At 66.1% G+C, this 48,785-nt stretch carries 44 protein-coding genes and 1 pseudogene (1 of these 45 cut by a window edge); 18 read left to right on the top strand and 27 right to left on the bottom strand.

Annotated features, from left to right (window positions below):
• Positions 1-282: 282 nt before the first annotated feature.
• On the top strand, positions 283-1,374 hold the full coding sequence (locus OSH07_RS18435; RefSeq protein WP_266340148.1) for a hypothetical protein: 1,092 nt from the start codon (positions 283-285) through the stop codon (positions 1,372-1,374).
• Between the two features lie 38 nt (positions 1,375-1,412).
• Here OSH07_RS18435 and OSH07_RS18430 read toward each other — a convergent pair.
• The 3 genes and pseudogenes from OSH07_RS18430 to OSH07_RS18420 all read right to left on the bottom strand — a co-directional run.
• Positions 1,413-1,790, bottom strand: a pseudogene (locus tag OSH07_RS18430) (CrcB family protein); the annotation flags it as partial.
• 12 nt (positions 1,791-1,802) lie between these two features.
• A complete protein-coding gene (locus tag OSH07_RS18425; protein WP_266340146.1) occupies positions 1,803-2,192 on the bottom strand; it encodes a fluoride efflux transporter FluC in 390 nt (129 codons plus the stop codon).
• 131 nt (positions 2,193-2,323) lie between these two features.
• Positions 2,324-3,397 carry an FUSC family protein gene (locus OSH07_RS18420; protein ID WP_266340145.1) on the bottom strand — a complete coding sequence of 358 codons (1,074 nt, stop codon included), beginning with the start codon at positions 3,395-3,397 and terminating at the stop codon, positions 2,324-2,326.
• Positions 3,398-3,569: 172 nt separating this feature from the next.
• On the opposite strand from OSH07_RS18420, the gene OSH07_RS18415 reads away from it, so the two are divergent.
• Positions 3,570-3,833 (top strand): hypothetical protein, encoded by a 264-nt coding sequence (locus tag OSH07_RS18415; protein WP_266340144.1) that lies wholly within the window; start codon positions 3,570-3,572, stop codon positions 3,831-3,833.
• Between the two features lie 4 nt (positions 3,834-3,837).
• Here the strand turns inward: OSH07_RS18415 and OSH07_RS18410 are convergent, their stop codons facing one another.
• From OSH07_RS18410 to OSH07_RS18390, 5 genes are all read right to left on the bottom strand, one after another.
• Positions 3,838-4,842 carry a LacI family DNA-binding transcriptional regulator gene (locus OSH07_RS18410; RefSeq protein ID WP_266340143.1) on the bottom strand — a complete coding sequence of 335 codons (1,005 nt, stop codon included), beginning with the start codon at positions 4,840-4,842 and terminating at the stop codon, positions 3,838-3,840.
• A gap of 92 nt (positions 4,843-4,934) precedes the next feature.
• Entirely contained in the window at positions 4,935-5,723 is a 789-nt protein-coding gene (locus OSH07_RS18405; RefSeq protein WP_266340142.1) for an SDR family NAD(P)-dependent oxidoreductase, read from the bottom strand.
• A 49-nt stretch (positions 5,724-5,772) separates the two neighbouring features.
• Positions 5,773-6,801, bottom strand: a complete 1,029-nt coding sequence (locus OSH07_RS18400) for an ABC transporter permease (RefSeq protein WP_266340141.1) — start codon at positions 6,799-6,801, stop codon at positions 5,773-5,775.
• 12 nt (positions 6,802-6,813) lie between these two features.
• Positions 6,814-8,334 carry a sugar ABC transporter ATP-binding protein gene (locus OSH07_RS18395; protein WP_266340140.1) on the bottom strand — a complete coding sequence of 507 codons (1,521 nt, stop codon included), beginning with the start codon at positions 8,332-8,334 and terminating at the stop codon, positions 6,814-6,816.
• Positions 8,335-8,479: 145 nt separating this feature from the next.
• On the bottom strand, positions 8,480-9,517 hold the full coding sequence (locus OSH07_RS18390) for a sugar ABC transporter substrate-binding protein (protein WP_266340139.1): 1,038 nt from the start codon (positions 9,515-9,517) through the stop codon (positions 8,480-8,482).
• Between the two features lie 482 nt (positions 9,518-9,999).
• Here OSH07_RS18390 and OSH07_RS18385 point away from each other — a divergent pair, with 482 nt between their 5' ends.
• The 10 genes from OSH07_RS18385 to OSH07_RS18340 all read left to right on the top strand — a co-directional run bounded on the left by OSH07_RS18385 (position 10,000) and on the right by OSH07_RS18340 (position 20,333).
• Positions 10,000-10,968, top strand: a complete 969-nt coding sequence (locus tag OSH07_RS18385) for a sugar-binding protein (protein WP_266340138.1) — start codon at positions 10,000-10,002, stop codon at positions 10,966-10,968.
• A 98-nt stretch (positions 10,969-11,066) separates the two neighbouring features.
• Complete coding sequence (locus tag OSH07_RS18380) at positions 11,067-12,593, top strand: sugar ABC transporter ATP-binding protein (protein ID WP_266340156.1); 1,527 nt, start codon at positions 11,067-11,069, stop codon at positions 12,591-12,593.
• Positions 12,586-13,590 (top strand): ABC transporter permease, encoded by a 1,005-nt coding sequence (locus OSH07_RS18375; RefSeq protein WP_266340137.1) that lies wholly within the window; start codon positions 12,586-12,588, stop codon positions 13,588-13,590. Before OSH07_RS18380 ends, OSH07_RS18375 begins: the two co-directional genes overlap by 8 nt.
• 393 nt (positions 13,591-13,983) lie before the next feature.
• Positions 13,984-14,691 (top strand): FadR/GntR family transcriptional regulator, encoded by a 708-nt coding sequence (locus OSH07_RS18370; protein ID WP_266340136.1) that lies wholly within the window; start codon positions 13,984-13,986, stop codon positions 14,689-14,691.
• 7 nt (positions 14,692-14,698) lie between these two features.
• Entirely contained in the window at positions 14,699-15,904 is a 1,206-nt protein-coding gene (locus OSH07_RS18365; RefSeq protein ID WP_266340135.1) for a mandelate racemase/muconate lactonizing enzyme family protein, read from the top strand.
• A gap of 25 nt (positions 15,905-15,929) precedes the next feature.
• Entirely contained in the window at positions 15,930-16,907 is a 978-nt protein-coding gene (locus tag OSH07_RS18360; RefSeq protein ID WP_266340134.1) for a sugar ABC transporter substrate-binding protein, read from the top strand.
• A 78-nt stretch (positions 16,908-16,985) separates the two neighbouring features.
• Complete coding sequence (locus OSH07_RS18355; protein ID WP_266340133.1) at positions 16,986-17,969, top strand: ABC transporter permease; 984 nt, start codon at positions 16,986-16,988, stop codon at positions 17,967-17,969.
• Positions 17,969-18,724, top strand: coding sequence for an ATP-binding cassette domain-containing protein (locus OSH07_RS18350; RefSeq protein WP_266340132.1), 756 nt, complete (start codon positions 17,969-17,971; stop codon positions 18,722-18,724). The genes OSH07_RS18355 and OSH07_RS18350 overlap by 1 nt, the downstream gene beginning before the upstream one ends.
• A gap of 10 nt (positions 18,725-18,734) precedes the next feature.
• Positions 18,735-19,442: an SDR family oxidoreductase gene (locus OSH07_RS18345; RefSeq protein WP_266340131.1), complete on the top strand. Its 708-nt coding sequence runs from the start codon at positions 18,735-18,737 to the stop codon at positions 19,440-19,442.
• Positions 19,443-19,445: 3 nt separating this feature from the next.
• Positions 19,446-20,333, top strand: a complete 888-nt coding sequence (locus OSH07_RS18340) for an SMP-30/gluconolactonase/LRE family protein (RefSeq protein WP_266340130.1) — start codon at positions 19,446-19,448, stop codon at positions 20,331-20,333.
• 145 nt (positions 20,334-20,478) lie between these two features.
• Here OSH07_RS18340 and otnI read toward each other — a convergent pair whose 3' ends face one another.
• Positions 20,479-21,255: a 2-oxo-tetronate isomerase gene (gene otnI / locus OSH07_RS18335; protein ID WP_266340129.1), complete on the bottom strand. Its 777-nt coding sequence runs from the start codon at positions 21,253-21,255 to the stop codon at positions 20,479-20,481.
• Positions 21,256-21,262: 7 nt separating this feature from the next.
• Positions 21,263-22,198 carry an L-threonate dehydrogenase gene (gene ltnD, locus OSH07_RS18330; RefSeq protein ID WP_266340128.1) on the bottom strand — a complete coding sequence of 312 codons (936 nt, stop codon included), beginning with the start codon at positions 22,196-22,198 and terminating at the stop codon, positions 21,263-21,265.
• A gap of 232 nt (positions 22,199-22,430) precedes the next feature.
• Here ltnD and otnK point away from each other — a divergent pair, with 232 nt between their 5' ends.
• From otnK to OSH07_RS18315, 3 genes are all read left to right on the top strand, one after another.
• Complete coding sequence (otnK, locus tag OSH07_RS18325; protein WP_266340127.1) at positions 22,431-23,699, top strand: 3-oxo-tetronate kinase; 1,269 nt, start codon at positions 22,431-22,433, stop codon at positions 23,697-23,699.
• Complete coding sequence (gene otnC / locus OSH07_RS18320; protein ID WP_478293589.1) at positions 23,696-24,343, top strand: 3-oxo-tetronate 4-phosphate decarboxylase; 648 nt, start codon at positions 23,696-23,698, stop codon at positions 24,341-24,343. Before otnK ends, otnC begins: the two co-directional genes overlap by 4 nt.
• A gap of 137 nt (positions 24,344-24,480) precedes the next feature.
• Complete coding sequence (locus OSH07_RS18315; protein WP_266340125.1) at positions 24,481-24,615, top strand: hypothetical protein; 135 nt, start codon at positions 24,481-24,483, stop codon at positions 24,613-24,615.
• A 116-nt stretch (positions 24,616-24,731) separates the two neighbouring features.
• Here OSH07_RS18315 and OSH07_RS18310 read toward each other — a convergent pair whose 3' ends face one another.
• From OSH07_RS18310 to OSH07_RS18280, 7 genes are all read right to left on the bottom strand, one after another.
• A complete protein-coding gene (locus OSH07_RS18310; protein ID WP_266340124.1) occupies positions 24,732-26,009 on the bottom strand; it encodes a D-tagatose-bisphosphate aldolase, class II, non-catalytic subunit in 1,278 nt (425 codons plus the stop codon).
• The gene (locus OSH07_RS18305; RefSeq protein WP_266340123.1) at positions 26,009-26,965 is read right to left on the bottom strand and encodes a tagatose kinase; all 957 of its coding nucleotides are present in this window, start codon (positions 26,963-26,965) and stop codon (positions 26,009-26,011) included. Before OSH07_RS18305 ends, OSH07_RS18310 begins: the two co-directional genes overlap by 1 nt.
• Before the next feature lie 141 nt (positions 26,966-27,106).
• Positions 27,107-28,267: an ROK family protein gene (locus OSH07_RS18300; protein WP_338149893.1), complete on the bottom strand. Its 1,161-nt coding sequence runs from the start codon at positions 28,265-28,267 to the stop codon at positions 27,107-27,109.
• Between the two features lie 208 nt (positions 28,268-28,475).
• Complete coding sequence (locus OSH07_RS18295) at positions 28,476-29,495, bottom strand: substrate-binding domain-containing protein (protein ID WP_266340121.1); 1,020 nt, start codon at positions 29,493-29,495, stop codon at positions 28,476-28,478.
• Positions 29,496-29,555: 60 nt separating this feature from the next.
• Positions 29,556-30,545, bottom strand: a complete 990-nt coding sequence (locus tag OSH07_RS18290) for an ABC transporter permease (protein ID WP_266340120.1) — start codon at positions 30,543-30,545, stop codon at positions 29,556-29,558.
• A gap of 17 nt (positions 30,546-30,562) precedes the next feature.
• Positions 30,563-32,152, bottom strand: coding sequence for a sugar ABC transporter ATP-binding protein (locus tag OSH07_RS18285; protein ID WP_420909655.1), 1,590 nt, complete (start codon positions 32,150-32,152; stop codon positions 30,563-30,565).
• A gap of 405 nt (positions 32,153-32,557) precedes the next feature.
• Positions 32,558-33,442 carry a sugar phosphate isomerase/epimerase family protein gene (locus tag OSH07_RS18280; RefSeq protein WP_266340119.1) on the bottom strand — a complete coding sequence of 295 codons (885 nt, stop codon included), beginning with the start codon at positions 33,440-33,442 and terminating at the stop codon, positions 32,558-32,560.
• Positions 33,443-33,661: 219 nt separating this feature from the next.
• On the opposite strand from OSH07_RS18280, the gene OSH07_RS18275 reads away from it, so the two are divergent.
• The 3 genes from OSH07_RS18275 to OSH07_RS18265 all read left to right on the top strand — a co-directional run bounded on the left by OSH07_RS18275 (position 33,662) and on the right by OSH07_RS18265 (position 35,948).
• Positions 33,662-34,438, top strand: coding sequence for a GolD/DthD family dehydrogenase (locus OSH07_RS18275; RefSeq protein WP_266340118.1), 777 nt, complete (start codon positions 33,662-33,664; stop codon positions 34,436-34,438).
• 28 nt (positions 34,439-34,466) lie between these two features.
• Positions 34,467-35,195: an SDR family oxidoreductase gene (locus OSH07_RS18270; RefSeq protein WP_266340117.1), complete on the top strand. Its 729-nt coding sequence runs from the start codon at positions 34,467-34,469 to the stop codon at positions 35,193-35,195.
• A 324-nt stretch (positions 35,196-35,519) separates the two neighbouring features.
• A complete protein-coding gene (locus OSH07_RS18265; protein WP_266340154.1) occupies positions 35,520-35,948 on the top strand; it encodes a VOC family protein in 429 nt (142 codons plus the stop codon).
• A gap of 55 nt (positions 35,949-36,003) precedes the next feature.
• On the opposite strand, the gene OSH07_RS18260 is transcribed toward OSH07_RS18265, so the two are convergent.
• The 10 genes from OSH07_RS18260 to OSH07_RS18215 form a co-directional block, all read right to left on the bottom strand.
• On the bottom strand, positions 36,004-36,942 hold the full coding sequence (locus OSH07_RS18260; protein ID WP_266340116.1) for an HNH endonuclease: 939 nt from the start codon (positions 36,940-36,942) through the stop codon (positions 36,004-36,006).
• A 224-nt stretch (positions 36,943-37,166) separates the two neighbouring features.
• Complete coding sequence (locus OSH07_RS18255) at positions 37,167-38,213, bottom strand: quaternary amine ABC transporter ATP-binding protein (RefSeq protein ID WP_266340115.1); 1,047 nt, start codon at positions 38,211-38,213, stop codon at positions 37,167-37,169.
• On the bottom strand, positions 38,213-39,082 hold the full coding sequence (locus OSH07_RS18250) for an ABC transporter permease (protein ID WP_266340114.1): 870 nt from the start codon (positions 39,080-39,082) through the stop codon (positions 38,213-38,215). The genes OSH07_RS18255 and OSH07_RS18250 overlap by 1 nt, the downstream gene beginning before the upstream one ends.
• A 154-nt stretch (positions 39,083-39,236) precedes the next feature.
• Positions 39,237-40,283, bottom strand: a complete 1,047-nt coding sequence (locus tag OSH07_RS18245) for a glycine betaine ABC transporter substrate-binding protein (protein WP_266340113.1) — start codon at positions 40,281-40,283, stop codon at positions 39,237-39,239.
• 369 nt (positions 40,284-40,652) lie between these two features.
• Positions 40,653-43,754 carry an efflux RND transporter permease subunit gene (locus OSH07_RS18240; protein ID WP_266340112.1) on the bottom strand — a complete coding sequence of 1,034 codons (3,102 nt, stop codon included), beginning with the start codon at positions 43,752-43,754 and terminating at the stop codon, positions 40,653-40,655.
• Between the two features lie 53 nt (positions 43,755-43,807).
• The gene (locus OSH07_RS18235; RefSeq protein WP_266340111.1) at positions 43,808-44,938 is read right to left on the bottom strand and encodes an efflux RND transporter periplasmic adaptor subunit; all 1,131 of its coding nucleotides are present in this window, start codon (positions 44,936-44,938) and stop codon (positions 43,808-43,810) included.
• A 187-nt stretch (positions 44,939-45,125) separates the two neighbouring features.
• Positions 45,126-45,779, bottom strand: a complete 654-nt coding sequence (locus tag OSH07_RS18230; protein ID WP_266340110.1) for a flavin reductase family protein — start codon at positions 45,777-45,779, stop codon at positions 45,126-45,128.
• Entirely contained in the window at positions 45,776-46,525 is a 750-nt protein-coding gene (locus tag OSH07_RS18225; protein ID WP_266340109.1) for a GntR family transcriptional regulator, read from the bottom strand. The genes OSH07_RS18230 and OSH07_RS18225 overlap by 4 nt, the downstream gene beginning before the upstream one ends.
• 177 nt (positions 46,526-46,702) lie before the next feature.
• Entirely contained in the window at positions 46,703-48,187 is a 1,485-nt protein-coding gene (locus OSH07_RS18220) for an amidohydrolase family protein (RefSeq protein WP_266340108.1), read from the bottom strand.
• Between the two features lie 12 nt (positions 48,188-48,199).
• Positions 48,200-48,785: the 3' portion of an ABC transporter ATP-binding protein gene (locus OSH07_RS18215; protein WP_266340107.1), read on the bottom strand. 428 nt of this gene lie beyond the right edge of the window; the window shows 586 of its 1,014 coding nt (coding positions 429-1,014); its start codon lies off the right edge, out of view; its stop codon occupies positions 48,200-48,202.

Below are 48,785 nucleotides of genomic sequence, written 5' to 3'. Positions count from 1 at the left end.
TCGAGCGCGGCCGCCCCTTCATTTTCAGGAACGCGGCAAAGCCCGCCCGGGCGGATCGAACGGACGGCGCCATCCCCCTCATGCCTTCCGCATGGGTTGCATCGACCGCGCCCCTTGACCTTGCCGTGTCGACGCGCAAGCTGTCCGGGTCGACCTGACCGCGCCCCTCGGGACGATCCTGGCCGGCACACGTCGAGACGCGGCACGCGCTCGTCCATCGGTTTCCTCCCGTGCTGTCGTCCCCGGATCCCGGCCCGCAACGACACGCATGGAAAGATGCAGATGGATATCGTGCTTCACATCGCTGCCGTCCTCCTCGGCATCGCCGCCGTCGTTCTCTACTTCCGCTCGATCGTCAGGGTCGTCCTGATCAATCGGCGCGAGCGCGACTTCATCGAGCACGGCGCCCGCTTCTGCGCGGTCTGGATCATCCACACGCTCGCCCTGCCGCGAAAGGACTATAACGAGACCCAGCGGCTGCAGGCATGGATCATGCCGCTCTTCCTGTTCCTGGCGATCGCCTCCTGGTTCCTGCTCGTCCAGACCGGGTTCACGCTGATCCTGTGGGGGCTCGGGACCGAGCCGCGCTGGGGCTACGCCTTCACGGCGAGCGGCTCCGCCCTCAGCACGCTGGGCTTCAAGACGCCCCCGACGCTCTCCGGCGAGCTGCTGGCCGTGTTCGAGGCGGCGATCGGGCTGGCCGTGGTCATCCTGCTGTTCACCTTCGTGCCGGGCTACCAGGCCGCCATCCAGATCCGCGAACGCAAGGTCGGCTGGCTCTATGCCCGCACCGGCCGGCGCCCGACCACGTCGAGCCTGATCGAGTCCCTCCAGCGCAGCGGCCAGATCGAGCATCACAGCGCCGTCTGGGAGGATTGGGAGCTCTGGTTCCGCGGCCTGCTCGAGACGCACTCGATCTCGCCGATCCTCGCCTATGTACCGGCGATCTATCGCGGCACGAGCTGGGTCGGCGCCGCCGCGGCCGTGCTGGACGCCACCTCGCTCCTGACCGCCTGCCTGGACGACAAGCACACGGAATCGGCCCGCATCTGCCGCGAGATCGGCTGCCACGCGCTGAAAAGCCTCGCCATCGAGCTCAATCCGCGCATTCCGGCCGACGCCTGGACGCACAGGAGTGTCGATCCCAAGCTGATCGAGAACTTCGACCTGCTCTATGCCCGGCTCGGCGAGATCGGACTGCCGACGAAGCCCGACAAGGACGAATGCCGCAAGGCCTTCATCGCTCTGCGTGCGGACTACGAGACCAGCATCCGCCTGCTCGCCCAGTCGACGCTGATGCCGATCGAGGAACCCTGGGTCCTGCCGCACTCCCACCAGAGCGAGCCCGCCAACGCGACGCCCACCCTCGCCTGAACCTGGAGCCAGCGAGACCGTCGCCGGCTCTAGGCGGCCGCCCCGCCCTGCCCGAGCTTGAGGCCGAGGCGCACGGCGCCATAGCCGAGAACCAGGCTGACCAGCAGGTAGACGATCGCCACGGCGGCGGCGGATGCCGAGGCCGACATCAGCACGAAGGAGCCATAGACGAAGCTGGAGAAGGTCGAGAGCCCGCCCATGATGCCGGTCCCGACCATGGTGTTGACGTCATCGCTGACGGCGCGCCGCTTGTGCAGGCCCGTGACGAGGCCGAGGAGGAAGGCCGCGACGACATTGGCGACCAGGATCGCCATCGGGAAACCGTCGGAAAGGTCGGGCACGCCGAGCATCAGGAATTCGCGCGCCATGGCGCCGATGGCGCCGCCGACGAAGACGAGTATGACGAGATTGATCATGATCCGCTCTCCTCAACCCTGAAGCCGCGCCAGTCCCGCGCCCAGCGCGGCGGCGATCAGGCCGGCAGCGACCGACAGCAGCAGATAGCCGAAGGCCGTGTTTCGCTTGCCCGCATCGTCGAGCTTCGCTGCGTCGAGCTGCATGCTGCTGAAGGTCGTGTAGCCGCCGAGAATGCCGGTCAGCACGCCCGCGTTCAGGACCGTGCCGAAACGGTCGCGCCAGTCGACCGAGAACAGCACCGAGAGATAGCCGATGACGAAGGCGCCGCTGACATTGATCAGGAAGGTCGCGAGCGGAAAACCGCCGTGATAGCGCTCGCCGACCACCCGCCCGATCCACCAGCGCAGCAGCGATCCGGCGCCGCCGCCGAGCCCCACCCACATGATATCCAAAGGCCGCATCGCCCCACTCCTCACCTTTTCGGGACCCGCCAGATCATTTCAGCGTTTCATGGAAACACTGAAAGACCCTGACTCCTTGTTTGATCGCGTTTTCTTCACGCGAACCGGTACTCACTTCGCTCGAAAACGCTCTAGGGTCCGGCGGACGCATCCGCCATGTCGGATACGCAGCCGGCAACGTTCGCAATCGAATGCCGCACCTGTTCCAGCGCGAAGGACAGGTTGTTGAGATAGGCGACCGCCGACGCGTCCATCGCGGTATCGCCGCCCATCAGCTTCTGGGCCGCGTCCTGGAACGCGGCGAAGGATTGATCGAGCGCGTCCATCCCGGAAGGCGCGGCGCGGGCGATCAGGCTCTGGCCGAGCCCCGTCAGCGCCGTCCGCACCGCCGCGGTCACGTCGGCCAGCGGCCCCGCCAGCGCGTCGGCGACCGAGGCGGGTTTCGGCAGGCGCGACATCCGGAACATGAAGGAGGACGAGGTGCGCAGGTCGCGCAGGCCGTGCCGCAGCCGTTCGGGATCGACCACGCCGCGCGAGATGTGGCTCGCCCGCTCTTCCGCGACCTCCTTGGTCAAGGTGTCGAACGAGCGGAAGGCCTTGTCGATCGCCGCGTCGGCCTCGCCGATGCGGCCATCCCGAGCCTCGTCCGTGCCGCTGCGGTCGATGCCGAAGAGGGTGGCGAGCCGCGACAGGATCTCGGCCGCCTCGGTCCGCATCCAGCTATCCGAGCGGCCCGGCGCCACCGTCATCGAGACCAGCACGCCGATCGCGCAGCCGACGAGGATCTCGATCATCCGGTGCGTGGCGGAAATCGTCACGGCGACATGCGACGGCGCGCTGACCAGCAAAATCGCCGCGGTCAGCGGCGCGACGCGCAGGTTGACGTGGCGTACCGCAATCATGCCCAGAAGGCCGAGGGCGAGCACCAGGCCCAGGAAAGCGCCGATCGGCGTCGTCGGCATGACCATGGCGATGGCGAAGCCGACGAGACCGCCAACCAGCGTGCCGATGACGCGGCTCGCCGCCGCCTGCAGCGAGGCGCCGATCCGGTTCTGCACGATGATGACGGCGGAGATCACCGCCCAGTAGCCCTGCGGCAGCGCGAGGAAATCGGCGACGAGCAGCGTCAGGCCGCCGGCCGCGGCAGTCCGCAGGCCGGCCTGCCAGATTTCACGGTCCGGATGCATCCAGTTCGAGAGATTCATGGCCCCAGTGAGAATCGCAATCTTCCAACAACCTGCGCGAAATCAAACCATCGCGCTGCACGGAATGCTAGAGAAGCAGCTCCTGTGTCCCCGCATGATCCCGCGCCGGGATGTGCTAGTGTCGGTGGCTGATGCCGAATTCTGCAACCACGCCCGCCGAGGAACGAAACGAATGAAGCTTGCGATGCTCGCGGCCCTGGCCGTCGTCATGGTGCCGGTGTCGGCCAGCGCCACCATGCTGGAGCGCCAGGCCGGGCGGGCGATTCGCAATGCCGGCCATTGGTGCGGGCGCGTCAGCTACATGACGGTCGACACGAAAGTGTCGACGCCGAAGCGCCGCGTCGTCCTCGTCACCTGCGACGACGGCACGCGCTACGAGCAGTACAGCCTCGTGCTGACGGCCGATAACAAGATCAGCTCGATCGAGAAGAAATAGGCCCTCAGGCTGTTTCGCCCACGATGATCTCGTAGCCCGTGTCGCGGATCGTCGGCGTGCCGGGATGCGCGGGGGATTCCAGAATCATCTCGGCCGCGATCTGGCCGATCAGGAAGCGGTGCGAGCGGATGGTCGAGAGCGGCTGCGGCAGCGCCTGGCCGATGTCGAGGCCGTTGAAGCCGAACAGCGCCAGATCCTCGCGCGGGCGGATGCCGGCGGCGAAGCAGTGGAACACGCCGCCGACGGCCATGTCGTCATTCGAAAAGACGACGACGTCGAGGTCGCGATGCTCGGACAGCAGGCGGGCGAGCAGGTCGCGGCCGTCCTGGGTCGAGCTTGGCCCGTCCGAGGCCGCCTCGCCGACCAGCGACAGGCCGACCGCCTGAAGTCCCTCGCGGAACCCCTCATAGCGGCGGGCGGCGCGTTCGTCCCGCTTGCGGTCATGGCCGACATAGCCGAAGCGGCGATAGCCGCGCTGGAAAAGATGCAGGGCCGAATCATAGCCCGCCTGGCGATGCGACATGCCGACGGCGATATCGAGCGGCGTCGCGTCGATGTCCATGAGTTCGGCGATGCGCACGCCCGAGCGCTTCAGCATCGCGACCGTATAGTCGGTGTGATGCAGGCCGGAGACGATCATCGCGGCGGGCTGCCAGGAGAGCAGCGAGGCGACGAGTTCCTCTTCCGTGTCCATGTCGTAGTCGGTGACGCCGACCACGGGTTGGTAGCCGGACGAGGCGAGCGAGGCATGGATGCCGCGCAGCACGTCCGGGAACACGATGTTCGAGAGCGACGGAAGCACCACCCCGATCAGGTTGGAGCCGGCCGACGCCAGCGTCCCGGCGACCCGATTCGGCACATAGCCCATCTGGCGGACGACCGCGAGCACGCGCTCGCGCGTCTTCTCGGCGACCGACGCCTTGTTGCGCAGCACGCGCGAGACCGTGATCTCACTCACTTCCGCGCGCTGCGCCACATCGGCCAGGGTATAGGAGTTCTTCACGTTCATAGAGACGACGCCATCCGGGTAAGAGACGCCCGACCATGCCGGACGCGGCTCCTTATCACGGATCGCCGCGCCTGAACCCACTCCCGTGCGACTTACGTCCAGCCACCATCCGCGACATAGCTCTGGTTGGTGCAGGCGCCGGACTCGTCGGAAGCGAAGAACATGATCACGCGGGCGATGTCGGCCGGATAGATCTTCCGCTTCAGGCATTGCCGCGTGAAGATCGCCTGCTCCACTTCGGGCGTGACCCAGAGGTCGAGCTGGCGTTGCGTCATGATCCAGCCGGGCAGGACGCAGTTGACGCGGATATTGTGCGGGCCAAGCTCGCGGGCGAGGCCACGGGTCAGTCCGATGACGCCCGACTTCGCCGCCAGATAAGGCGTCAGCCCCTCGACGCCGGCGATATAGGCGAAGGAGCCGACATTGACGATCGAACCGCCGCCGAGCTCGGCCATGTCCTTGTAGACGGCCTGCGAACAGAAGAACTGGTGCTTCAGGTTCACCGCCTGGCGCGAATCCCAGAATTCCGGCGTGATCTCGTCGATGGTGGCGCGCTGGTCATGCGCGGCGTTGTTGACCAGCATGGCGATCGGCCCGAGCTTCGCGCGGATCACCTCGATGGCGGCACGCGTCGCGTCGATATCGGTCAGGTCCGCCTTCTCGAACACGACGGTGTGGCCTTCGGCCTCCAGTTCCGCGACCAGCGCACGCGACGGTTCCTCGATGATATCGATGAAGCCGACTTTCGAGCCCTGGCGGGCAAACTGGCGGACGATCTCCTCGCCGATGCCGCTGCCGCCGCCGGTGATCAGCACGACGCTGTCCACCAGGCTCGGATAGGCGGCGCCATAGCGCGGCCGATAGGATGACTCTGACGTCAACGCTTCTGTCCTTTCGTCATTCTGCGTCTTGTAGAAGTGCCAACCGTCCTCATGCGCCCTCCGCCCGCTCGACGCTGCGGATGTTCTGCACGTAGACGTTGACGATGAGGGCGGCGAGCAGGATCAGGCCGCGGATCAGGATCTTGAGGAAGCTGTCGATCTGGATGTGATCGAGACCGTTATTGAGCACGCCGAGCACGCAAAGGCCGACGATCGTGTTGCCGATGCCGCCGCGGCCGCCGAACAGGCTGGTGCCGCCGACGACGACCGCCGCGATGGCGTCGAGCAGGTAGCCGTCGAACTCGTTCTGCTGGGCGCTGCCGAAATGGGCGACGCCGACCATGCCGGCGATGCCGGAGCAGACGGCGCAGATCACCAGCGCCGCGCCCAGGATCAGCTTCACGTTGACGCCGGAATACTCGGCCGCCTCGCGATTGCCGCCCACCATGTAGATGTAGCGGCCGAAGCGCGTGTAGGTCAGCGTCACATGGCCGACGACGAGGAAGGCCAGCAGCACCAGCGCGATGGTCGGGAAGCCGCCGACATTGCCGGAGCCGAGCGTCGAGACGATGTCCGGAACGTTGTAGGCGATCTGGCCGCGCACCAGCAGCGCCGAGATGCCGGCGCCGATCTGCATCATGGCGAGCGTCATGATGAAGGACGGAATGCCGATGAACGTGGTGCCGAAGGCGTTGACCAGGCCGAGGCCGGCGCAGGTCGCCAACGCCAGAACCACCGCCAGCCAGCCAGCGACCGGGATATTGGCGATGTTCACATAGCTTTCCTGCAGCGTGAAATAGGCCACCACGATACCGGTCGCGTTGGCGATCGAGGCGACCGAGAGGTCGATCTCGCCGCAGAGGATCACGAAGGTCAGCCCGACCGCCATGATGCCCGTCACCGAGATCTGGGTCAGGATGTTCGAGGCGTTGTCGATGGTCGCGAAGGACGGGCTGGCGATGCTGAAGAAGATCAGCAGCAGGATCAGCGTCGCGAAGGGCGCGATGTTGCGCATCTGGCTGCGCAGGAACAGGCTCGACTTGGAGGGGCGCGCCGTGCTGGTTTGCTGGAACGTCATGTCAAATCCTTCTCAGGCCGCTTCCAGCAGCCGATCCTTGCTGATCGTCTCGTTGGCGAATTCGCGGACAATGCGTCCCTTCTTCATGACGAGGACGCGGTCGGCGAGCGACAGGACCGTCTCCGGCTCGGCCGAGACGACGATCACGGCGAGGCCCTCGTCGCGCAGCGCCCGCACGATCTTCACGACATCATCCTTGGCGCCGACATCCATGCCGCGCGTCGGCTCGCTCAACACCAGCACCTTGGGCCGGTGGGTCAGCCACTTGGCCAGGGCCACCTTCTGCTGGTTGCCACCCGACAGCGCTCCGAGCGCCACCTCGGCGCGAGGCGGACGGATATGCAGGCTCTCGACGTGCTTGCGCGCGATCGAACGCTCGATCGTCGGCTTCAGCCAGAGCCGCGAAATGCGGCCCAGGATGCTGATCGAGACGTTCTTGTAGACGGGCTGCTCGTAGAACAGCATCGAGCGGCGGTTCTCCGGCACGAAGGCGATGCCGGCCTCGCGCGCCTGCGTCGTGTTCCGCAGCCGGCGCTTGCGTCCGTCGATCGCCAGCGTGCCGGTATCGGCCTTGAGCTTGCCGAACAGGGTGCGCGCCAGTTCGATCTGGCCGCAGCCCATGAAGCCGTAGATGCCGAGGATTTCGCCCGCCTTCACGTCGAAGGTGACGTCGGTATAGGCGCGGCCATAGCCGAGATGTTCCGCCGCCAGCACGACCGGCTGTCCGGGTTTCGAGGCCAGCGTGATGGCGCCGGTATAGCTTTCCTCGAGGTCCTCATGACCAGAGCCGATCATGCGCTCGATCAGCCAGCCCTTGTCGATGCCCTCGACCGAATGGGTGACGATCAGGCGGCCATTGCGGAAGACCGTGACCGTGTCGGAGATCGAGAGAATGTCGTCGAGGAAGTGCGAGATGAAGACGATGCTGCGGCCGCTGGCGCGGACGCCCTTCAGCACCTCGAACAGAAGCTGCACTTCCGGCGGCGACAGCGCCGAGGTCGGCTCGTCGAGGATGATGATGCGCGCGCCGGAGAAGATCACGCGCGCCAGCTCGATCAGCTGCTGCAGCCCGATCGGCAGGTCGCCCATGCGCGTCTTCGGATCGACGTCGATGCCGAGGCTCTTCAACTGCTCATGCGCGCCCGACATCATGGTGCGCCAGTCGATGATGCCGGCGCCCGTCACCGGCTGCTTGCCGAGATAGACGTTCTCGCCGACCGTCAGGTCCGGCATGATGCTGAGTTCCTGGTGCACCATGCCGATGCCGGCGGCAAGCGCGTCGCGGGCGGAGCGGAAATGCACTTCCTTCCCGTCGATCAGCATCTTGCCTTCGTAATCGGTATGAACGCCGGCGATGATCTTCATCATCGTCGACTTGCCGGCGCCGTTCTCGCCGACGAGGCCGTGGATTTCGCCGGCGCGCAGCGTGAAGTCGACTTCGCGCAACGCCGTGACGCCACCGAAGGATTTGGAGATGCCCTGCATCTGCAGGCGCGGCGTTTCGCGGCTCGGATCAAGCGGATCGGTCGTCATCAGTTTCACCGGTTCGACGGCAGGAAACGGTCTCATGACGACGGTGACGGCCGGATCAGCCCGGCCGCCATCGCCTGTCAGGGAACCGTCGCGGCCCCTTCCGACGAACCGTACTCGTCCGGAAGAGACTGCTCATGCGGATGGATCAGATCAGGAAGTGGTTCTGCATCCACTGCATGCCGGCAGCATTGTCCTTGGTGACGACGGGACCATCGGTGACGACATTCTTCGGAATGCCCTCGCCCGTCTTCTCGCCGCTGACGACAGCGGCGACGCCGGCGACGATGGCGCCGCCATGGATACGGGAGGACGGGTTGCGGACGGTCGCGTACATGCGGCCATCGGCGACAGCGGCGATCGCCGGGGGCATGGCGTCGACGCCGCCGATCAGGATGTCGGTGCGGCCGCGCGACTTCATGACGTTGTAGGCGGCGAGCGCCATGTCGTCATTGTGGAAGAAGGCCGCGTCGATCTGCGGGTACTTCGTCAGATAGGTGTCCCACAGGCGAGAAGCCTTGGTGACGTCCCAATCGGCCGGCTGGTCGTCGAGCACTTCCATGCCGGGATTGTTGGCGATCACCGACTTGAAGCCGGCGGCGCGACCCTGGGCGCCGGTATGGCCGAGCGCGCCCTGCGTCATGATGATCTTGCCCTTGCCTCCGAGCTTGGAGACGAGAGCCTGGGTCACCGCGGCGCCCATGAACTCGTTGTTCGGGGCGAGGAAGGTGTGGACGTTGATCTTCTCGAGCGGGGCGATCAGCGTGTCCATGTCGATGACCGGAATGCCGGCGTCGATCATCTTCTGCACCGGCTGGATCAGCGTGCCGATGCCGAAGGCCTGAATCGCGACGAAGTCCCACTTCTGCGAAGCCATGTTGTCGATGGCGGCGCGCTGCTTGACCGCGTCGAGCTGGCCGTCGAACCAGGTGACCTCGACGTTGAACAGCTTGCCCCAGTGCTCGGCAGCCTGCTTGCCCTGGGCGCACCAGGTCGCCTGCAGGCCGGCATTGGAGAAGGCCGCCTTCAGCGGCTTCTCGGAACGCCCGGTCGCGGCGGCCATCTCCTGCGCCATCGCGGGGCTGATGCCGAGGCCGCCCAGCATGGCGGCGGCGCTACCGGCGGCGGTGACGCCGGCGGTGCGGAAAAAGTCACGGCGCGACTTGGAATGCTTGTCTTCAGACATCTATTCCCTCCCTCCCTGCTCGTCGAAGCGCGAGCTTGAGGGAGCAATCATGACAGCGCTGTCAAAATAGTCAACGCGCTCCCACCGATAATGTTTTGCCGACGATTTACGCTTGACGGCGCTATTCGTCGCACAATAGCGTAAGGGAGGCCGCGTATAGGAACCTTGAATTTAAACAAGGTGTTACGCCTGGATTGAGGAACATCTGAACGGAAAGCTCCCCATAGGAGTTCTCCGCAAGAAGTATACTGTCTATAGAGAGTTTTCCGAGCTGGAGGGCTCCGTCCACGGACGGAGGAGCGAGGAAGCCAACCTCCTATATCCAGTACATCCCGGCATGCAGATCGAGAAAACATCGATCCGCGCGACACGAAGGACCGAGGATCCGTTCGCGTTCGGCAAAGGATGTATTCAGGCGGTATCGCCTGCTTATTTCCCACATTCAAAAAACATACTGAAACTAACATAGGGCGAGGAAACAAATGCACATCTTCAACAGACGTACCCTGATCATCGCATCGTCGGCCATCGCGATGGCGCTGAGCGCGACCAGCCCGTCCTTCGCGGCGGACAAGAAGACGCTCGCCTTCGTGGTGAACGTCCCGGCCGACTTCTGGACGATCGCGCGCGCCGGCACCAACAAGGCCCAGGCCGAGCTGCCGAACTACAACATCGAGTTCTACATCCCCGGCGAAATGTCGGCCGCGGCCCAGAAGAAGATCCTCGAGGACCTGCTCGCCCGCGGCGTCGCCGGCGTCGCCATCAGCCCGGTCAACCCGGACGATTCGACCGCCATCCTCAACGAGGTTGCCTCGAAGGCCGTGCTCATCACCCATGACGCCGACGCGCCGAAGTCGAACCGCCTGATGTATGTCGGCACCGACAACGTCGCCGCCGGCCGCCAGGCAGGCGAACTGATGAAGAAGGCTCTGCCGAACGGCGGCAAGGCGATGCTGTTCGTCGGTACGATGGATGCGGCCAATGCCCGCGAGCGCAGCCAGGGCATCAAGGAAGCCATCGCCGGCACCAATATCGAGATCATCGACATCCGCACCGATGGCGGCGACCAGGCCAAGGCCAAGGCGAATGTCGAGGACACGCTGACCAAGTACCCGGACATCGACCTTCTGGTCGGCCTGTGGGCCTACAACACCCCGCAGATCTACAACGCGGTGAAGGCACTGGGTAAGGCCGGTTCGGTCAAGATCGTTGGCTTCGACGAAGACCAGCAGACCCTCAAGGGCGTCGCCGAAGGCGTGATCGACGGCACCGTCGTCCAGCAGCCCTACGAGTTCGGCTACCAGTCGATGATCAACATGGCGAAGATCATCGAGGGCGACAAGTCGGTCATCCCCGAGAACAAGCTGCAGATCGTCCCGACGCAGATCATCGACAAGTCCAACGTCAAGGAATTTGGCGAAAACCTGAAGAAGGTCCTGGCCGCCAAGTAACAGCCCGATCGCGTGCGTGTCCCGGGCCGCTCGGTCCGGGACACGTCTGGTCTCCATGCGACCCGGGCTGCCGCCCGGACGATCCTCTCGCGGGCATGATGACAGAGAAAATTCTAGAACTACGGGCCATCACCAAGACCTATCCGGGCGTGACCGCCCTCAACGGCGTCGACCTCACGGTCAATCGCGGCGAGGTGCTCGGCCTGATTGGCGAGAACGGCGCCGGCAAGTCGACGCTGATGAAGATTCTCGGCGGGGTGGTCGCCCCGAGCGCGGGATCGATCTGGATCGACGGCGTCGAACACACGGCGCTGACGGTGAACAGCTCGACCGGCGCCGGCATCGCCTTCGTCCACCAGGAACTCAACCTTTTCGAGAATCTCGACGTCGCGGGCAATGTCCTGATCGGGCGCGAGCCACGTTTCGGCGGCCCGTTGAAGCTGATCGACCAGAAGGCCCTGCGGGCAAGGGTTCAGCCCCTGCTCGACCGTCTGGGCGTCGATTTCAACGCCCGTGCGCTGGTCGAGGACCTTTCGATCGCGCAGCGCCAGATGGTCGAGATCGCCAAGGCGCTCTCCTATGACGCGCGCGTCATCATCATGGACGAGCCGACCTCTTCCCTCACCCTGACAGAGACGGAGCGGCTGCTCGAGGTGATCGGCGAGCTGCGCCAGTCCGGCGTCAGCGTCATCTACATCTCGCACCGGCTTTCCGAGGTCATGGCCTGCGCCGACCGCGTCGTGGTGCTGCGCGACGGCCAGCGCGTCGGCGCGCTCGACCGGGAGCAGATCACGCATGATGCGATGATCCGGCTGATGATCGGCCGATCGCTGAAATCGCTCTATGTGCCGCCGAAGAGCCCGCCCCGCGACAGCGGCCTGATCGTCGAGGATCTCGTCACCACCGCGTTTTCCAACACCAAGGTGTCGTTCAAGATCCGCCGCGGCGAGATCGTCGGCCTGGCGGGCCTCGTCGGCTGCGGCCGCACCGAAGTGGCGCAGGCGATCTTTGGCGTCGATCCGGCGCTCGGCGGCCGCATCACGATAGACGGCAAGCCGGTGAAGCTCGGCGACGTCCAGTCGGCGATCGCGAACGGCATCTATCTGGCGCCGGAGGACCGCAAGCGCTCCGGCCTCGTGCTCGACCTGCCGATCGCCGAGAACATCACGCTTGCGAGCCTGCCGCGCTATGCGCGGATGACGCTGGTCGACACGGCCGAGGAGCACAAGGTCGCCGAAGAGCAGGGCCGCAAGCTCAAGATCAAGGCGCCCAATGTCGACACGATCGCTCTCACGCTTTCCGGCGGCAACCAGCAGAAGATCGTGCTCGGCAAATGGATGTCGATGCAGCCCAATGTCGTGATCTTCGACGAACCGACGCGCGGCATCGACGTCGGCGCCAAGAGCGAGATCTACGCGCTGATGCGCGAACTAGCCGACGCCGACGTCGCCATCCTCATGATCTCGAGCGACATGGAGGAAGTGTTGGGCGTCAGCGACCGCATGATCGTCATGCATGAGGGCCACGTCTCCGGCCATCTCGAACGCAACCAATTCTCCGAACACAACGTGCTGACGCTTGCCGTCGGCGGGACGATCCAACAGGAAGCCATCCAACATGCTTAGGAAAGAACTCGGTCTCTTCCTGCTGATCATCGTCATCGGCGCGATCACCGCGGTGCTCAATCCGCAGTTCATCTCGCAGATCAACCTGACCAACCTCGCCAACCAGATCGGCCTGTTCGGCCTGTTCGCGATCGGCGTCGGCATCGTCATCATCACCGGCGGCATCGAATTGTCGGTCGGCTCGATGCTGGCGCTGCTCGGCATCATCTTCCTCGACCTGCTGGTCAATCACGAGATCGGCTGGCCGCTCGCCCTGCTGATCACGGTCGGCGGCGGCGTCATCCTCGGCACCATCCACGGCCTGCTGGTGACGCAGCTCCGGCTGCAGCCCTTCGTCGTCACCCTCTGCGGCCTGCTGATCTACCGCGGCCTGGCGCGCTACTACACCGCCGACTCGACCGCCGGCTTCGGCTATGGCAGCGGCTACGAGACGCTCGAATGGCTGGTGTCCGGCCGCGTCGGCGTGGTGCCGAACGCCTTCATCTTCTTCGTCGCCGTCTGCCTCGTCATGTCGGTGGTGCTGCACAAGTCGGTGTTCGGCCGCTATCTCTTCGCGGTCGGCAAGAACGAGGAAGCGGCGCGCTTCTCCGGCATTCCGACCAAGCTCGTCGTCACCGCCGCCTATTCGATCGCGGGCCTCCTGACCGGCCTGTCGGCGATCTTCTTCGTGTTCTACACGCAGTCGGTCTCGCCCTCGGCGCACGGCAATTTCTACGAGCTCTACGCGGTCGCGGCGGCCGTGCTGGGCGGCTGTTCACTGCGCGGCGGCGAAGGCTCGATCCTCGGCATCTTCCTCGGCACGGTGCTGTTGCAGGTGCTGCAGAACCTCGTCAACATGCTCGGCATCCCGAGTTCGCTGAACTACACCGTCATGGGCGCAGTGATCATGCTCGGCGTCATCGCCGACCGTGAACTGCAACGCCGCCGCATGCACAAGATCATGATCGAGAGCGCGGCCGCCCGCGCCACCGGCAAGGCAGCCGCCACGGCCGGCTAACAGACCCAACTCCGACGAACTGAATTCGGGGCCCGGAACAGACGTTCCGGGCCCCGAATTCGTTTGCGCGACAGAACGGCCCATGGCCGGAAGACCATATCGGACGACACGAGACAGTCCCCTCGCCGGCCCTACGCCTGATCCGACCACGCCTCCTCAGCCCGACCTCGCCCGCTGCTGGCTGGCCGAACGCCCGCCGGTGCAGCGGCGCCGTCATCGCCAGGCGTTGCCTGCGCGGGGCCTTCCCCCTCGATCGCCCCGACGCCACGCCGCCGCACGCCCCCTCGGCGGGGACCCGACGCGACGCGCAGGTCAGCGGCACTTGACAGACATGATTCCGGATTCTAATCACAGGTCATGTATAACCTGTCATACAGGTAAGGGAGTTTCGGCATGCAGCCTGATCGAGTGAACGGCGGAGGACTGGTTGGCGACGCCATCGGCGCCATCACCCGCCACATCCGCGAAAACGACCTCATGCCGGGGGACAAGCTGCCGTCGGAAGCGACGCTGTCGAAGGAGCTCAACGTTTCCCGCACCGTCGTGCGCGAGGCGTTCCGCTCCCTCGCGGCGATGCGGATCATCGAGCTCGCCACCGGCAAGCGCGCCACCATCTCGCCGATCGACCATGGCGCGATGTCGCTGATCATCGAGCACGGCGTGCATACCGATCAGATCAACGTGCAGCAGATCTACGACGTGCGCCGGACCATCGAGACGCGCATCGTCACCCTCGCCTCGATCCGCCGCAGCGACGCCGAGGCGGCCGAGATCCTGGCCGAGGCGGCGGCTATGCGCGCCTCGATCCACGATCCCGACCAGTTGATGGAGCACGACCTCGCCTTTCACCGGGCGCTGGCCAGGGCATCGAAGAACCCGGTCTTCGCGCTGATCGTCGGCGCGTTCCAGGGCATCGCCCGCCAGACCTGGCCGATCGGCTGGAAGAGCCGCACGAGCCAGGAAGCGCGCGACGCGATGATCGCGACCCACGAGGAGATCGCCCGCGCCGTGGCTGCCGGCGATCCGCAGAAGGCCGTCTCCGCCATGGCCGTCCATTTTGATGAAAGCGTGCGCGCCCTCCTGTCGGCCGGACTGTCCTGAGGATCCCATGAAAATCACTGCCATCGAGACGGTTCGGATCGCCGAACGGCCCAACCTGCTGTGGGTGCAGGTGCATACCGACGAGGGCCTCATCGGCCTCGGCGAGACCTTCTTCGGCGCCGCGACGGTCGAGGCGCACATGCATGAATACGTCGCCCCGCGCGTCATCGGCCGCGACCCGCTGGAGATCGACAAGCTCTCGGGCGATCTCGTCGGCTATCTCGGCTTCCGCTCGTCCGGCGCCGAGGTGCGCGGCAATTCCGCCTTCGACATCGCGCTCTGGGACCTGTTCGGCAAGGCGGTGAACCAGCCGATCGCCCAGTTGCTCGGCGGCTTCACCCGGCGCGAGATCCGCACCTACAACACCTGCGCCGGCACCGAATACATCAAGAAGGCGACCGGCCAAACGACGGCCAACTACGACCTGGGCGGCGGCCACAAGAACTATGACGACCTGAACGGCTTCCTGCACCGGGCCGATGAGCTGGCGCACTCCCTGCTCGAGGACGGCATCACGGCCATGAAGATCTGGCCGTTCGACATCGCCGCCGAGAAGTCGCGCGGGCAGTACATCTCGCCGGAAGACCTGAAGAAGGCGCTGGTGCCGTTCGAGAAGATCCGCAACGCCGTCGGCGACCGGATGGAAATCATGGTCGAGTTCCATTCGATGTGGCAGCTGCTGCCGGCGATGCAGATCGCCAGGGCGCTCGAGCCGTTCGGAACCTTCTGGCACGAAGATCCGATCAAGATGGACAGCCTGTCGAGCCTGTCCCGTTACGCCGCCGTCTCGCCGGCTCCGATCTCCGCCTCGGAAACGCTGGGATCGCGCTGGGGCTTTCGCGATTTGCTCGAGACCGGCGCGGCGGGCATCGTGATGCTCGACCTGAGCTGGTGCGGCGGCCTGTCGGAGGCGCGCAAGATCGCCTCGATGGCCGAGGCCTGGCACCTGCCGGTCGCGCCGCATGACTGCACCGGGCCGGTGGTCCTCTGCGCTTCCACGCACCTGTCGCTGAACGCGCCGAACGCGCTGGTCCAGGAAAGCGTCCGCGCCTTCTACCGCACCTGGTACCGCGACCTCGTCACCGCACTGCCCGAGGTGAAGGACGGCATGATCACCGTGCCGCCGGGACCGGGCCTCGGCATGGAACTGCACCCCGATCTGGAGCGGGCCTACACCGTCACCCGCCAGATCACGGACGCGACGTCTCTCTAGAATTTCAACGCTCGGGAGGAGCAAAATGATGAGACTGAAAGCAACGGCTCTCGCAGTCGCCATGTTGACCACCGCCTCCGGTCTGGCGATGGCGGAAGAAAAGCTCGACATCGTCTTCGCGGTCCACTCGTCAGCCTCGAACACGTTCTGGCAGGCGGCGAAGAAGGGCTATGACGACGCCTGCGCCAAGGTTTCGGCCAATTGCCAGATGCTGTTCACCCAGACCGAGGGCTCGGTGCCGGAACAGCTCGCCAATCTCGAGGCAGCGCTGGCGCAGAAGCCCGCCGCGATCCTGACCTCGATCGTCGACAACAACGCGTTGGACGACGTGATCCAGCGCGCCCGCGACGCCGGCATTGTCGTGATCGGCGTCAACGTCGACGATCTCGAAGGCGCGAAGGGCAATGCGCGCCAGGCCTTTGTCGGCCAGGGCTTCCTCGCCGCCGGCCATTCGCTCGGCCAGGCGCAGGCCGCGAACTTCCCGGCCGAGGGTCCGATCAAGGTGCTGGTCGGCATCTCGGCGCCGGGCCAGAACTGGTCCGAGCAGCGCGGCCAGGGCGTAATCAACTTCCTCGAGGAGTACAAGGCTTCCTCCGGCCGCGACGTCAGCTGGGAGAAGATCGACAGCGGCACCGACCTCGCCATCACCTCGGACCGCGTCGGCGCCTATCTCGCCGCCCATCCCGACACCACCGCCTATTTCGACACCGGCTTCTGGCATGCCGGCGTCGCCCGCGTCCTCGCCGATCGCGGCGAGGTGCCTGGCAAGGTCCTGCTGGGCGGCTTCGACCTCGTGCCGGAAGCGGTCGAGCAGATGCAGAAGGGCTATATCCAGGTCGAGGTCGACCAGCAGCCCTACATGCAGGGCTTCATGCCCGTGATGATGGTCTACCTCGCCAAGAATTTCGGCCTGGCGCCCGCCAATGTCGACACCGGGCAGGGCATCGTGAAGGCGGCCGACGCCGCCGCCCTCATGGAACTGGCCGCCAAGGGCCTTCGCTAACGCCTGTCCCGACCTGATGCCCCACGGGCGCCCGCGCGGCGCCTGTGGGACCGTGCCCGCTGAAAAGGAACTGCCGCAATGAGACGGCTTCTGAAGATATCGCTGCAAAAGCCAGAACTTGCGGCCGGCCTGCTGCTGATCTGCCTGATCGTGTTCTTCCAGGTCATGTCGCAGGGCGTGTTTCTCGGCGTCGCCAACATGCGCGGCGTGCTGGGCCTGCTGCCGGAAATGGCGCTGGTCGCCATCGGCGTCACCCTCTTGATGATCTGCGGCGAGTTCGACCTCTCGGTCGGCTCGGTCTTCGCGCTGAGCCCGATGACGCTCGCCGTGCTGATGACCATGGGCTGGGGCTTCTGGCCGGCCCTGCTGATCGGCCTGCTGGTCTGCGCGGCCATCGGCCTCGCGAATGGCTGGCTGACGATCCGCTTCGCCATCCCCTCCTTCATCACCACGCTCGGCATGCTGTTCATGGCGCGCTCGCTGACCATCGTGATTTCGGGCGGCTTCCCGCCGCGGCTGAAGACCGACGAGATCCCGATGTGGCTGTTCGTCGAGTTCGTCGGCCCGGGCAACCTGTTCCGCGCCTCGTTCCTCTGGTTCGTCGTCATCGCCATCCTCGTCAGCCTGCTGCTTTCGAGGACCAATTTCGGCAACTGGGTGCGGGCGACGGGTGGCTTCCTGCCGGCGGCCAACGCCATGGGCATCCCCTCGTCGACGGTGAAGATCGCCTGCTTCATGATCTGCTCGGTGCTCGCCGGCCTCGCCGGCACCATCCAGGTGCTGCGCATCGGCTCGCCCCTGCCCTCGATCGGCGAAGGGCTGGAACTCGCCGCGGTCGCCGCGGCCGTCATCGGCGGCACCTCGCTCCTCGGCGGCATCGGGTCGATCATCGGCGGCATCGTCGGCGCTACCCTGATCCGCGTCATCGACAACGGCATGGTGCTCAGCCAGGTCAACGGCAACTGGTTCAAGTTCGCGATCGGCGCCCTCACCATCCTCGCCGTCGTCGGCAATTCGTGGCTGCGCAAGCGCGGCCGCGCCATGAAGGTGGAGACTGCATGATGACCGCGGCACGCGAAGCCAACCACGACCAGCCGATCATCTCGGTCCGCAACCTGCACAAATGGTATTCCGGCGTCCACGCCCTGAAGGGCGTCAGCCTGGATTTCAAGCGCAACGAGGCCGTCGGCCTCGTCGGCGACAACGGCGCCGGCAAGTCGACGCTGATCTCCATCCTGGCGGGCCTGCATCCGAAGGACGAGGGCGAGATCTATGTCGAGGGCCGGCCGGCCGAGATCAACCGGCCGCGCGACGCGATGAACCTCGGGATCGAGACGATCTACCAGTACAATTCGATGGTCCCCAACATGAGCATCGCCCGCAACCTGTTCATCGGCCGAGAGCCGCTGAAGGCCTCGTTCATGGGCGTCGGCCTGCTCGACCAGGCGCGCATGCGCTCTGAGAGCATGGAGGCGATCGCCAATGTCGACCTGCACCTGCGCTCCCCGGACGCGCTGGTCGGCGAATTGTCGGGCGGCCAGCGCCAGGGGGTCGCCATCGCCCGCGCCATGCACTTCAAGTCGAAGGTGATGATCCTCGACGAGCCGACCAACCATCTGTCGGTCAAGGAGACCAACAAAGTCATCGGCTTCGTCAAATCGCTGAAGGAGCAGAACGTGACCGGCATCTTCATCAGCCACAACATGCATCACGTTTTCGCCTGCTGCGACCGCGTCGTCGCCATGGCGCTCGGCAAGGTCGTGCTCGACAAGCCGATCTCCGAGACGTCGATCGAAGAAGTGCACGACGTCCTGTGAGGAGCGCGCCATGACGATTTCCGGAAGACACGCCCTGATCACGGGCGGGCTCGGCACCATCGGCCGGGCGATGGCGCAGAAATTCATCGCGGCCGGCGCCGTGGTCACGGTGCTCGACCGCCCGGGCTCGGAGCCGCTCGAAGGCGCCGGCTGGCTCGGCGTCGATCTGAACGACCTCGCGGCGGCCGAGGCGGCCGTAGCCCGGCTCGACCGGCCCGTCGACATCCTCATCAACAATGCGGCGCTGATCCTCAACAAGCCGCATGAGGAATTCAGCCTGCAGGAATACGAGGACCAGGTCCGGGTCAATTCCTCGGCCGCCTTCGCGCTGACCCGCGCCTGCGCCGCCGGGATGAAGACGCGGCAATGGGGCCGGATCGTCAACCTGACCTCGATCACGCTGAACGGCCAATGGGACGGCTATGTCCCCTATGTCGCCTCCAAGGGCGCGATGCTGGGTCTGACCAAGGCGTTCGCCCGCGAGCTCGGCCGCTACGGCATTACCGTCAACGCGATCTCGCCGGGCGCAGTGGTGTCGGAGGCGGAGGACCGTGTCTTCGCCGACCGGCTGCAGGAATTCCAGGACTGGGTGCTGAAGCAGCAGAGCCTGAAGTCGCGCGTCCAACCGGAGGACGTCGCCGACCTCGCCGCCTTCCTCTGCTCGGACGCGGCGCGGATGATCTCCGGCCAGAACATCGCCATCGACGGCGGCTGGTGAGCCATGACGGCGAACCTCGTCCTCGATGCCGCGGACAGCGTCGGCGAAAGCCTCGTCTGGGATGCGGAGCGCCAGCGCCTCGTCTGGGTCGACATCATCGGCCGGCGCATCCACGCCTTCGATCCCACGAGCGGCGACCACCGGATCTGGCCGCTCGCCGGACGCCCGACCTCGATCGGCCTGCGCGCCGATGGCGGCGCGATCGTCGGGATGGAGCGCACCATCTGCCTGTGGGACTGGCACGGCGAGCCTGTCCCAGTCTGCGAGGTCGAGCCCGACCTCCCCGCCAATCGGCTGAACGAGGGCGTCGTCGCGCCGGACGGCAGCTTCTGGATCGGCACGATGCGGAACAACATCGCCGCCGACGACAGTCCGCTCGACGCGCCGGAAGAAACCGGCAGGATCTATCGCTACAGCCCGGACGGCCGGCTGACGCGGCTTTCGGACGATAGCTTCGCCATCACCAACACCTTCGTCTGGCCGGCCACCGACCGCTTCGTCACCGCCGATACGCCGAAGAACACGCTCTACAGCTACCGGATCGGCGCCGACGGGCTTCTGTCCGACCGCAAGATATTCCAACAGGGATTCGGCCGAGGCCTGCCGGATGGCTCGACCATGGACGCGGAGGGGTTCCTCTGGACGGCGCGGGTGGTCGGCGGCGCCTGCCTGACCCGCACGGCCCCGGACGGCCGCATCGACAGAATAGTCGAGCTGCCCTGCTCCTGGCCGACCAGTTGCGCCTTCGGCGGGCCGGATCTCGCCACTCTGTTCGTCACCTCGGCTCGCTTCACCATGACATCAGGACATCTCGCCGCCAATCCGCAGGAGGGCGGCCTGTTCGCGCTCGACGCCGCGGTGAAGGGCCTGCCCGCAAACCGGTTCGGCTAGATCCTTTCCGTGTTTCATCGAAACACGAAAAGGATCAGGCTCTCTGTTTGGCCGCATTTTCTTGACGCGAACCGGTATCCCCTTCGCTCGAAAGCGCTCTTGGCCGGATGACGGGCGCCGCTTGCGAAGGCGCCACCTCCCAATCTCAGCGCAGCGTCGTCTGCTTCATCCAGCCGAGACCCTCCAGCGTCGCGCCGGCGGGCCGGTATTCGCAGCCGACGAAGCCGTCATAGCCGAGCCGGTCGAGTTCGTTGAAGATGCGGAAATCGTTGAGTTCGCCCGTGCCCGGCTCGTTGCGCAGCGGCACCGAGGCGATCTGGACATGGCCGATCACCGGCAGCAGTTCCTCCAGGCTCTTCACCACGTCGCCATGCAGGATCTGGCGGTGGTAGATGTCGTACTGGAGCTTCAGATTGGGCAGGCCGAGCTCGTCGATGATTTCGCCCGCCATGTCGAAATCATTCAGGAAATAGCCCGGCATGTCGCGCCGGTTGATCGGCTCCAGCACGATGTCGATGCCGTGCGGCTCCATCGTCGCGCAGGCCATGCGCACGGCGTCGCGGTAGCGCTCGCCGGCCTCGGCCGAATGGCTCGGCGCCAGGCCCGCCATCATGTGCAGCCGCTTGACGCCGGTCGCCAGCGCATAGTCGAGCGCCTTCATCACCGAGGCGCGGAACTCGTCGTGCCGACCCGCCAGCGCGGCGATGCCGCGCTCGCCGGCCGCCCAGTCGCCCGGCGGCAGGTTGAACAGCGCCTGCTCCAGCCCCGCCGCCTTCAGCCTGCCGGCAACGTCCTCCGGCGAGAAATCGTAGGGAAACAGGAACTCGACGGCCTTGAAGCCGGCATCGGCGGCGGCGGCGAAGCGATCGAGGAACGACCACTCGTTGAACATCATCGAGAGATTGGCGGCAAAACGCGGCATCGGAGTCTCAGTCCTTGTCAGTGGAGGCGGCGGCGCCAGGCAGGTCGATGCCGGCGATCCTCGCGTAGAGGCGTGCGACGGAGGCGTCGTCATCCTTGCCCATTCCGGCGGCGGCCGTCATCAGAAACATCTGCAGCGCGGACGAGGCGATCGGCGTCGCGAACTTCTCGCTGCGGGAGATGTCGGCGATGATGCCGAGATCCTTGGTGAAGATCTCGACCGCGCTCTTCGGCGAATAGTCGCCGTCGAGCACATGCGGCATGCGGTTCTCGAACATCCAGGAATTGCCGGCCGAGGCGGTGATCACCTCATAGACCTTGGCGATGTCGAGCCCGAGCCGCTTGGCGAAGACGATCGCCTCGGAGGCGGCGGCGATGTGAACGCCCGCCAGCAACTGATTGACGATCTTGAAGGAAGCGCCGATTCCCGGCTCGTCGCCGAGCAGATAGAGCTTGGCCGACATGGCGTCGAGCACCGCGCGGGACTTGTCGATCGCCGCCGGCCTGCCGGAGACCAGCATGGTCAGCGCGCCTTCCGCCGCCCGCGTCGCACCGCCGGAAATCGGCGCGTCGACATAGAGGCGGCCGGTCGCCTCGACGGCGGCGGCAAGCGCCCGCGCCCGCTCCGGCGCCATGGTGGCGCAGGAAACGATCACCGCGCCAGGCCTGGCCGAGGCCAGCACCCCGCCCTCGCCGAGCAGCACCTGTTCCGTCTGGTCGGCATTGACGACGACGACGACGAGAATGTCCGCCCCGGACGCCGCCTCCGCCAGCGACGCGGCGCCGGCGCCATGCGCGGCAGCGAACTTCGCCACCACCTCCGGCCGCGTGTCGAACCCGGTGACGGCGAAGCCGCCGCGCGCCAGCGATTGCGCCATGCCATAGCCCATCGAACCGAGGCCGATCACCGAGACCCGCGGCCCGGACACTTCGTTCGCGCTCATGCGTCAATTCCTTCTGCCAGAGACGACCGTTCCCGGATCGCCGAATGCTAGCGCTGTCATTTCTTGCGGAATCGTCATGACAGCGCTAACAGTAGCCATTACTTGCCGAGCCGGGATGCCCGCCGTCAAGCCCGGGGGAGGGCGAAAATGTCTTGCAACGCACCATGTCGCGGCCAGCCGGTCCGTCCCCTGCCCGCCCCTCGGACCTAACCTCCTCGAAGGACCTCATCGCATGCTGCTTGGATGCATCGCCGACGATTTGACAGGCGCAACCGATCTCTCGCTGATGCTGTCGCGCGAGGGCCTGCGCACGGTGCAGAGCACCGGCCTGCCCGGCGACGATCTCGACCTCACGGAAGTCGACGCGCTCGTCGTGGCGCTGAAGTCGCGCACCATTCCCGCCGCCGACGCCGTGGCGCAGTCGCTCGCGGCAGCGGAGTGGCTGCTGGCGCACGGGGCCGAGCGGCTGTTCTTCAAATATTGCTCGACCTTCGATTCCACCGACAGGGGCAATATCGGTCCGGTGACGGAGGCGCTGCTGAAGCGGCTCGACGCCGGCTTCACCATCGCCTGCCCCGCCTTCCCGGCGACCGGCCGTTCGATCTACCAGGGCCATCTCTTCGTCAACGGCGTGCCGCTCAACGAAAGCTCGATGCGCGATCACCCGCTGACGCCGATGCGCGATTCCGACCTTCGCCGCGTGCTGCAGCGCCAGACCGAACTGCCGGTCGGGCTGGTCGCCTATGCCGATGTCGATGCCGGCGCACCGGCCATCGCGAAGGCGTTCCAGCGCGAGCAGGCGGCGGGCAAGCGCATCGCCATCGTCGACGCCCTGCAGGACGCGCATCTGCGCGAGATCGGCAAGGCTCTGGTGGACCTGCAACTCGTCACCGGCGGCTCGGGCATCGCCATCGGCCTGCCCGCCGCCTATCGCGACGCCGGGCTGATCGACGAACTGACGCCGCCGGCGACCTCGATCACCGCCCCGAAGGGACGCGGCGCGATCCTCGCCGGCTCCTGTTCGGCAGCGACCCGCGGCCAGGTCGCCAAGGCGCAGGAGGCTGGGTTGCCGACGCTGCGGATCGATCCGCTCGAGATTGCCGCCGGCAGGCTGACGCCGGCCGAGGTGATCGACTGGCTGGTGTCGCAGCCGGCCGACGTGACGCCGCTGGTCTATTCGAGCGATGATCCCGACAGCGTCCGCGCCGTGCAGGAGAAGCTCGGCCGCGACAAGGCCGGCACGCTGGTCGAGGACCTGCTCGCCGCGGTGGCTTCAGCGCTGCCGGAAAAGGGCTTCACCCGCCTGCTCGTCGCCGGCGGCGAGACGTCGGGCGCCGTCGTCAACGCGCTTGGCGTCAAGGCGCTGTCGATCGGGCCGGAGATCGATCCCGGCGTGCCGTGGACGTTGAGCCGTTCCGGTCCGGATGTTGCGCTGGCGCTCAAATCAGGCAATTTCGGCGCGCCCGATTTCTTCCTCAAGGCATGGAGTTCGCTCGCGTGAGCCAGACGTCCCAAACCGAATCCGCGCTGCGCGAGCGGATCTGCAAGTGCGGCGCCTCGCTGTTCCAGCGCGGCCTCACCTTCGGCTCGACCGGCAACATCTCGGTGGGCCTGCCGGATGGCGGCTGGCTGATGACGCCGACCAATGCCTCGCTCGGCGACCTCGACCCGGCCAAGATCTCGAAGATCGACGCCAGCGGCAACCATGTCGGCGGCGACAAGCCGACCAAGGAAGCCTTCCTGCACCGGGTGATGTACAAGCAGCGCCCGACCTGCGAGGCGGTGGTGCATCTGCATTCGACCCATTCGGTCGCGGTTTCCTGCCTGCATCACATCGACCATCATGACTGCCTGCCGCCGCTAACCGCCTATTACATCATGCGCGTCGGCAAGCTGCCGCTGGTGCCCTACCACCCGCCGGGCGACGAGAGCCTGGCGCTGGCGGTCGAGAAGCTGGCCGACAAGCACCACGCCGTGCTGCTCGCCAATCACGGCCCCGTCGTCGCCGGCAAGAGCCTGGAAGACGCGATGTACGCGACCGAGGAGCTGGAGGAGACGGCCAAGCTGTTCCTGATGCTGCGCGGCGAGGCCACTCGACCGCTGACGCCCGAACAGGTCGCCGAACTGCGCAAGCGCAACAGCTGAAGCAGGGTGGCGGAACGCCATTCTTCCTCGTGAGCGGGGCCATCGGCGTCGCTCACGAGGGTTTGACGCATCCCTCCTTGAATCGTCGACTGCGAGGCAGATCTTCCCTCACCTGTGGTTGCACAGGGAGGGATGAGATGAAGATCTTTGTGGCTCTGCTTCTGTTCGCCGCGTCGCTGGCCGGCTGCCAGACGAGCGACACCTCGACCGGCGGCAGCTTCACCAGCTGCCAGTCAATCGGCACAGGCGGCACCGCCGACGTCATCTGCTGACGCCGACGCGGGTCACGGGGCTTGTTGCGGACGAGGCGGCATCACCGCTTCGCCGAGCTCGGCTTCTTCACCTCTCTCGTGGGGAGAGGTGAAGCGCGGCCTCCGGTGAAAATCCCCTACTCCGGCCGGCAGGCGCGGCCGTAGAGCTGCAGCATCCGCGTTACGCCGCGCTCCAGCAGCGCGTCGGCGGTGGCGACGGTTTCGCCGCTGCGCACCGCTTCCGCGTCCTCCGCGAGGTATTGCGCGACCAGCGGCTCGGGGATCGTCCGGCCCTTCAACGTCGCCATCAGCTTCGCCACCGCGCGCTCGGCCTGCTCGTGCGGCCAGTAATAGCGGATGCGGTCGCTGTAGCTGTAGTGACGCAGCACATGCTGCTCGTCCGGTGTGCCGGGATAGTAGCGCTGCCAGTAATTGGGCTCCGACAGCATCAGCGCTTCCATCGCCTTCGCCAGCGCGCGATTGCCATAGGCAGCGTCGAGTTCGGAGGCGATCAGGTCGAGGCCGTAGAGCGTCTGGCGCAGGGCGAAGGTCAGGCCCGGGCCGACCTTCAGGATGGGGAAGCCGTCGCGGACCAGCGTGGCGAGCGCCGCCTCGGGCTGGTAGTCGGTCGAATGCGCCTCGAACACGAACTGCGTCTCGTCGCCGAGAACGGCGATCAAGTCGCGCGCCCGTTCCGGCCGATAGACGACGACCTTGTCGTGGCCGAATTCGACGCCCGGCTGCACGACGAGGCCGATGACGCGGGCGAATGCCTCCGTCAGCCCCGCTTCCGCGAAGACGCGGCGGTGGGTGGCGATGGTTTCACGCGCCGCCGAGGCGAGCGTCGGCGGTACGTCGTCGAGATCATGCAGCGCTCCGCCCGGCGTCGGCACCTCCGTGCCGATGATATAGACGGGCAGCGTCAGGCCGTTCGCCTTCGCCGTGGCCTCGGCGACGGTCGCGAGGCGGGCGGCGCGATGCGCCGTCGTCTCGTCGTCGAGGCCTTCCGGCTCGCCGGCGCAGCCCATGCTGGCGTCAAGATGGATCTTGGTGAAGCCGGCGGCGACATAGGCCGCGACCATGGCCTCGGCCTTGGCCAGCGCCGGCTCGGCCGGCAGGCTGCGCCAGGGATTGGGACCGAGATGGTCGCCGCCGAGGATCAGGTTCGCTGTGTCGAAGCCGACTTCGGCGGCGATGCCCTCGACGAAGCGACGGAAGTCGGCCGGCTTCATGCCGGTATAGCCGCCTTCGTGATTGACCTGGTTGCAGGTCGCCTCGATCAGCACGACGGTGTCGGTGCGCAGGCCTTCGCGCAGCGTCGCGCGGATAACGGCGGGATGCGCCGAGCAGACCGAGGTGATGCCGCGCGTGCGGCCGGCCTGATAGTCGCGGGCGAGTTCGGTCAGAAGGCTCATCAGGCTGCTCCCACCGGCGTCGCGGCAATGAAGGCATCGAGCTCGGCGAAGGACGAGGTGCCCTCCATCGGCCCCTTGACGGTGACGGTGCGCGCGCCGGCCGCGTTGGCGTAGCGCAGGCAATCCTCGACCGACTTGCCGAGGCGGCGGGCGACCAGGAAGGTGGCGCCGAAGCTGTCACCGGCGCCGGTCGGGTCGATTTCCTCGACGATGAAGCCAGGAACGTCCGTCCGGCCGTCGCGGTCAAAGTGGCTGGCGCCGGCCTTGCCGCGCTTCAGCACGATCTCCTTGACGCCGGCATCGAGCAGCGCCGCGATGGCGCGGCCTTCGTCCGCTTCCCCGGAGAACAGGGACAGTTCCTCGCCCGAGGGCAGGAACAGGTCGGTCGCGGCGAGCACGGTCTGGAACGCCGCCTTGCCGGCCGGGTCGCGCAGCATCTCGACGCGGATATTGGGATCAAACGACACCGTGCCGCCGCGCGCCTTGATGGCCGGGATCGACGCGCTGACCATGCCGAAAACGGCGGGGACCGGCAGGCCGGAGCCCATGACATGGAGATGGCCGGCCTCGGCCAGCACGGCCCCCGCCTCCGGCGTCGCGGCGATGCGGCCGGCGGCGCTGTCGCGCATGTTGAAGACGAAGTCGCGGCCGCCATCGGGACGGTAGCGGACGAAGGCGCTGCCGGTGGCGGCCCCCGGATGGATGGCGACGGCCGAGACGTCGACGCCGTCCTGCTTCAGCCGCTCCAGATTGACGGTGCCGAAATCGTCGTCGCCGACGGCCGAGACGATCGCCGCGGGATGGCCGAGCTTGCCGACCTGGTCGATGAAGATGGCGGGGGCACCGCTCGGGAACGGACCGATCAGGGTCTGCGCCTCGAGGAAGCCATGGCCGAGCGTGGTCGCCATGATCTCGACGAGGATCTCGCCGATGGTGACGATCTTGCCTTCAATCATCGATTTTCTCTCCCTGGGCGCCCTGTCAGGAGCAAGATACATTTTCGTTCTACGCAACGGCCGTTCTTCACCTCTCCCTCAGGGAGAGGTAAGCAAGCAGATCCCGATCCATCGATCTCCATACAGCGCCGACAGCCCACGTCACGTCTGAAACAGCGTGATCGGCTGCGCGCTCGCATAGATCGCGCTTTCGTCGATCGAGAACATGCGCTGGTGCATGATCAGCGCGCCGCCAAGCGCCGGACCTTCGAGGCCGAGCGAGGAAACCTCGATCTTGGGCATCGGGAACCCTTCGAGGAATTCGCGCCGCATGCCGGCCTCGACCTCCTCCGCCACGAAACGGAACAGCGGCGCCACGGTGCCGCCGAGGATGATCACGCCGGGATTGAGCACGCTCGAAAGCTGGATCAGGCCGATGGCGAGCCCGCCACCCCACTCGCGCACGGTGCGGATGGCGCTCGCGTCGCCGGCTTCCAGCGCCGCGATCAGCTGGTCGAGGTCGGCGCCCTCGGCGGCGCCATTGGCGCGATAGCGCGCCAGCACGGCGTCCTTGCCGATATAGCTTTCGAGATGTCCGGGCTTGTGGCGCCCGCCATAAAAGCCCTCGCTGCCCAGCACGATCTGGCCGAATTCGCCGGCAAAGCCGGTCGAGCCGCGAAACAGTCGCCCGCCGATGACGATACCGCCACCGGCGCCGTTCTCGATCAGCAGGAAGGCGACGGTCTCGGCGCTGTGCGAGGGGTCGCGATAGGTCTCGGCAATGGCGAAGGCGTTGGCGTCGTTCTCGATCGAAACCTGCAACTCCAGCTGCGGGAAACGGGCGGCCAGGCGCTCGGTGATCATCGCCTTCAGGTCGACGTCGCGCCAGCCGATGATCAGCGCGTTGATCACCTTGCCCTCGGCGTCGAGCAGCGCCGGCAGCGTCACGCAGAGCCCGCGGATCAGCGCCTTGTCCGCAAGGCCGTCGATCACCTCGCCGATCATCGCCGCGACGCGATCGATACCGGCCTCGAGCGGCTGCTGATGGGTTGGAAACGGGGTGGAGATGCGGCGGATCTCGTTGGCGCAGAGGTCGATGGCGACGACGGTCAGCCGGTCGACGCCGATCTCAGCGCCGAGGAAGGTGGCGCCGGCCGGATTGATCTCGATGTTGATGCCGGGACGGCCCGTTTTCGCGGCGGTCTCGCCACGGCCGCCATTCGGCAGCTCGACCACCAGCGCATCAGCCATAAGGTTGGCGATGATGTGGCCGGTCGTCGACCGGTTCAGGCCCAGCATGCGCGCCAGATCGGCCCGGCTCATCCCACCGCTTCGAAACAACGCGTTGAGCGCCCGGATTTCGTTGAGGTAGCGGACGGATTGGGGCGTTGCCAAGATCTGGAACTCATTCTGAAACGACTTGGAGGCTCCCCGGGGTGGCGGTCGGGCGCCCTTGCGACCGGAGAGATGAGAGGCGGCCGAAGCCGCCTCTCCTTGGCACGTTGCACGCTATCGCGTGCAGTACGCTTGATTACTGTGTCTTGCGCATCGAGAGAAGAGCGTCGACGTTGTCGAGCGTGACCGGAATCCACGGCACGGAATAGTGCTGCTGCTTGCCGCCTTCCCAGGCCAGCTTGCCGCCATTGACGTCCCAGACAGCCGCCTTCGGCTTGTAGTCGGGCTGCTTGGCGACGAGGGCGAGATCGATCGCGCCCTGGGCCTGCGCATCGGCGTCCTGCAGCGTCGACATCATCTCGCCGCGCTTGACGGCCAGCAGGGCGTCGGTGACGCCGTCGACGCCGGCGACCGGAATGGTCTTCGGGTCGAGGCCGTGCGCCTTGATTGCCTCGAGCGCGCCGATCGCGATCTCGTCATTCTCGCCGATGACGCCGTTGATCTGGCCGGCATGGGCGGTCAGCCAGTTTTCCATCAGCGAGAGTGCCTCGGCGCGAGACCAGTTGGCGGTCTTCTGCTCGAGAACCTTGATATCAGGATAGTCCTTCAGGGTTTCCTCGATACCCTGCAGGCGCTGCACCTGGGCCGACTGGCCGATCATGCCCTCGCCGATGACGACGTTGCCCTTGCCACCCATCTTGTCGAACACGGACTTGGCCAGCAGCTTGCCGGCCTCGACGTCGTTCGAGGCGATGTAGGCGTTGTAGAGGTCGGTATTCGAGATCAGCGTGTTGGAGCCGATGACGGTGATGCCGGCATCCTTGGCGCGCTGGACCGGATCGTTGCCGGCGTCGATATCGACCGGGACGAAGACGATGGCGTCATACTTCTCGCTGATCGCGGTATCGAACTGGTTCGACTGGGTCAGCGCATCCATGCGGCCGTCGAGGACGGTCAGCTTGACGGTGCCGTCCTTGACCAGCGGATGGTTGTTGGCGGCATTGGCCCAGAGCACGTTGAATTCCGTGTCGAGGCTCTGCACGACCGCGGCGATCCGGACCGGGTCGGCGGCGGCAGCCTGACCGATCGTCAGGGCGGCAATGCCGACGCCTGCCAGCATGGCGAGGCCGCGGCGGGTAAAGGTGTTGAGTGCCATTCTAGGGTTCCCTCCCACAATCATAGCTCTGCATTCCCGCGCCGGAGGGCGCGGATCCCATCAAGGATTCATGTTTCTGGAGCGGTCGATCAGGACGGCGACGACGATGATCGCGCCCTTGATGATCTGCTGGTAGTAGGACGAGACGCCCATCAGATCGAGACCGTTCGAGATGACGCCGATGATCAGCGCGCCGATCAGCGTGTAGACCACCGAGCCGACGCCACCGGTCAGCGAGGTGCCGCCGATGACGACCGCGGCGATAGCGTCGAGTTCGTAGCCGAGGCCCGCCTGCGGCAGCGCCGAGGTGGTGCGCGCCGTCAGGATCATGCCGGAAAGGCCGGCAAGCGCGCCCATCAGCAGGTAGACCGAGAAGATCACCGTCCGGGTCGGGATGCCGCTCGTCTTGGCGCTCTTCACATTGCCGCCGACGGCATAGACCCAGCGGCCATAGACCGTGTAGCGCAGCGTGATCCAGGCGGCGACGAAGACGATCGCGAAGATGATGACCGGAACCGGGATGCCGGCGACGAAGCCCTGGCCGAGCCAGCGGAATTCCGGGCTCAGATTCGGGATCGGGCGGCCGTTCGAATAGAGCAGCGTCGCGCCGCGCGCCATCGACAGCATGCCGAGCGTGACGACGAAGGCCGGCACCGAGAAGCGGGCGATCAGCGTTCCGTTGACGGCGCCGAACAGCGCGCCGACGCCGACGGCGGCGAAGAAGGCGATCGCCGGATTATAGGGATCGCCGCCCGTCACCAGGCTGCCGGCGACGACGCCGGTGATCGCCAGCACCGAGCCAATCGACAGGTCGATGCCGCCGGTCAGAATGACGAAGGTCATGCCGATGGCGAGGATGCCGTTGATCGAGACCTGGCGAAGCACGTTCAGCAAATTGGCGGTCGACAGGAAGTTCGGATGCGCGAAGGAGAGGATCACGAACAGGATGATGAACGACAGCAGGATGCCGTAGCGCGACAGGAAGCGGCCGATCGCCTGGTTCCTGGCTCCCGATGCGGAAGTGGCGTTGGTGGTGAGTTCGGTTGACATGGAGGCGCCTCGGTCGCTCAGCTTGCCAGATGGACGAGCGCCTCTTGGGTCGCCGCGGCGCCCTCGAGTTCGCCCGCGATCCGCCCGCGCCGGAACACGAGGATCCGGTCGGCGTTGGCGAGAATTTCGGGAATTTCGGAAGAGATCATCAGCACGGAGTTGCCGGCCGCCGCGAAGGCGGAGAGGAAGGCGTAGACCTCCCGCTTGGCGCCCTCGTCGATGCCGCGGGTCGGCTCGTCGCAGATCAGGATCTTCGGCTCGGTCTCGACGCAGCGCGCCAGCACCACCTTCTGCTGGTTGCCGCCGGAAAGGCTCTGGACCGGCAGGTCGCGCGAGGCAGTGCGGATACGGAAGCGGGCGATCTGGCCGTCGACATTCGACGCGACCTTCTTGCCGTCGACGAAGCCGAGGCGGGAAAACTGGTCGAGCGCCGCCAGCACGACGTTCTCGGACACGCTGGAGGTCAGGACCAGGCCCGTCTCCTTGCGATCCTCGGTGACGATGGCGATGCCGTTCGCGAGCGCGTCCGACGGCGAGCGGATCTCGACCGGCTTGCCCTCGATCTTGACCGAGCCGGCATCCTTGGGCTCGTTGCCGTAGAGCGCATTGGCGAACTCGCTACGTCCGGCGCCCATCAGGCCGTAGAGGCCGAGGATCTCGCCCTTAGCGAGATCGAGCGAGATATCCTCGAACTGGCCGTGCCGGGCAAAGCCGGAGACGGAAAGCATCGGCTCGCCGGTGCTGGTGCTCTTGCGGGCCTCCTGATCGCGCAGGTCGCGACCGACGATCAGCGAGATCAGCCGCTGCCGGTCGATGTCGGCGAGATCGCCAGCCTCGATGAAGCGGCCATCGCGGAACACCGTGTAGCTGTCGGCGATCGAGAAGATGTCGGTCAGGCGGTGCGAGACATAGATGATGCCGACGCCCTGGTCCTGCAGCGAGCGGATCGCCTTGAACAGCGTCGCCGCTTCCTTCTCGCCGATCGCCGAGGTCGGCTCGTCCATGATCAGGATGTCGCTCTCGCGGCTGATCGCCTTGGCGATCTCGACGAGCTGGATCTTGGCGACAGAGAGCGAACGCATGGTGGCGCGGGCGTCGATGTCGAAGCCGAGGCGGGCGAACAGGGCGGTCGCATCCGCCTCCATCTTCGCCTTGTCGGCGAACCAGCCCATCCGGCGCGGCTCGCGGCCGAGATAGATGTTCTCGGCCACGGTCATGTCGAGGACCGGGCTCAACTCCTGCGTGATGATGGCGATGCCATCGGCGAGCGCCTCGGCGGCCGAGGCGTAGTGCACGACCCTGCCCTTGACCATGACCGTGCCGGCATCGGCGCGATGCAGTCCCATCAGGATGTTCAGGAAGGTCGACTTGCCGGCGCCATTGCCGCCGCAGAGCGCATGGACGCTGCCGCGCTTCAGGCGAATGCGACCGTCGACCAGGGCGGGAACGCCGGCGAACGCCTTGGAAATGCTGGTGGCGGCGAGGAGCAGATCCGCATCGACGACCACGCCATCATCGGGCGCGGTCTGCGACGGGGAAGCGGGCGGAACGACGGCGTGATGCGCCTGTTCCGGCTTGCCCTCACCAAGGGAGGCAGGCTCGGCCACTACGACTTTTCTCCCGGTTGATCGGAACTTCTGAGGTCCGAATTATTTTGTTCGTTGCGACACCAAACATATTTGCAGATGTCAGACAAGTCAACCTGCCGACGATTGTCGTAGCGGCAGATGCACCCATTCAGGATGACGAAAAGCGGAGTCCCGCCCTCCCCGCGCTCGCAGAACTTCCGCGATCGCCTCGCCCGACACCCGCCCCAGCCGGATCGGAAGACGCCGATGCCGCGCCGGTATTACAGGGACGAACCAGGCGGACGCGATTTCACGCGGCGACAAAGGATGGATGGCGGCCATTGCAGGCGCCATCCATCAAGGTGCGGATCGCCCCCGGGAGGAGGATCGGGACGAACCGCTGTCCAGGGGCAGCCAGGGGTCAGCCGCCCCCCTGCCCTCAAATCAGAGCGAACGGGCGGTGATCGCCTTGCGGGCGGACTCGCCGATGCGGGCCTCGATATAGGCCTTGGCCAGACGGGCCACCTCGACATTGTCCTTCCAGGTGTTTCGCCAGATCGCGCAGGTGATCGACAGATCCTTGTCGACGACCTCGGTCGAGAAGCTCTCGAAGGTGATCCAGTCCTGGTAGTCGATCTCAAGCAGCGCGTCGAAGATCGCCGAGAAGTTGATCACGCCGGAGCCGAGGAAGCCGCGATTGCTCTCGCCGATATGGAAGTAGCCGAGCTTCTTGCCGGCGGTGCGCAGCGCCTGGACCGGATCCGCTTCCTCGATGTTCATGTGGAAGGTATCGAGGTGCAGGAAGATGTTGTCCGAGCCGGACTGCTCGATGAAGGCGAGGCCCTGCGCGGTGGTGTTGAGCAGGTTGCTCTCGAAGCGGTTGACGACCTCGAGGTTCATCGACACGCCGGCGGCCTTGCCGATGTCGGCGGCGCGGGCCAGCGCCGCGACGCTGTTGTCCCAGCCCTTCTGGGTCGGCATGCTCTGGTACTTGGTGTGGGCGGAGAAGATGATGCCGCCGAGCTTGGAGCCGCCGAGGTCGCGGGTGATCGAGATCGCCTCGGCCAGCACCGCCTCGCCGCGCTTCACCACCGCCGGATCTTCCGACGAGACGTCGCTGTCGGCCGGCAGGCCCATGGTGACGACGACCTTCAGGTCATAGTCCTGCAGGCGCTTCGCGAGCCAGTTGACGTCGAACTTCTTGGGGTCGAGGCGCGGGAACTCGATCAGGCCATAGCCGAGGTCGTGCGACTTCTTCATCGCGCCCTCGAGGTCTTCCTGCGTCGTGCCGCCGGTCCAGACGAACGAATGAATGCCAAGCTTCTTCATCAGCGTTTCCTCACGGTTCCATGCACCCGCCGGGTCCGGCCGGGTCGACATCCAGTGCGATTTCATCATCGCTTATTTGTTGGCAGTAGCAGCAAACAAACTTGCTTTCAAGCGGGCGGCGAGGCTAGTTTGGTGCAACGCGCCGCCAGGAACGAGCGGCGGCAAGCCATGCGCCGAGCGCGGACATGATGTCCGCCGCGGCTTTGGGAGGAAACAGGAATGTCTGCCAATCAGGCCTTTACCGCCGATCTGACGCGGCCCTTCGACATGACCGGCAAGGTCGCCCTGATCACGGGTGCAGCCGGCGGAATCGGCCGGGCGCTCGCGACGCTGTTCGCCGCCAACGGAGCCACCCTTGCCCTCCTCGACAAGAACGAGGCGGTGCACGACTTCGCGGCCTCGCTCGGCGCCGGCCACAAGGGCTGGACCGGCGACGTCACCGACGCCGCCACGATCGAGCGCGTCGTCGCCGAGGTCGCGGCGCATTTCGGCAAGATCGACATCCTCGTCAACAATGCCGGGATCGGCATGCTGGCGCCGGCCGAGGCGACGACGACCGCGAGCTGGGACCTGCAACTCGCCGTCAACCTGCGTGCGCCCTACCTGTTCTCGCGCGAGGTCGCCGGCCACATGATCGCCGCCGGCTATGGCCGCATCGTCACCATCGCCTCGCAGGCCGCCGTCATCGGCATCGAGGGCCATGTCGCCTACTCCGCCTCGAAGGCGGGCCTGCTCGGCATGACCAACTGCATGGCGCTGGAATGGGGCCCGAAGGGCATCACCGCCAACTGCATCTCGCCGACCGTCGTCGAGACCGAGCTCGCCAAGGTCGGCTGGGCCGGCGAGAAGGGCGAGCGCGCCCGCGCCGAGATCCCGACCCGCCGCTTCGCCCAGCCGGAAGAGATCGCCTACGCCGCGCTCTACCTCGCCAGCGACGGCGCCGCCATGGTGAACGGCGCCAACCTGCTGGTCGATGGCGGCTACACCATCCGCTGATCCCAAGAGAACTGAAGGGGGAGACACCATGGCCGTATCCGTTGCCGGCAAGGTGATGATCGTTACCGGCGCGAGCTCGGGCATCGGCCGCGCCGCCGCCCGCCGCTTCGCCGCCGAGGGCGCGAAGCTGGTGCTGGTCGCCCGCTCGGCCGACAAGCTCGAGGCGCTGGCGAAGGAGCTGGGCGGCGACGCGCTCGCGGTTCCCGCCGACCTGACCAGGCCGGCCGACGTCGAAAAGGTCGTCGCCGAGGCCGAGGCGCATTTCGGCCGGATCGACATCCTGTTCGCCAATGCCGGCAGCTATGTCACCGGCGACGTCGCCGGGGGCAATCCGGACGAGTGGGACCGCGTCATCGGCGTCAACGTCAACGGCGTGTTCCGCATGGTCCGCGCCGTGCTGCCGGGCATGATCGCCCGCCGCTCCGGCGACATCGTCATCACCTCGTCGATCTCCGGCCACCAGGCGATCCACTGGGAGCCGGTCTATTCGGCGACCAAGCACGCGGTGCAGTCCTTCGTGCACGGCGTCCGCCGCCAGGTCGGGCCGCACAATGTCCGCGTCGGCGCGCTGGCGCCGGGAATCGTGCTGAACGAACTCTGGGGCATCAACGATCCCGCCGAGATCGAACGCCGCGCCGAAGCACATGAGGGCCTGCGCTCGGAGGACATCGCCGACGCCCTGCTCTTCATGGTGACCCGCCCGCCGAACGCCACGATCCGCGACCTCGTCATCCTGCCGCAGAACCAGGACATCTGATCGGGCCCAAGCCCCCTCACCCCAGCCCTCTCCCGCACGCGGGAGAGGGAGTTCTCCGCGCCACGTCTCGCCGCAGAGCGGACAGACCGTCAGCGTTGCGGCCCGGAATTGCCCAGCCTCCCCCTCGCCGCCATGAAGGCCGAAAAGCCCTCGCCCGCTTGCGGGAGGGGGTTGGGTGAGGGTCTTGCGTCCCTACCCCGGCGCCACCGCCGACCAGCGCCCGAAAAATCTCTCATCGCCCCTGTCGAATCCATCCCTCCCCGCTCGTCGTGACCACGACGGCGGCCCTGGGCCGCGCGCGTCCCATCGAGAGGAGACCGGATGATGGATACCAAGACCGACGAGACCAACGCCTTCGCCAACATGCCGAAGGTGCTGAGCGGCGTGGCCCCCTATCTCAGCGTCGGCGGCGCCGTGAAGGCGTCCGAGTTCTACCAGCGCGCGCTGGCGGCCAGGGAGGTGATGCGGGTTCCCGTCGACGAGAAGGGCCGGACCATGCACATCCACCTCTACATCAATGGCGGCTCGATCATGCTGGCCGACCCGTATGAGGAATACGGCCACCCGCTGGAGAAGCCGCAGGGCTACACACTGCACCTGCAGCTCGACGACGACATCGATGCCTGGTTTCAGCGTGCCGTCGACGCCGGCATGGAGGTCGTGATGCCGCTCGACCTGCAATTCTGGGGCGACCGCTACGGCCAGCTACGCGATCCGTTCGGCGTGACCTGGTCGATGGGCGCGCGCGCCTAGACCGTCACGGCGGTTGTCGAGGGACGCCCCAGCGCCCCTCGCTTTCACCGGGCGATCAGCCCTCGAAGACGTGCTCGCGATGAAACCGCAGAAAGCTCGGATGCGGTCGCCATTCGGGACGCGCGGGAACGGCCAGCTTTTCGTGCAGGGGCGGCCAGCCTCTCCTATCTTCGGGCCTCAGCCGGCTCGCGACCAGGATCGTGTAGTCGTCGGCGATGGAGAGCAGTCCCGCGTCGAACATCCAGTGCACAGAGCGCGAAAACGCAATGCCGTTGCAGACGAGGTCCGGCCCGCCTCGGGCCACAGGCCTGATATGGGCGGCTTCGGCTTCCCATCGTCCATAGCGATCCATCACCCGGCTCCCGGTCATCGCACACCGGTTGTCGTAGGCCGCCATCACGACCACGGGAAAGGCCCAGTCACGGTGCGGGCGCGAAACCTGCCTCGTTTCGATTGCCCGCGGCACGGACAGCAGCGGCTCATCCTGCACGAAGAGTGCCGGGTCTTCTGCGGCGTACAGATGGCCTGGACGGGGAAGAGCCGCCGACCCAGGAAACTGCCACGATGCATCGGCTGAGACTGCCGTAAGTCCGGCCGCAACGATCTGCCCGAACTCGTCTTTGTGCAGATTGCGAACACCCTGACCGAAGGCCCCGCGATTCCTCGAAGCGTCCGCCCTGCGAAGCGCAGCCTCGTAGTAGTGCCCGTCTTCCTTGAACGGCACCGTCCGGTCGAAGCCGCGATAGCCCGCCATTCGCGCGAGACGGTAGCCTGGCCGCAACGGCTCCAGGTCGATGCCCTCAACCTGGGCCATGGCAAAATACCCGGATGGGAGGGCCGCACGCGCGCGCCGGGTGGGTCGGTAGTAGATGATCCAGTGGCCGATCGAGGCCTCAGCCTGGTTCAGATTGGCACTCTTGAAAACATAGCGCGTCTCGATGCGGCCACCAGGCACGTCATCACCATTGGTTGTAAAGACAGAATTTACAAGCATCCAACAGAATTGCCCTGCCCCTACGGAAGGCGCAAGAGCCTGATCCCTATGGCCGTATTGAATTCTGCGCACTCGGCTGCAATCCGGCGATCACCACCGGAGGCAACCGCTGTTGCGATTGTCGGGTGCGGATGCCTCCTTGCTGGCCTCGCCTCTCGCATCGCCGCCGAGCGGAGAAGAGGCGCTCGCGCCCCCTCTCCCTCGCGCCGGATGCGATCCGCGCCTCAGCCCACGCCCGGCGTGTGGCGGGCGAGCGCCTTGATCACCTGCTTGGCGGTGACGCGGCCGATCTGATTGCCGTCGCCGTCGACGACGCCAACCCACAGATGCTCGGCGAACAGCGGCAGCACGTCCTCGCAGCGCGCATCCATCGACACCGACTGCTCGCACGGCTCCGTCGCGCCGCGCTGCATGATCGAGCGCACGTGAATCGCGCGCGCCTTGTTCACCTCGCGCACGAACTCCTCGATGTGGTCGTTGGCCGGACGCAGCACGATGTCCTCGGGCTTGCCCTCCTGCTGCACGGCGCCGTCCTTCAGCACGGCGATGCGATCGCCGATCTTCAGCGCCTCGTCGAAATCATGGGTGATGAACAGGATCGTCTTGTTGAGCGATTTCTGCAGCGTGATCAGCTGGTCCTGCATGCCCGAGCGGATCAGCGGATCGAGCGCCGAGAACGCCTCGTCCATCAGGATGATGTCACTATCCATCGACAGCGCCCGCGCCAGGCCGACGCGCTGCTGCTGGCCGCCGGAAAGCTGGCGGGTGCGCGACCCCTCGTAGCCGGCGAGGCCGACCGTCTCGATCCACTTCGCCGCCGTCTCCAGCCGCTCCTTGCGGCCGACGCCGCGCACTTCGAGGCCATAGGCAACGTTGTCGATCACCGAGCGGTGCGGCAGCAGGCCGAACTTCTGGAACACCATCGCCACCTTCGAGCGGCGATAGGCGCGGAGCTGGTCGCGGCTCATCTTCAGCACGTCGTCGCCATGCACGAGGATCTCGCCCGCCGTCGGCTCGATCAGCCGGTTGACGTGGCGGATCAGCGTCGACTTGCCGGAGCCCGAAAGCCCCATGACGACGAAGATCTGGCCCGCGGCGATATCGAGCGAGACGTTGTCGAGGCCGACGACATGATTGGTCTCGGCCTGCACCTCGGCCTTGGATTTCCCCGCCCGCAGCAGAGCAAGCGCCCCTTCGGGATCGGGGCCGAAGATCTTGGTGACGCCGCGCATGGCGATGGCGAGATCGGGCTTTACGTTGATGTCGGACATTAGCGCGCCTCCTGCATGCCGATCCGGGCCTGAAGCTGGCGGCCGAATGCCTGGGTGATGCGGTCGAAAATGATGGCGAGCGCGACGATGCCGAGACCGGCGAACAGGCCGCGGCTGACTTCGAGACGGCCGATGCCCTGCAGCACCTGGTAGCCGAGGCCGCCGGCGCCGATCATCGAGGCGATCACCACCATCGAGAGCGCCATCATCGTCGTCTGGTTGATGCCGGCGAGGATGGTCGGCAATGCCAGCGGGATCTGTACGCCGAAGAGGCGCTGGCGCGGATTGGTGCCGAAAGCGCGGCTCGCCTCGAGCACGGCCGGATCGACCGAGCGCAGGCCGAGATCGGTCAGCCGCACCAGCGGCGGCGCCGCATAGACGATGGTGGCGATCAGCGCCGGGATCTTGCCGGGGCCGAAGATCATCACCGTCGGGATCAGGTAGACGAAGCTCGGCAGCGTCTGCATCAGGTCGAGGATAGGCGCGACGAACTGGCGGGTGCGCGGGGAACGCGACATCCAGACGCCGACCGGGATCGAGACGAGGATCGCCGTCAGCGTGGCGGCGATCATCAGCGCCATGGTCGTCATGGCGTCCTTCCAGAGATCCATGATGCCGAGGAACATCAACGCCGCGAACACGACGGCCGGCAATTGCCAGCGCCGCGTGGCGAGCCAGGCGATGCCGGTCAGCGCCACGATGATCAGCCACCATGGCGTCGCGACCAGCAGGTCCTCGATCGCCTTCAGCAGCATCAGGAGCGGATGGGCGGCGGTCTCGAAGGTGCCGCCCCAATGGCGGACGACCCAGTTCAGGCCGTCATCGACCGCGCGGCGCCAGGGCCGCGTATCAATCAGTTGAGGGAACAAGATTTGTCTCTTTCCTCACGCCGCGGGGGCGAGGAAATCCAGGGGGCGACGCGACAGGCGTCCGCCCTGCCCGGCGGCGCGGCCGGGCGAAAGGGAACGGCCAAACGGAAACGGCCGGGAATGCCCGGCCGTCCGTTCGCCACAGGATGCAACCTCAGTTGAGGCTGGCCTTGACCTTCTCGGCCACGGCGGCCGGGACCCAGCTGGTCCAGCGGTCCTGCTTGGTCTTCAGGAAGTTGAGCGCGGTCGCGGCCGCGTCGGCCTTGTTCTCGTCGCCATAGACGAGGATCTCGCTGATCTCGGCATTGGTCAGGCCGACCTTGGCGAGATAGCCGGCGACGTTGGGCGCATCGGTCTTGACCCAGCTCGCGGCGCCGACGACGGCGGGCGAGGACGGATAGGCCGTCACTTCAGGCGCCTTGTCGCAATCGCGGTTGGTGTTGCACTCGTAGACTTCGGGCTTGGTCGGACCCAGGTCGAGCTGCACGGCGTCGTACTTGCCGAGGATGGCGGTCGGACCCCAGTAGTAGAAAAGGATCGGCTCTTCCCGCGTGAAAGCGCGAGCGATCGAGGCGTCAAGCGCGCCGCCGGAGCCGGGCGAGAACAGGTTCCAGCCCTTGTCCTTCATGCCGAGCGCCTCGAACAGCGCGCCGGTGGAAATCTCGCAGGCCCAGCCCGGCGGGCAGGAATAGAGCCGGCCCTTGCTGCCGTCCTCGGGATCCCTAAACAGCTCCGGATGGGCGATGACGTCCTGGACCGTCTTGAGGTCCGGATGCGCCTTCTGCACGTAGCGCGGAATGAACCAGCCCTCGACGGTGCCGTCGGTGATGGCGGGAGCGAGCTCGACGACGTTGCCGTCGGCCAGGCCCTTCGCCCAGGGCTCCCGGATCGTGCTGGTCCAGAGTTCGGGCGCGATCGCCGGGCTGCCGCGCGTCAACATCGAGGACGATGTCGGAACGGTATCGCCGGTGACGATCTCGACGCTGCAGCCGAAGCCCTTCTCGAGAATGATGGCGTGGATATGGGCCAAGGCGGCCGCGGAGGGCCAGGTCATCTCGGCGATATCGATGGTCTTGTCGGTGCCGCAACTGGCGGCGTCAGTGGCTTGCGTATCGGCGTCCTGGGCAAGCGCGGAATGGCTCGTGGCGGTCAAAAGCGCAACGGCGATCGCGGCGGCAATGCCACCGGATTTGAATATCATTGGATAACACCTCGTGTCAGTTGATGAACATAACGGTAGACAATCAGTCCAATTGTGTCAAATCCGACAACTTCTTGCCACAAATCGACCAGACTTTTAGCAATTTTGCCGTCAAATTTACCGATTTGTTTTACGGTACTTGAGATATCAAGAAACGATGATCACGGATAACCGATACGGAAGCCTAACGTATACGATCGCCAAGAAAAAATAAATTTCACGCCGCCGCACAAGATCTGCCGAGGCGCGACAAATCCCCTGATACCGCCGGTTGCGCGGCGAGCGGCAAGCCGACACCTTCCATTACGGAAACCGGCGCGCGAAAACTTGCACGCCGTCACCACCCTCTCCCCGACGCGGATCCCGTCTTCAGGCTTCGGCCGGCTTGGCGCCGGCTGCTTCCGGCTTGCCGGCCGGCTCCGACTCGTCGGAGGCCTTGTGATGCTCCGCCGCGATCAGGAGATAGACGGCCGGCACGACGAACAACGTGAAGAGCGTGCCGATCGTCAGGCCGCTGGCGATCACCAGTCCCATGTTGAAGCGGGACACGGCCCCTGCCCCGGTCGCCGTGATCAGCGGGATGACGCCCAGCACCATCGCCGCCGTCGTCATCAGGATCGGCCGCAGGCGGATGCCGCACGCCGCCTCGATCGCCTCGCGCTTCGACTTGCCGGCCATCTGCTCGGCATTGGCGAATTCGACGATCAGGATGCCGTGCTTGCTGATCAGCCCCATCAGCGTCACCAGCCCGACCTCGGTATAGATGTTGAGGCTGGCGCCACCGATGCCGACGCTGATGAAGAGCAGCGCGCCCGCGATCGACATCGGCACCGACACCAGGATGATGACCGGGTCGCGAAAGCTCTCGAACAGGGCCGCCAGCGCCAGGTAGATGATGATCAGCGCGAAGCCGAAGGTGACGAGGAAGCCCGAGGACTCCTGGATGTACTGGCGCGACAGGCCGCCATAATCGACCGAATAGCCCTGCGGCAGGGTGCGGACGGCGAGATCCTGCAGGAACTTCAGCGCGTCGGCCTGCGCCACGCCGGGCGCGGCGACGCCCTGGATCGTCGCGCTGTTCAGCTGCTGGAAATGGTTGATAGATTCCGGGATGACCTTGGTGGTGATCGAGGCGACCGCCGAGAGCGGGATCGGCACGCCGTTCACCACGCCGACATAGTAGTTCATCAATTGCTGCGGGTTGAGCCGGCTCGCTTGCTGCACCTGCGGGATCACCTTGTAGGAGCGGTTGGCGAGGCTGAAATAGTTGACGTAGCCGCCGCCCAGCATCCCGCCCAGCGCCGCGCCGACCTGGCTCATGTTGAGGCCGAGCTGCGCGGTCTTGTTGCGGTCGATCTGGACCACGGATTGCGGGCTGTCGATCTTCAGGTCGCTGTCGAGGAAGATGAAGAGCCCGCTCTTCAGCGCCGCCTGCAGGAAGCCCTGCGCCACGTCGTTGAGACGCTCGAAGCTGTCCGTCGTGCTCAGCACGAACTGGATCGGCAGGCCCTGGCTGCCCGGCAAAGGCGGCAGCTGGAAGGCGGCCGCGCGCACGCCGGCGACGCCGTTCAGCTGCTGCTGGATCACCGGCTGCAGGTCGTTGGTGGTGCGGGTGCGCTGGTCCCAGGGCGTGAACACCATGCCGGCGATCGAGGTGCTCGGCGCGTCGATCTGGAACACATGCGCGGTTTCGGGATAGCCGGCCATGATGCCGTGGACCTGGGACGAATAGAGCAGCTTCTGCTGCAGCGTGGCGTTGGGAGCCGGCGTCGACGAGGAAATGATGACGCCCTGGTCCTCCTGCGGCGCCAGCTCACTCTTGGCGGTCGAATAGAGGAAATAGATGCTGCCGAGCACGATCAGCGCGAAGGTGACGGTGACCGGCAGGTAGCGGAAGCTGCCGCGCAGCCAGCGCTCGTAGCTGTCGCGGATGCGATTGAAGATGCGGTCGATCAGGCCGGCGAAGCGGTCCTGCCAGCCGCGCCCGTCATGGTCGCGCGCCCGCAGGATGCGCGAGCACATCATCGGCGACAGCGTCAGCGCCACGACGGCCGACATCGTCACCGCGCCGACCAGCGTGAAGGCGAATTCGGTGAACAGCGCGCCGGTCAAGCCGCCCTGGAAGCCGATCGGCACATAGACGGCGACGAGCACCACCGTCATGGCGAGGATCGGCCCACCCAGCTCGCGCGCCGCCGCGATCGCCGCCGGCATCGGCTGCATGCCGTCGTCCAGATGCCGGTTGACGTTCTCGACGACGATGATGGCATCGTCGACGACGAGACCGATGGCCAGCACCAGCGCCAGCAGCGTCAGGAGGTTGATCGAGAAGCCGAGCGCCAGCATGACCGCAAAGGCGCCGATCAGCGACAGCGGAATGGCGATGGTCGGGATCAGCACCGAGCGCAGCGAGCCGAGGAAGGCGAAGATCACCAGCGTGACGATCACCAGCGCCTCCAGCAGCGTCAGGATCACCTCGCGGATCGAGCTGTTCACGAAATCGGTCGAGTCGTAGACGATGGCGCCGCGCAGACCGGCCGGAAGCTGGTCGTGGATCTCCGGGAACACCGCCCGCACGCCGGCGATGACGTTGAGCAGATTGGCGCCCGGCGCCACCTGGACGCCGATATAGACGGCCTGCTTGCCGTCGAAGGCGACCTGCGATTCATAGTCGTCGGCGCCGAGCGAGACATTGGCGACGTCCTTCAGGCGGACGATGGCGCCATTCGCCGATTTGATCACCAGATCCGAGAACTCGCGGACATTGTGCAGGCTGGTCGAGGCGGTCAGGTTGACCTGGACCATCTGGCCCTTGGTGGTGCCGAGGCCTGCGATATAATCGTTTTGCTGCAACGCGTTGGCGACATCGGTTGCTGTCAGGTTGTAGGCGGCGAGCCTGGCGGGATCGAGCCAGGCGCGGAGCGCGAAATTCTGGCCGCCGAGGATCTCCGCCGTCTGCACGCCGGGCACCGCCTGCAGCTTCGGCTGGACGACGCGGGTGAGGTAGTCGGTGATCTTGTTGCGCGGCAGCACGTCGCTGTCGAAGCCCATATACATGGCGTCGATCGTCTGCCCGACCTTCACGGTCAGGACCGGCTGCTGGGTGCCGGAGGGCAGCTGGTTCAGGACCGAGGCGACCTTGGTGTTGATCTCGGTCAGCGCCTTGTCGGCGTCGTAGTTCAGCCGAAGATAGATGGTGATTGCGTTGACGCCGGTCTGGCTGGTCGAGCTCATGTAGTCGATGCCGTTGGCCTGGGCGATGGCGTTCTCCAGCGGCGTGGCGATGAAGCCGGCGATGACGTCGGGATCGGCGCCGTAATAGGTGGTCGTCACGGTGACGACGGTGTTCTCGGTGCGCGGATATTGCAGCACGGGCAGCGAGCCGATGGCGCGAAGGCCGAGCACCAGGATCATCAGGCTGACGACGATCGCCAGGACCGGGCGGCGGATGAAGAGATCGGTGAAGTTCATGGCTCACCTGGCTCACCTTGCCCCGGGAGGCGGCAACCGCCCCGCCCGAGGCATCATTTGTCGACCGGCCTGGGGTTGGCTTCATTGGCGGGCTGCACCGTGTTGTCGACATGCACCGGCGTGCCGTTGCGCAGCTTCAGCTGGCCGGCGGTGACGACGGTCTCGCCCGCCTTGACGCCGTCGAGGATCGCGACCTGATCGCCGCGCGTCGGCCCGGTGGTGACGAAGGCCTGCCGGGCGACGAGCTGCGGCTGGCCGTTGGCATCCTTGCCCTTGTCATCGACGAGATAGGCGATGTCGCCATAGGAATTATAGGCGATCGCCGTCTGCGGCAGCGTCACATAGTGCTGCGGCGCCGCCGTCTCGATGTCGACGGTGGCGAACATGCCCGGCAGCAGCAGGAAGTCCTTGTTCTCGACGGAGGCGCGGATCTGCACCGTCCGCGTCGCGGTATCGACCTGCGCGTTGATCGACGACACCTCGCCCTTGAAGCTGCGGTCGGGGAAGGTGTCGACCTTGGCGGTGACGGGCTGGCCCTTGCGGATCGCGGCCAGCGCCTGCTGCGGCACGTAGAAATCGACATAGATCGGATCGAGCTGCTGCAGCGTGACGATCGGCGTCCCGGCCGGGAGATACTGGCCGAGATCGACCTGGCGGATGCCGAGCCGGCCGGAGAACGGCGCCTTGACCGACTTGTAGTCGACCAGCGCCTGCTGCTGGTCGGCGAGCGACTCGGCGCTCAACAGGTTGGACTTGTCGGTATCGACCTGCTGCTGCGCGATCGCCTGGTTCTTCAGGAGGCGGCTGTCGCGCTCGAAGACGATGCGCTGCAGGTCGGCGGTCGCCTTCAGCGCGTTCAGGTGGGCGATGTCGTCGGAAGCCTCCAGCTCCAGCAGCAGGTCGCCCGCCTTGACGTCGGCCCCGGATTCGAAATGCAGGGCCGAGACGATGCCCGGCACCTCGGCGCTCAGATTGGCGCCGTTGACCGCCCGCACGCTGCCGACCGCCTCGAGGGTGGAGCGCCAGTCCTGTGCCGTCGCGACCGTCGTCGACACCGTCTGCGGCGGATTGGCGAGCGACGCCATCACCTTCTGGATCATCGACGCCTTGAACAGCTGGAAGCCGAAGACGCCGCCGAGGACCACGCCGGTCAGCACCAGCATGATCACCATGCGCTTGATCATCTCGCCACCTTCGCGAAGTCGGCCGGCAAGCGCAGCGCGGCGATTGCCGGTAACCCTTAGCGATATAAGGCGACGCGAGGCCGGGTCGAGTTCACCCCTCGCCTTCCAACGCTCCGCGATGTCGCAGCCGGTGGCGCCTCAGTCGGCAAGGCGGAGCGAAGAAGAACCTTGCATGAGCGGGATCGAGCTATTTTCTGCCGTTCTGCCATTCGGCGACGGATTGGGTCTTGATGTCGAACTGCGCCCGGGTCGAGGCATAGGTGTGCCCGCCCATCCGGCCTATGGCGTCCATCTTGATCTGGTCGACGTGCAGGCTCTCGCGATCGACGGCGTCCTCGCGGACGAAAACGCCGAGCACCTCGCCCAGGATGATCTCGCGTGCGTGCCCGAGCTCCAGCGTCATGTAGCGCTTGCATTCGAGCGCCGCCGGCGCCTCGAGGATGCGCGGGCTGCGGACGTTCAGCCCCGGCACGGTGGTCAGGCCGGCCTCGGCGATTTCGTCGACCTCGGGGCCGAACTTGATCGCACAGATCTCCATCTGCTTGACCAGCGCTTCGTCGACGATGTGGACGGTGAATTCGCCCGTCTCGCGAATGTTTCGCGCCGTGTCCTTGAAGCGCATGTCGTCATAGTTCTCGACGCCGATGGCGACGATGGCGGGATCATGCGTCAGCACGTTGAAGAAGCTGAACGGTCCGGCGTTTCGGCGACCGTCGCGGTCGACGGTGCTGACGAAGGCGATCGGACGAGGGATGACCGTGCCGATCAGCAGCTTGTAGCGCTGGCGCTCGGTCAGCTCGGCAAAGTCGAAATGCAGGTGGCTCTGGGCGCGGGCGTTCATTTGGAACTCGCCGTCTTGCTGGGCTTGGCGGTGGGCTTGGGTGCCTGGCGGGCGGTGACGGCCGCGGCGTAGTGCGACAGCACATCGCCGAGCGCAGCCGGCTTCTCGTCGTCGCCGCCGAGCAGGGCGCGCCGCTCGACGGCGCCGATATGCGTGTTCATGATGGCGACCGCCTCCTCGGCCTTGCCGGCGCTCAGCGCCGCGATCAGCGCCGAATGCTCCTCGATGGCGCAATCGGACGAGTGCGGCCGGCCGAAGACAGCCAGAATCAGCGAACAGCGCGTGATCAACTCGCGCAGATAGCGCTCCAGCAGGGCGTTGCCGCTCAGATGGGCCAGCCGCAGGTGAAACTCGCCTGCCAGATGGATCGAGACGCGCTCGTCCTGACGGGATCGGGCTTCGTCTTCCTGGCGCAACAGGCTCTCGAGTTCGCTGGCGAAAGCCGGTTGCCAGCGCTTCGCCACCAGACGGACGGCCTCCGCCTCCAGCGCGCGCCGCACGCCGAAGACGTCGCGCGCCTCGGCGAGGGTCGGCTGCGCGACCGTGGCTGTGCGCTTCGGATGAGCGTCGACGAGGCCCTCTGCCTCAAGCTTGGCCAGCACGGCGCGGACCAGCGTGCGGCTCATGGCGAACTGCTCGCCGATCACGTCCTCCGGCAGCTTGGTGCCAGGCTTCAGGGCCTGTTCGATGATCGCCTGCCGGAGCGCCTCATGGGCAACTTCGATACGCGGAGACGGGCGCGCCATGGGAAGACCTCTTGTCCTCGGAACATCATTCCACGCGTACAAGATATAGCCTTCTTAGTATACAAAAATCGATCGAAATGCCGCTTGAATAGGCAGTCACCGAGGTATCGGATCCCATCCGCGCCAATCCGGTCGCCGCAGCCCTGCCCAACGCGATCGATCCGTGGCCGGACCGGCTCAGGAATTCGGCGCCTCAACGATCGGGTAGGCAGAGGAAAAGATCTCGCGCACAGGCGGATGGCCGATGGTCCGTTCCGGGTACTTCGCCATCAGGCCCTCGAACTGGGCTTGCGCGCGGGCGCTGTCGGCGGTGAAGTCGACGCCGGGAATGGCGCGGTCTTCCATCACGGCCCGGCCGTCGACGAAAACGCTGCGCACATCGCGGCCACTGCCGGTCAGCATCAACGTCTGGATCGGGTCGATGATCTGGCCGAGATCGGGATTGCCGAGATCGAACACGGTGATGTCGGCCCGGGCGCCGGGAGCGAGGCGACCAAGATCCGGTCGTCCCAGCGCATCGGCGCCGCCCAGCGTCGCCGCGTCGAAATAGTCCTCGGAGCGGAGGTTGGAGATCGTACGGTCGAGTACCCGCGAGATCATCATGCCGACCTGCATGTTGAGGATCATGTCCGGCGGCGCCGTGTCGGTGCCGAGCGCCATGCGCAATCCCATCGCCTTGTGGTTGGCAAAGCTCGCCAGCGCATCGCCATGCCGGGCGGCGACCAGCGGGCAATGGACGACCACCGCGCCGCGCTCCAGCAGGGTTAACAGATCGTTGCCAGGTTCATCCATATTGCGGGACGGACTGACATAGGTGCCGTGCGGCAGCAGCGTGTTTGGCGTCAGGAATCCGAGGCTGTCGAGCCATTCGACCGAGGTCTTGCCGTGCAGGCGGCGGACCGTGTCACGCTCGAACCGACCCTGATTGCAGTGCAGCCGTACCGGCACGCCAAGATCGCGCCCGGCGGCGGCCGTCTGGCGCAGCAGTTCCGCCGTGCAGGTCTCGATGCGGTCGGGGGCGAGCATGGTGCGGATGCGTCCCCCTGCCCTGCCCTCGAAATCGCGGCAGAAGCGGACGGCGTCGGCGAGACCGGCGAGGCCGCGCGGCTCGTCGAAATAAAGGCTGATGGCGCCGTCGTCGTCGACGACGGGATTGCCGGTGCGATAGGCCGGGCCGAGATAGATGCGGAGACCGAGATCCGCGGCGGCGTGGGCCGCGTCCACGAACTCCGCATAGGTCTCGCCCCATTCCCGGTAATAGAGCGAGGCGATCGGCATGGCGGTGGTGATGCCGTTGCGGATCAGGCGCGAGAAGGCGTGGCGCTTCTGGAAGGCGAGCTCGTCCGGGCTGTACATCTCGTATGGCCCGCGATCCATGTAGCTCTGCGGCCAGGTGCGGCCCTTCTGCCAGTCGGGATGGTTGTCATAGGAGAAGACGGTGGTGTCGAGGTCGGAAAGGGCGTCGAGATCGATGAAGCCCGGGCTGATCAGTGCATTGCCGTAGTCGATCCGCCGCGCGACCTCGCCGGGAAAACCATGGCCGACGAAGATCACGACGCCGTTCTCGAAAACGATCTCGCCCCGATGCACGAGCGTGTGGCGGCCGTCGGCGTGGCCGACGATCCATTTGGCCTGGAGCAGCGTACGCGCCCGATGGTCCATTCGACAGTCCTTTCAGTCCGCGGATACGGCGGCGATGCCGGGGGTGGTGGAAAGGCGGGCGGCAGCGAGCGGGAAATGGCAAGCGATGTCGCGACCGTCCTCGTCACGGACCATCGGTGGAGACACCTGCCGGCAGAGGTCCCGCGCATGGGGGCAGCGGGGATGGAAGGTGCAGCCTGACGGCGGATCGATCGGACTGGGCACCTCCCCGGCCAGGGGCTGGCGGGCACGATTGGGCGCCTCGAGGTCTGGAATCGTGTCGATCAGGAGGCGCGTGTAGGGGTGGCGTGGATTGCGGAACAGCATCTCGGTCGGCGCCTGCTCGACGATGCGGCCGAGATACATGACCGCGATCTGATCGGAGGCATGCCGCACGACGGCGAGGTTGTGGCTGATCAGCAGATAGGTGAGACCGAACTCGCGCTGCAGGTCCATCATCAGGTTGAGGATCTGCGCCTGCACGGACACGTCGAGCGCGGAGGTCGGCTCGTCGCAGACGAGGAACTCCGGCTCGGTCGCGAGCGCGCGGGCGATCGAGATGCGCTGACGCTGGCCGCCCGAGAAGGCGTGCGGATATTTCTCGCCATCGCCCTGCGCC

The sequence above is a fragment of the Kaistia nematophila genome, assembly GCF_026343855.1.
Taxonomy (GTDB): Bacteria; Pseudomonadota; Alphaproteobacteria; order Rhizobiales; family Kaistiaceae; genus Kaistia; species Kaistia nematophila.
The sequence above is the reverse complement of the archived record's forward strand: the minus strand, read 5'-3'. Positions and strand labels throughout refer to the sequence as shown.

Coding starts and splice junctions, on each gene's coding strand:
- OSH07_RS18295 (WP_266340121.1), bottom strand. CDS start 29,495: ATGGCACTCAACACCTTTACCCGCCGCGGCCTCGCCATGCTGGCAGGC.
- OSH07_RS18315 (WP_266340125.1), top strand. CDS start 24,481: ATGAAGATCTTTGTGGCTCTGCTTCTGTTCGCCGCGTCGCTGGCCGGC.
- OSH07_RS18380 (WP_266340156.1), top strand. CDS start 11,067: ATGACAGAGAAAATTCTAGAACTACGGGCCATCACCAAGACCTATCCG.
- OSH07_RS18310 (WP_266340124.1), bottom strand. CDS start 26,009: ATGAGCCTTCTGACCGAACTCGCCCGCGACTATCAGGCCGGCCGCACG.
- OSH07_RS18235 (WP_266340111.1), bottom strand. CDS start 44,938: ATGATCAAGCGCATGGTGATCATGCTGGTGCTGACCGGCGTGGTCCTC.
- otnK (WP_266340127.1), top strand. CDS start 22,431: ATGCTGCTTGGATGCATCGCCGACGATTTGACAGGCGCAACCGATCTC.
- OSH07_RS18230 (WP_266340110.1), bottom strand. CDS start 45,779: ATGAACGCCCGCGCCCAGAGCCACCTGCATTTCGACTTTGCCGAGCTG.
- OSH07_RS18385 (WP_266340138.1), top strand. CDS start 10,000: ATGCACATCTTCAACAGACGTACCCTGATCATCGCATCGTCGGCCATC.
- OSH07_RS18425 (WP_266340146.1), bottom strand. CDS start 2,192: ATGCGGCCTTTGGATATCATGTGGGTGGGGCTCGGCGGCGGCGCCGGA.
- OSH07_RS18265 (WP_266340154.1), top strand. CDS start 35,520: ATGGATACCAAGACCGACGAGACCAACGCCTTCGCCAACATGCCGAAG.
- OSH07_RS18395 (WP_266340140.1), bottom strand. CDS start 8,334: ATGACGACCGATCCGCTTGATCCGAGCCGCGAAACGCCGCGCCTGCAG.
- OSH07_RS18420 (WP_266340145.1), bottom strand. CDS start 3,397: ATGAATCTCTCGAACTGGATGCATCCGGACCGTGAAATCTGGCAGGCC.
- OSH07_RS18415 (WP_266340144.1), top strand. CDS start 3,570: ATGAAGCTTGCGATGCTCGCGGCCCTGGCCGTCGTCATGGTGCCGGTG.
- OSH07_RS18245 (WP_266340113.1), bottom strand. CDS start 40,283: ATGATATTCAAATCCGGTGGCATTGCCGCCGCGATCGCCGTTGCGCTT.
- OSH07_RS18225 (WP_266340109.1), bottom strand. CDS start 46,525: ATGGCGCGCCCGTCTCCGCGTATCGAAGTTGCCCATGAGGCGCTCCGG.
- OSH07_RS18375 (WP_266340137.1), top strand. CDS start 12,586: ATGCTTAGGAAAGAACTCGGTCTCTTCCTGCTGATCATCGTCATCGGC.
- OSH07_RS18280 (WP_266340119.1), bottom strand. CDS start 33,442: ATGAAGAAGCTTGGCATTCATTCGTTCGTCTGGACCGGCGGCACGACG.
- OSH07_RS18305 (WP_266340123.1), bottom strand. CDS start 26,965: ATGATTGAAGGCAAGATCGTCACCATCGGCGAGATCCTCGTCGAGATC.
- OSH07_RS18220 (WP_266340108.1), bottom strand. CDS start 48,187: ATGGACCATCGGGCGCGTACGCTGCTCCAGGCCAAATGGATCGTCGGC.
- ltnD (WP_266340128.1), bottom strand. CDS start 22,198: ATGAGCGCGAACGAAGTGTCCGGGCCGCGGGTCTCGGTGATCGGCCTC.
- OSH07_RS18410 (WP_266340143.1), bottom strand. CDS start 4,842: ATGAACGTGAAGAACTCCTATACCCTGGCCGATGTGGCGCAGCGCGCG.
- OSH07_RS18435 (WP_266340148.1), top strand. CDS start 283: ATGGATATCGTGCTTCACATCGCTGCCGTCCTCCTCGGCATCGCCGCC.
- OSH07_RS18255 (WP_266340115.1), bottom strand. CDS start 38,213: ATGTCCGACATCAACGTAAAGCCCGATCTCGCCATCGCCATGCGCGGC.
- OSH07_RS18340 (WP_266340130.1), top strand. CDS start 19,446: ATGACGGCGAACCTCGTCCTCGATGCCGCGGACAGCGTCGGCGAAAGC.
- OSH07_RS18360 (WP_266340134.1), top strand. CDS start 15,930: ATGATGAGACTGAAAGCAACGGCTCTCGCAGTCGCCATGTTGACCACC.
- OSH07_RS18240 (WP_266340112.1), bottom strand. CDS start 43,754: ATGAACTTCACCGATCTCTTCATCCGCCGCCCGGTCCTGGCGATCGTC.
- OSH07_RS18345 (WP_266340131.1), top strand. CDS start 18,735: ATGACGATTTCCGGAAGACACGCCCTGATCACGGGCGGGCTCGGCACC.
- OSH07_RS18275 (WP_266340118.1), top strand. CDS start 33,662: ATGTCTGCCAATCAGGCCTTTACCGCCGATCTGACGCGGCCCTTCGAC.
- OSH07_RS18400 (WP_266340141.1), bottom strand. CDS start 6,801: ATGACGTTCCAGCAAACCAGCACGGCGCGCCCCTCCAAGTCGAGCCTG.
- OSH07_RS18390 (WP_266340139.1), bottom strand. CDS start 9,517: ATGTCTGAAGACAAGCATTCCAAGTCGCGCCGTGACTTTTTCCGCACC.
- otnI (WP_266340129.1), bottom strand. CDS start 21,255: ATGCCGCGTTTTGCCGCCAATCTCTCGATGATGTTCAACGAGTGGTCG.
- OSH07_RS18260 (WP_266340116.1), bottom strand. CDS start 36,942: ATGCTTGTAAATTCTGTCTTTACAACCAATGGTGATGACGTGCCTGGT.
- OSH07_RS18290 (WP_266340120.1), bottom strand. CDS start 30,545: ATGTCAACCGAACTCACCACCAACGCCACTTCCGCATCGGGAGCCAGG.
- OSH07_RS18365 (WP_266340135.1), top strand. CDS start 14,699: ATGAAAATCACTGCCATCGAGACGGTTCGGATCGCCGAACGGCCCAAC.
- OSH07_RS18270 (WP_266340117.1), top strand. CDS start 34,467: ATGGCCGTATCCGTTGCCGGCAAGGTGATGATCGTTACCGGCGCGAGC.
- OSH07_RS18355 (WP_266340133.1), top strand. CDS start 16,986: ATGAGACGGCTTCTGAAGATATCGCTGCAAAAGCCAGAACTTGCGGCC.
- OSH07_RS18370 (WP_266340136.1), top strand. CDS start 13,984: ATGCAGCCTGATCGAGTGAACGGCGGAGGACTGGTTGGCGACGCCATC.
- OSH07_RS18350 (WP_266340132.1), top strand. CDS start 17,969: ATGACCGCGGCACGCGAAGCCAACCACGACCAGCCGATCATCTCGGTC.
- OSH07_RS18300 (WP_338149893.1), bottom strand. CDS start 28,267: ATGAGCCGGGCCGATCTGGCGCGCATGCTGGGCCTGAACCGGTCGACG.